Origin of the sequence: Pseudoalteromonas sp. Z1A8 (genome assembly GCF_011378855.1) — a bacterium.
Taxonomy (GTDB): Bacteria; Pseudomonadota; Gammaproteobacteria; order Enterobacterales; family Alteromonadaceae; genus Pseudoalteromonas.
Window position 1 is genome coordinate 1 of sequence record NZ_WTLB01000023.1, and the last position, 44,104, is coordinate 44,104.

Below are 44,104 nucleotides of genomic sequence, written 5' to 3' on the forward strand. Positions count from 1 at the left end.
TAGATATTACTTAGAAAGACTTAAAAAATATTATCAGATATTTTCCAAATTCAGTTAGTTTGTAGTGATACGAATTAACGCCCAAATTTGCTTGGTGACAATAGCGTTTTTGACCCACCTGATTCCATGCCGAACTCAGTAGTGAAACGAAACAGCGCCGATGATAGTGTAGCATTTGCTATGTGAAAGTAGGACATTACCAGGCTTCAAATTGTAGAAAGCCCGAATTTAACGATTCGGGCTTTTTTACGTCTGCAGAAAAGTAAAAATAGCACAATTAATGTACACTCATCCAACACCCATCACGTAGGTCGGGCGAGCGAAGCGACTCCCGACGCTAGAATCACAACAAAATCCCTCAATATCTCAGTCGGCCGATATCGTAGCATTTGCTAAGTGACTCTCTACCGCTGTGGGCACTAAGCCATTCTACTGCGTAGCGCACCGACTTCACATTCTAGAAAGCCCGAATCTAATGATTCGGGTTTTTTTACGTCTGCAGGAGAGTAATGTGTGAGTTATTATGATCTATTTAGTTATCAATTAAGCATTCTATGCAATTACATCCTTAATTGAGTAGAGATACCTCTAATAAAGTACTTAATACCAATTCCAATAAATAGCTGATCTATTTTACTTGCCAAAACAACCCATTTCTTTGTTGTCAATTTCGTAAAGGGAACAACCATTTACATCAATTTACGCCTAGAACTGAATTGTTTTTTCGGCGTAAAATTCAGATCACATACTTAATGGAATTGGTATAAGAAAGCTGTATTATTACAGGTGTTTTAAAATAACTATAACGAGAAACATATGAAATTATTAACTGCAGCAACTCTAATACTTGCTTCATCGACAGCTTTTGCACGCCCTGCCCCGTTAGTGTCTATTCCTACTCATGATGCCTTTTTTAATAGTGTTGCAGCGCATTGCGGAAAAGCGTTTGAAGGTAAAGTAATGGTAGATAATGCGAAGGGGCCAAGTTCATTTGCAGATAAAAAACTGGTTATGCATGTACGTAAATGTACAGACAATGAATTACAAGTACCGTTTCATGTAGGGGATGATGCATCACGTACCTGGATCATAACTAAAACAGGGAGTGGCTTGAGTTTAAAGCATGATCATCGCCATGAGGATGGTACTGATGACGCATCCACTATGTATGGTGGCCACACGCTTGGTGCAGGTTTTGCGCAAATGCAGTCGTTTCCTGCAGATCAATACTCTAAAGAGTTATTTGTTACACAAGGGATCGCTCAATCTGTAGGTAATACATGGCAAATGTATATTTACCCGGAAGTATTTACTTATCGATTAATTCGACAAGGGCGTGAATTTAAAGTGGATTTTGATTTAACTAAACCAATTACTCCACCGGTAGCGCCATGGGGTTATGAAAAATAAGTTTACTTTTCTTTTTTCTCGGGTACTTCACATTGCAGTAAAACATTTAATGGGGGTTGGTAAGCTCGTGGTTTAGTTGGAAAACGTTCGTATTCTTGTACGCCTTCTAGGACCTTTAACATAAAGGTTCTGCCACGACATAACCTATCTGCATGGCGTAGTAAAAACATACTTTGATTAGCGAAGTGTTTGTAATCGTCTGACTGTATTTCTATTTTATAGTTGTCTTCGCCAATTTTAGTTTGGTAGTAATGTACTTTATTATCAAAGTCGTATGATTTTTCTTTTTCGACAGTTTCGGCAAATACAGTGCCGACGCTCGAAAGGGCCACCAATACGCTGCCAATAACTAAGCGTGGTGTATTTAATCCTTTCATAAAAATGTATCCTTTAATTTGCGAACTTAATACCCATTAACTACTCATACAAGTTCGATTTCTTTATCTTTAGTCTAACACCCAAAAAGGGATAATGTGATGTTCAAACAAATAAAGCAGCTTTTTGCTGTATTCGATGATCAGGAACCTAGTATAGAGCAGCATGATTTAAAAACAGCAGTTGCAGCATTGCTTATAGAGGTTATGCGTGCTGATACTAAGCTTGACCATCATGAACAACAAACCCTGACTGTAACCTTAAAAAAATACTTTAATTTAACAGATTCAGAAGTTGAAGAGCTAACCACTAACGCAGCAAGTAGTTTAGATGGCGCTATTGACTACTTTCAGTTTTCAAAACAAATTAATGAGCATTGTAGTGCAGTTCAGCGCATTGAAATAATAGAGCTACTATGGCGTTTGGCCTATGCTGATGGCGAAATAGATCCGCAAGAAGACTACGTAATACGTAAAGTGGCTGGGCTTTTATATGTAACGCATACAGACTTTATCGCCGCAAAAATAGCGGCGACAAAGTAATTAGTTATTTGGTAAGGCGTACTAAATTATTTTAATTTACTTGCAACGCTTACTAACTGATGAGCAAGCGCCGATACTCGCTCTGCAGTAACAGGTTCATTAATTTGGCCACTTTCATCAAACAACGTGTGTACAGCGGGTACTGCAAGTTGATCGGCAAGTACTAACGATCCAATGCCGCTTAATATATCACGCACATGATTTAAACCGCGTAATCCACCAAGCCCACCAGGCGATGCTGCATACAAAGCGACCACTTTATTTCGAAAAGCTGGAACCGCACCTTGCTCTGTACGTGAGGCCCAATCAATCGCATTTTTAAGTGCAGCGGTAATGGAACCGTTGTACTCAGGGCTTGCTAGTAAAATACCATCAGCTGCACGTAGTTTATCTTTTAAAAGCTGTACATCGCTTGGTGTACCTTGCGCTTCTATATCTTCGTTAAATAATGGAATATTCAATTCGTTTAGTTTTATTACTTCTACTTCAGCACCTGTTTGTAGAGCAAAACGCGCTGCTTCATTAATAATTTTTTGATTAAAGCTTTCTTGACGAAGACTTCCTGCTAGGGCGATAATTTTTGGTGCTGACATGTTAGAGACCTTTAAGTGTTTAAGTTTACAGCTCTAATGTAGCAAAATTTTGCTTGTAGAAAACCCCAATAAACGCAACACTTATGTGCGTAAATGCACATAAGTAAAAGGTAATTAGCATGGCGATTAAATTTGAAGATTGGCAAGACGTTAAAGTAGCGTTTGAAGTGGCGCGTTTAGGTACGTTAACGGCGGCCGCAGAAGAGCTTAATGTGCACCACAGCACAGTGCTTAGACGAATTAATAATCTTGAAAAAAACTTAAATGCACGGCTTTTTCATCGTCACGCCCGTGGTTATAAAGTAACTGAAATAGGCACTAAATTATTTACAACAGCACAAACCATTCATAGTTCATTAGAGCAGTTACATAACGATATAGCAGCGGCCGACAGCACCCTTAGAGGGAGTTTATTACTCACAACGGTAAGTGGCTTTATGGATGTACTTGGTGATGTATGTGAGCAATTTCAGGCGCTACATCCACAGGTGCAGCTTGAGGTTATTTTAGAACAAAAAAGGTTAAGACTTGATCACGGACAAGCGCATATTGCAGTGCGTGCAGGTCCAAGACCTGATGAGGGAGATTATATTGCTCAACATTTGGCGCAGCTTTCGTCTGGCTTGTATGCTAATAAGCGTTACATTAATAAATATGGAATGCCTAAATTATTAAGTGATTTACAACAACATAATTTTGTATCGGGTGTGGCGGGTTTTAATGCCCGCGTGCCTTATTTTGCATGGGCTGATGAACATATTCCTGCATCGCAAATTAAGCTGCGAGTATCTGAAACCGCAGAAGCGACTCGTGCAATAATTAAAGGGCTAGGCATTGGCGGATTACAGCATGACGTAGCGGCGCAATATTCTGATTTAGTACCTATATTACACAGTGAGTTAAGCTGGCCTACCGATGTATGGTTAGTCACGCATCACTTAGTGCATCGCACTGCTAAAGTACAAGCTTTTGCAGGGTTGTTAAAAACACATTTTAGTAAGTTAGCTGCTAATCAATAGTTTTAGCAGCATTCTAGCTGTGTTTTAAATGATTATAGTGTTTTTTTAATTTCAATCCCTAAGCGTTTAGCCAAGCGTACTAGGTTAGCTCTATCTAATTCAAGTACTCTTGCTGCTGCTGCCCAGTTGTAGTTATGCTTCTTTAATTGCTCAGTAATTACGTTGTATTGCAGCGATTCTACAGCTTGCTTTAAAGGTTGGTTGATTAAGGTGTTGGTTGTACTTTGGCTTGCTACTAAAGAGTTTTGCGGCGCACTAGGTGTTAAATCACAGTGCTCGCTTGTAATGGTTATTATTGGATTTTGCCATTGGCTTTGTTTTGCTTTTAGGGCGCTGCGGCTAATGACATGTTCAAGCTCGCGAACGTTACCTGGCCAGTTGTACTGATTAAGCAATACTTGCGCTTCAGGGCTTAATTTTAATTGTTTTATCCCTAATTTACGGGCTGTTTGCTCAATAAAATAACCAGCTAAGAGTGTTATGTCGTGCTCGCGTTTACTAAGTGGTGGCACAGTAATAGGGTAGACACTGAGGCGATGGTATAAATCGGCTCTAAAGCGGCCTTTGGCTACTTCTTCTTTTAAATCTCTATTGGTTGCGGCAACGACGCGCACATCTACGTATTTTGACGTATCTTCACCTACCGTTTGTATTTCGCCACTTTGCAGCACTCGTAATAGTTTGCTTTGCATGGCAAGAGGCAGTTCGCCTATTTCATCTAAAAATAACGTGCCACCATCAGCTAACTGAAATTTACCTTGGCGTGCATTTTGTGCGCCAGTAAAAGCGCCTTTTGCATGACCAAAAAACTCACTTTCGGCAAGGTTCTCAGGAAGTGAAGCACAATTTAAGTGAATAAGCGGTTGATCTTTTCGAGCTGAATTTAAGTGAATATTACGCGCTACCAGCTCTTTCCCTACTCCTGTTTCTCCTAAAATAAGTACGCTAAAGTTAGATGCTGCAACAAGTTTAATTTCGTTTTTGAGCGTTTGCATTAGCGGACTTTGACCAATAATTTCGCCACCGTCCCGTGTTAATGCTTCGCGATTTAGCTCTTGCATTAATGCACTTGATTGCTGTGCATGCTGTTTGTAATGGGCAAGCTCTAAGGCCGTTTTAAAGTGCGCACTACACAGGGTTTGTAATGTGTTGAGTGTATCAGCGCTAATATTATTAAATGCATTAGCATTTAGGCTATCAAATGTGAGTACGCCCAGTAGCGCGTTTTTATCATAAAGAGGTAACCCTAAACACGCATGCACCGGAATATCGCCGGTTTTGGCCAATAGCAGTCCATCATAGGGATCGGGGAGCGGGCAGTCGTGTGCAAATTGTAGCGCGAGTGTGCTTTTGCAAATAGCTTCTAGGCGGGGGTGCTCTACTATTTTAAATCGCCTGCCAAGACTGTCGGGCATTAACCCTTTAATTGCCAGTGGTTTTAATTGTTCACCCTGAAGTACTAATAACGCACTTGCATCACTTGGAATAACCCGTTCAACCGTTGCCAATAATTGCTCAAAGCTATGCTCGTGTAATGTACTTTGTGCGAGCTCTAAAGCGACTTGCGTGAGGTTGAATTGCTGATTCATGTCAAAATGACCCATACGTGTTTTTATGAATTGATTTATAGTAGGTCATAAAGACTCATGTTGTAAAGTGATTTCTCTTAAGTCATTGAACTAAATCGATTAAATTTGTTGGCACAGTATGTGTAATAGCTAAGTAACGTAGTTAGTTACAGAGATCGCCATGAACACACTAATGCTGAATAATTTAAATAGTCAAATACAGTTTAGTTCACTATACGAAACAGTATTAATTGCTGCCAATACTGCATTGGCTCTGAGTTTAGTGTGTATTACGGCAAGTATTTTAATTAGTTACACGTTTGCTGAATACTTTTCTATGGCGGTGCAAGTATCAGCTCATATTGGCACTATTGTTATTGCTGCTATTTTAAAAGTAAGTTACGTACTGCGCTGTATTGCACAACATGGCTTAGGGCAGGAGGTACGATAATGCGCCCTATAAACTTAACTGAACCAATGGCAGCACGCGTTGCTATTCATCAAGTATCTCAATGGCCGTTATGGATGCTAGCTTTTAGACCTTTCTTTTTAGGCGGTGGCTTATTGGCATTTTTGTCAGTGGGGTATTGGCTACTTATTTTAACAGGCTATGCCAGTTGGCATTTATCAATGCCGGCTACGTTATGGCATGCACACGAAATGCTGTTTGGCTTTGCAGGAGTTGTAGCTGTTGGCTTTTTGCTTACCGCAGCACAAACTTGGACTGGCGTACCGAGCATAAGTGGCAAAGCCCTTATGTGGCTTACGTTTATATGGCTTGCAGCGCGCTTAGCCTTTTTTGTGATATTGCCCGATATTGCTCATTTTAATTTATATGGCGTACTTACGTTACAAGTTATTTGGTGGCTAGGCGCTATAGCAGTGCTGGCGAATATGTTATTAAAAGCGAGTAGTAAAAGTAACTATCCATTTTTAGCTATTTTAGCTGTGCTATGTACGCTCAATGCACTGTATTTAATACTCGTTATAAAGCAAAACATGCAGCTTGCACTTGCTGTAGTTGATACTGCAGTGCTGGTAATTACTTTACTAGTTGGCATTGTTGCGGGCCGTGTTTTACCATTTTTTACCGCTAAAGGTCTTGGTTTAAACAAGCAAGTACGTACTCCTAAAATAGATAAAGCGGTGATGTATTTATCTATTGTGGCTATCACTGTATTTTTTATTAATAAGTTATTTTTGAACATTATTAATCCTGCGTTAGTTATTGCAATTGTTGCTGCACTTCACTTAATTAGGGCTGGTTTTTGGTGGGACAGCAAGGTATTGAGAGTACCTTTGTTATGGTCTTTGCATTTTTCGTACCTTACGTTAGGTGTGGGTTTAATGATGGTTGCATTTAGCTTTTATAGTAGTGCAATACAGTTTAAAGATGCGCTGCACCTTATCACTATTGGCACAATAGGTATGATGATTTTAGCAATGATGACGCGTGTATCGCATGGTCATACAGGGCGTACACTTACCATTCCTCATTACATGGCCGTTGCTTTTGCGTTTTTGCTTGTGGCCGCTATTACCCGTTCATTACTCCCATTTATTATTGGGCCTCACCTTGCTTGGCAAATAAGTGCTTTGCTGTGGTTAGTGGCTTTTTTATTATTTTTAATTCACTGCACACCTATATTAACGCGGCGTCGTGTTGATGGGCGTCGTGGTTAGTTCATCCATAGGAAAAAACATATGTTATCTGACAAAACCATTGAGATTGTTAAAAGTACCGTTCCGTTATTAGCAGAGGCGGGTACGGTTGTTACCGATCATTTTTATAAGCGTTTATTTAGCCATAATCCTGAGCTTAAAAATATTTTTAATATGGCGAATCAAGATACAGGTCGTCAGCAATTTGCACTTTTTAATGCATTAGCTGCGTATGCACAAAATATTGATAATTTAGCCGTATTAAAAGAAGCGCTAACACGTATTAATCATAAGCATACCAGCTTGAATATTTTACCTGAGCATTACCCTATTGTAGGTGCGCATTTAATTGGTACTTTAAAAGAGCTTATTCCTGAGCAATTTACTCCCGATGTTGAGTACGCATGGCGCGAAGCTTACGGCGTACTTGCCGATATTTGTATTACCGAAGAAGCTGCTTTGTATGAGCACAGTAAAAATAAACACGGTGGCTGGGTGGGCACTCGCCAGTTTGAAATAACCAACAAGCAAGTTGAATCAGAATTAGTAACAAGCTTTACACTTACGCCGGTTGATGGAGAAGCTGTTATTACACATAAGCCAGGGCAGTATTTAGGTATTAAAGTTAAGCCAGAGGGCGCTGAATATGAAGAAATTCGCCAGTATTCTATTTCGCAAAAAAGTAACGGTAAAAACTACCGTATTAGTGTTAAAAAAGAGCTACAACCAAAGCATGGCATGGTGTCTAATCATTTACACTCATTAGAGCAAGGCACTATTGTTGAGTTATACCCACCGGCAGGGGATTTCTTTTTACGTAATAATACAAACCCAGCGGTACTCATTTCAGCTGGTGTTGGGCAAACACCCATGCTGGCTATGCTTGAAACGCTATTAAGTGATAATTCTAATCAAGAGGTTATGTATTTACATGCCTGCGAAAATACTCAGCAGCATTCGTTTTCAAAATATTTAAATGAGTTAAGTACAGTTTATAACCGTTTACAAACAATGACGTGGTTTAACCAAGCGACAGAAGGCGCTGACTTTACTGGATTAATGAACCTAAATGCAGTACAAGCACAGCTACCATTGAGTAATGGCGACTTTTACTTATGTGGTCCTGCTGGTTTTATGGCATTTATAAAAAACCAGTTACTTGAGCTAGGTGTTAAAAACGAGCAGATTCATTATGAAGTGTTTGGTCCGCATCAAGACTTGTAATAACGCTTTAAAATAGAAGAAAGCGTGCAGCGATATGCTGCGCGCCTTTTTTATAAACTTTAAAGTGCCTTATAATTCTTTACAGGTAACACCTTCAAGTACTGTAGTAAGCTCTTTTTTAGGATAGTAAAGTTCGCATTGGTTATTACGTAGTTGCAAAATAAACTTCTCAGATTTTATATTATGCGCGCCCATAATTACTCTGCCATCAGACCCTTTACTCATTGCATGATCAATTAGCAGTTCGCTACGTTTAGTAAATACCGAATCGGCAAGCGTTACTAGTGCGCCTCCCTTAGCTTGTTGAATTGCCTGTTGTAGTGTTGCAACAACGCTAGGGTTAACACTCGTTAATATAGCGGGTTTAGCTGGCTCACTATTTATACTGGTATCTTTTACACCTTGGCATCCGCCTAAAGCGAATAAGGTAGCTAATGGGAGTAATAATTTAGCCATTACCTTTCCTTACTCAATGTTGGCCACGTTAAGTCCATATTGCGCTGTGTAAATTGCGAAGGTACGTTTAAAGGAGCGAGTGATTCACGAGAGCTTGAAAAGTTTGCTGGCTCTGTTTTTGCTACAGTAGCCGTTCTAATTGGACAACTGCCATTTTCGACATGAAATAATGCAGTGGCTAAAACAGCTTCGTTACTATCGCCTAGTTGATGATCAAAGTCGTCCTCAATCTCACAGCCTTGCACATCGGCATCAAACTGTGGCGTAGAGGTTGGTGTAAAACCTGCAGCGTATTCACCAAATCCTTTACTATTTACACCACTAAATTGAATAGTGTAATAGGTTGTTGCGCAGTTATGAGTTGGGGTAAAGCCATACGGCTTACCGCAGGTTGTGTCGCCAATTAAAATAACTTCTGCGTCTATACCTTTTAAACCATTGATAAAAGCTTCTGATGCCGAACAGGTACCTGATGTGCTTAATACATAAACCTTCGATAGGTTCAAATCGGGTAGGCTTTCTCCAGTACTAAAAAAAGTAGAGTAATCTATTTCTTCATCAATAAATGGGAAAGGCGAATCAACGGGCTGTTTATCGTTTTGTTGGGTTTGATAATAAAAGCGGTTGTTCACGTTAGCATTACCGGCAACCATATAAGCCAATTGCGCCGATAGCGCTAATAAACCGCCGCCGTTATATCTAAAGTCTATTACAAGCTCATCAATACCATCGGTTTTAAACTTATTTACCGCATCAATAAGCCCTTCTTGGGCAATACTTATATGGCTATTAAATTGCATGTAACCCACGCTTGAGCCATTTGCGGTTGTAATTGTTTTAACGTTTTGAACAGGTGTTTGCTCAATATTGCCAGCGGTTACATTAAATGTTTTCTCAGTTCCGTCGTTACTGCGTACAACAATCGTATGTGAGTCGCCGTTAGTTGGGCTAAATAAACCTTCGTTAAGTGTGTCTACACCCGACTCTGTATTGGTGTTGATGCTAACGCCGTCAACTGAAAGTACGGTATCACCGCGCTGAAAGCCTTTATTGCTAGCTGGAGAATCATCTTCAAGATAAGCAACGCGTAAAATACGATCGGCTGTATCGCCAATAAACGCCCAATTTATTCCGTAACCAGAAGTAACGCCCGATTGTGCTTCTTGAAAGTAATCCTCAGAAGGCTCTGAAAAATGAAAGTTATCTTTTTTTGCACCTGAGTCGGTAAGCTGCTCTGTTTTTAATTGAGCGAAGTAGTCGGCGACTGTAGCAAAGCTTTCAGGGTCGTTATCGGCAATTTCATCATACCAAAGATAGGTTTCATCGCTCCAAGAGCGAAGCCAAAGTTTTTCGTAAAGGGCGGAACCTACTTTATCTGGGTAAGGGTCGTTGTTGTTAAAGGGATCGTTACCTGTGCGGGGTGTTTCGCAAAAGTTTTTTAAATCGTTAGACTGCTCAAATACACCTGCAGTCCATGTTGGACTGCTACTAACAGGTGTTGTAACTATAGGTGTGGTAACTACAGGAGCAGCGTCGATACCGCCACCGCCACCGCCGCCACAACCTGTTAGAGCAAAGCCCGAAAGTGCTGCAAAAATGGCAAGCGAGGTTTTATTATTTTTAAACATAGTTAAGGGCTTTTTTTGTAAATAAGTTGTTTAAAATATTACAACACTCGCTCGTTTATTCAACATTTATAACTTTGATTTATGTAAATGAGTGTTAAAGCTTAGAGCTTGTTCGCACTACTTGTATCGGCGAATGCTTGCTTTTGCCATGCATTAAATAATTTTTGCTGTTTATCTGAGATCTTTAAACCGTATGTTTTTTGCATGTAAGCGTAAGTGTCGGCGATACGTTTTCGTGCATAAACAGGCGGTTCTACTACACGTTGCTTAAAATTTACTTTTACTTCGCAGCGGCCATATTGTGTTGCGTTTTCGCTAAGCATGCCAAAGCGATAATTAGAGCGATCGGCATTAATTTCGCCGATAGCTGGCGCCAAGTTATTTATATCAGCTTCCATTTTTCTAAATTTAGCACTTACTTTACGGCAGTTTTTACGCCCACCATCTTGCCAGCATTGTAGCTGGTGACCAAATTCCCAGGCCGGAACAATGTGTTCCCATTCAATACGTAGAGCTCGCACATTTACTTTGCCTGAGCGGGTAAGGGTGTTTCGAGGAATGTAACCACAGTTAGTCGGATCGGGGGTTAGTTTTTTACCTTCTTTTTTAATATCACAGCCGCAGTAAATGCTTTTAGCGTTATCAGGTAGGGTTTTAATTAGATGTCTTTTAGCGGTTGAAAAGCGGGTGAATTGTTCGGCTGATACCGAAACACACACACAACAAGCCAATAAGGCCAGAATAAATCGAGTCATATCCATCACAAATGTGAACTACAGGAATGTCTAGTTTAAAGCCCTGAAGATAAAAGATAAAGTTAACTTAAGGCCTGCACTTATATTACTAGGAATATTACTAAAAAGTGTCTAATTAATTTTTTCTTCAAAGTTATTTTACTATTCATTTATTTCTTACTATTTATTGTACTTTAGCTACACAAGATTATAAGTTAAGGAGTATGCTTAAAGCTTACTCAATATGGGGATTTGGATTGCAAATGAAATTTGTTGATTATTATTCAGTACTTGGGATATCGCCTGATGCAGACGATAAAGCGGTTAAAGTAGCTTATAAAAAGTTAGCCAGAAAATATCACCCAGATGTAAGCAAAGAGCCTCAAGCAGAAGATAAATTTAAAGAAATAGCAGAAGCTTACGAAGTCATCCATAATAAAGATGAACGTAAAAAATACGACGAGCTACGTCGCCATCAACAAAATCGTGCTCATCAGCAGCAAACAAATTATCGCGGTAGCGCTGGTTCTACACAAGGTAATTACCAGCAAAGTGATCCTCAAACCGATCAAGAATTTTCTGACTTTATTAATTCAATGTTTGGCGGAGGCGGTGGGTTTGATCGTTCAGGGCAGAGCAGAAGTAACGCTGCTCGCGCGCAAAAAGGACAAGATGTGGAAATAGAGTTCCCAATTTTTCTTGAAGAAACTTTAGTTGATACCGTTAAGCCTGTTGAGTTTATGTTACCGCAGCGAGATAGTAGTGGTCGTGTCTCTGAAATTAAAAAATCACTTAAAGTGAAAATTCCAGCAGGTTCAGTAAATGGCGAACGAATTCGACTAAAAGGGCAAGGTGGATTAGGGTCTGCGAATGGACAAAATGGCGATTTGTACTTACAAATTAGTTTAGTGCCTCACCCACTATTTGATGTTGAAGGTCATAATTTAAATATAGTCGTCCCTCTTGCAGCATGGGAAGCGGCTCTTGGCACAAAAATTAATTTGCCGACATTAACAGGAAAAATTCAACTAACGATTCCGCCTAATAGCCAGTCTGGTCAACGTTTGCGTATTAAAGGTAAGGGATTAATTAGTAAAAAAGCCAAAGGTGACTTATTTGCTGTACTTAAAATTGTTAATCCAACATCTATTGATGAAACCAGTAAAAAGCTTTGGGAAGAATTAGCCGAAAAAGCTCACTTTGATCCCCGCAGCGACTGGAGTAAACCATAATGCAAATTATTGTGACACAAAAAGATGATTTACTTACTAGCAAAGAGCTATGTTTGAGTAGTGATATTAACGAAGCAATTTTATATGAGTTAGTTGAACATAGTATTGCTGTTCCTATTGAAGGAGAGCATGTTGCAGAATGGAAATTTACGGTATCTGCAGTGACCTTAGTCAAAAAAGCGGCCCGTATTCAGCATGACTTTTCGTTAGATTGGTCGGCAATAGCGTTAATTTTACAATTGCTGAATGAGCGTGATGAGTTGATTTTAGAAAACGAAATGTTAAAACGACATTTGAGTCGATTTAACCACTTGGAATAAAATCATTCTAATATCAGTGTTTAGCGATTGCACACTCTTTAATGAGAGTGCGCTAGCTCCTAAAAATTAATATGACTATTTTGATTTGTTCTTACTTTTAATTGAGATTAATCGCTTTAGTCGTATATTTTTTATAAGTAGTAATATCCCGCTTAGGCAAAAAAGTACACTGGTTGCTGCAAAACTAATAAGCAGTGGATTATTAAAATCCTCTCGCTCATCGTAATCCATAATATGTAACATCCAAAAAAAGTCGAAAATTCGCCATAGTGTGCTGCGAACGGTGATAACTTTGCCGTTATTTTCTGACAAATACAGTGTTGTGTTAAATGTGTCGTCAAATTGTACCTGCCAAACATTGGTTTTATATCCAACTTCTCGCATACCTTGCTTTAGCAGTACAGCGCTTGTCACTTGAGCATCAATAAGTAAGTGTGCTTTAGCATTTGCGGTAATTTGTATTTTAGTTGGCGGCTCAAAGGGCCGGCCTGTTATACCGTTAAAGCTTTGCTGTTCATCTTTATTTATTACTGTAATTATAGGTGTGGTTAAAAAGTTCTCAAAAATTATTTGTGTTGGATTAACCACCTGAGGTGCAATATCGTTAAGGGAGGCAATATAATCAGCCTGCGTAAATGGGTTATTAAGAGTACGTGTTGCAAGATGCTCCCCATGAACTTTATCAAGAGGAATAGCGCTCATGACTAAACCGCCTAATAGCCAAGCTAAAATTTGTAATGTGAGCAAATAACCGAGCCATTTATGTAACTTGCGAGCATACTTAAATATTTTTTTATTCATGTTTTAGTCTTATTATTTTTAGAGGCTAGTTTATTACATTAATGGGATTAGTTACTGCGACATTTTGTCGCAGTTTAAACTATAGCTTACTGTAATCATTTAAAAATAAAAAAGATTACACTTAAATTGCTAACATGACTTATTTGTTTAATTGAGCTGAGTGTTTGATATCCAGCTAGCTTTAAACGCTAAAAAATACTTAAAAGCTGCGAAATATCTATATAAAGTGGTTAATAGAGCATAGTTGATTTGGTATAACGGTAAAACTGCGTTAAAGTTTGCAATGAAATTATTAGAGGATAAATACGAAACGATGTCGGAAATTCAATTTTTAAATGTAGATCTTGAGCTTGAATCAAAGCAAGATATTAGTTTGCTAGTGGCAGACTTGAAAAAAGTCGCGACGATTTTACATTATGACAAAGACGAATACCGTCAATTAGCGCGTATTGAAGCAACAGGTGTAGTAAACACGCCTGACAAAGCAATAAACCATATATGTGAGCTTATTGAATCGTGTTCGCGTAACGCGCTAAAGCAATGGTTAAGCTGTTCACGTAGAACGTTTGATATTGGTTTTGAATCAGGCACTTCCCCTAAGTGCTTTAATCAAGCCTTAGATGCAGATACATTATTACGTATATCTGCGATTGGTGCGGGTATGGAAATTACAATTTACCCAATCGAAAAGTAACTATCTTCGCTCTACGACTGCTGCGGTCATTTTTGATACGCAGCACAGCTCATTGCGGCTATTTGTAATTTTTATTTCCCATACTGAACTACGTTTGCCAATATGAAATGCTCTTGCCGTGGCAGTTAAAGTACCATTGCGAGATGCTTTTAAATGGCTTGCGTTAATTTCCTGCCCTACACAGTAAAATTTTGTGAAATCGACAACAAAGTTAGCGGCATAACTCGCTACTGTTTCGGCAAGTACAACATTAGCACCGCCGTGAACCATCCCCATTGGGTTATGATGCTCAGGTATGGCGGGCATAGTTGCAACTAAGTAATCATCACCAATTTCTGTGATTTCTATCCCCATAGTTTTCATCAGCGTACCTTGGCCATTTATACCTTCATCTAGCTGTTTGCAAAACTCTAAAGTAATAGGTTGATACCAAATACTCATAACGACTCCTTTGCCTTTTTAATCATTTATAAACTTAGCTTTAGTTATATCCCTAAAATGTACACAAGTGAAATTACTTTGGCTATTTTAAGACATAATTTAAATTTGCGATTTTTATTTAACTGTATATACTCACAGTTAAATGTACTGTATGGAAAACCAGTTGTATGCGACCATTAACGAACCGCCAAGCTCAAATACTCGAACTAATTAAAGTTTTTATTAAAGACACTGGTATGCCTCCTACACGTGCTGAAATAGCGCAAACACTAGGTTTTAAAAGTGCCAATGCTGCTGAAGAACATTTAAAAGCACTTGCTAAAAAAGGCGCAATTAAAATGAAACCAGGTGCAAGCCGTGGTATTCAGTTAATTGAAGAAGAAGAGCCAGAACAATTAGGTTTACCGCTTATAGGGCGTGTTGCTGCTGGTTCACCTATTTTGGCGCAAGAGCACGTTGAAAGTCACTGCAAAATCGATCCATTAATGTTTAAACCGGCTGCAGATTTTTTACTACGCGTTAACGGTATGAGCATGAAAGATATTGGTATTATGGATGGTGATTTACTTGCTGTGCATCGTACTCAAACCGCTGAAAACGGGCAAGTTGTTGTTGCCCGCGTAGATGAAGACGTAACTGTAAAACGTCTTGAAAAAGCGGGTCGCAAAGTGTTACTTCATGCTGAAAACGACGATTTTGAATCTATTGAAGTAGACCTTGAGAATGAGTCTTTTAACATTGAAGGCCTAGCTGTTGGCGTAATAAGAAACGCCGATTGGATGTAGTTTTTAGATAGCTTTAAGCAATCAATTTACTAATGCGCACTTTTTAGTGCGCATTTTTGTTTTAAAATTCGTACTAAAATATAGCTTAAACAGCTAACTAATTATTTAAGCTGTAAACTTTTTTTCACTCATGCTTTTCTCCTTCCTCATGTGTTACACCCCTTTGTTTTGCTCGCTTTTTGAATGTTAAATAGTCGATATGCTTGCAGATACTTGACTAATTTTTAAATATTACTCGGTTGTTTTTTATACTAAAGCTTGCTTGTTGCTCATTTTTTAGCTAATTATTAGTGTGCTGAACTAACAATAACTCACAGCTTTTCAGTTTTGAGAACACACAATATACAAACTCTTTGTTGGGACAGCGATACCAGTCAAAAAAACAGGATTGGTTAAATAATAAAAATAACGAATTGGCGTTTAAGCCGTATGCCTCTTCGCTTTGCACTCGCAATAGCATCAAAGGAGCCGTCACATGGGTAAACTGACTTCTACCTTGTGGCTTGTATTGATTGTTTTTCCGCAGCATGTTTTGGCTAACAGCCAGTACAATATGCGCAAAGGCGTAACCGATATAAGCAATAATGTATATCAGCTGCACATGACCATATTTATAATATGTTGTGTGATTGGGGTGATAGTGTTCGCAATTATGTTTTGGGCACTGATTCATCACCGTAAATCTAAAGGGGCTGTACCTGCCCAATTTCACGAAAGCACTAAAGTAGAAATACTTTGGACAGCTATTCCATTCGTTATTTTAATTGCTATGGCAGTACCAGCCACTAAAACCCTAATTGCAATGGAAGATGCCAGCAAAGCTGATCTCACTATTAAAATTACAGGTTCGCAATGGAAATGGCACTATGAATATATGGGCGAAGACGTCGCATTTTATTCTATTTTATCCACCCCTCAAGACGAAATAGCGAATCTTGCAGATAAAAATCCTAATTATTTACTTGAAGTAGATAAACCGCTTGTACTGCCAATAAACCAAAAAGTACGTTTTTTAATGACCTCTGATGATGTTATTCACTCTTGGTGGGTACCTGATTTTGCTGTGAAAAAAGACGCTAACCCGGGATTTATAAACGAAACATGGACCAATATTAACGAGGAAGGTATTTACCGAGGTCAATGTGCCGAGCTTTGCGGTAAAGATCATGGTTTTATGCCCGTAGTGGTTGAAGCTAAATCTGAAGCTGACTTTAAAGTATGGCTAGCCGATGCAAAGCAAGCAAAACAAAAAGCAGCACTGGCCGACGCTGCTCTGCTTGATCAAACACTTCCTAAAGAAGAGTTAATGACTTTAGGCGAGCAAGTGTATATGGCCAGCTGCGCGGCGTGTCATCAGCCTACTGGCATGGGATTGCCGGGTGTTTTTCCTGCGCTTAAAGGAAGCCCAATAGTGCTTGGCGATATAAAAGATCACATTGATGTAGTTATTCATGGACGACCAGGTACGGCAATGCAAGCGTTTGCCAAGCAGTTATCTATAAAGCAATTAGCAGCTGTTATTACTTATAAACGTAATGCGTGGGGTAACGATACGGGTGATGTTATTCAGCCGAGTCAAATACAGGCAGCAATTGATGCCAAAGTGGAGGCGAACTAATGAGTAGCATAGTAGAACAACCTAACGCCAATGAAGCTGACCATGCTCATCATCCCGCAAAAGGCTTTAAACGCTGGCTTTATACAACTAACCATAAAGATATTGGTAGTTTATATTTAATTTTTTCGCTGACCATGTTTTTAATTGGCGGCGGAATGGCCATGGTGATCAGGGCTGAATTATTTCAACCTGGTTTACAGTTGGTCGATCCTCACTTTTTTAATCAAATGACCACAGTGCATGGCTTGATTATGGTGTTTGGTGCGGTTATGCCGGCCTTTACAGGCCTTGCTAATTGGATGATCCCTTTAATGATTGGCGCGCCAGATATGGCATTACCAAGAATGAATAACTGGAGCTTTTGGATTTTACCGTTTGCATTTTTAATCCTATTGGCATCGTTATTTATGCCAGGTGGGGGACCTGCATTTGGTTGGACTTTTTACGCACCGCTCTCTACAACCTATAGTAACGATAACACTGCAATGTTTGTATTTGCCGTACATATTATGGGGATTAGCTCAATAATGGGTGCAATCAATGTGATTGTAACCATAGTGAACTTACGTGCCCCCGGCATGACATGGATGAAGTTGCCCTTATTTGTATGGACGTGGTTAATTACTGCCTTTTTATTAATAGCGGTAATGCCAGTGCTTGCAGGGGCTGTCACTATGGTGCTTACCGATAAGTACTTTGCTACCAGCTTTTTTGATGCTGCAGGTGGCGGCGACCCGGTGATGTTTCAGCATATTTTTTGGTTTTTTGGTCACCCTGAAGTATACATAATGATTCTTCCTGCCTTTGGCATTATATCGACCATAGTGCCCACTTTTTCTCGTAAAAGACTTTTTGGTTATGCCTCAATGGTGTACGCCACATCCTCCATAGCACTATTGAGCTTTATTGTTTGGGCGCATCATATGTTTACTACAGGCATGCCGGTAGCAGGTGAGTTATTTTTTATGTACGCAACCATGCTTATATCGGTGCCCACAGGGGTAAAAGTATTTAACTGGGTTGCCACTATGTGGAAAGGCTCAATTACCTTTGAAGTACCTATGCTTTTTAGTATTGCGTTTATAGTGCTGTTTACCTTGGGTGGCTTTTCGGGATTGATGCTGGCAATTACACCGGCTGATTTTCAGTATCACGATACTTATTTTGTAGTGGCGCATTTTCATTATGTATTAGTAACTGGAGCCGTATTTTCGATAATGGCGGGTGCTTATTATTGGCTGCCCAAGTGGACAGGCAACATGTTTAATATCACGCTAGCTAAATGGCATTTTTGGCTATCGCTGGTGAGCGTTAACTTACTGTTTTTCCCTATGCACTTTGTAGGGCTTGCTGGTATGCCGCGTCGAATTCCCGATTACGCCCTGCAATTTGCCGACTTTAACGCAATTATAAGTATAGGCGGTTTTGCCTTTGGTTTATCGCAACTACTGTTTGTTGCTGTAGTAATTAAATGTGCACGTGGTGGCGATAAAGTGCCTGCAAAAGTATGGGATGGGGCTGAAGGGCTTGAGTGGGAAGTTGACTCTCCAGCGCCATATCATACTTTTTCTACGCCGCCGGTTATTAAGTAATGACACACGCACCGTTACTTAAACGTTTGGTACTTATTTGCATAGGTATGTTTGCCTTTGCCTTTGCTTTAGTACCTTTGTATGACGTGTTTTGCGACGTAACAGGGCTTAATGGGAAGCCTTCGCTTGAGCAGGCAGAGCAAAGTACACAAATAGTGCAAGATCGCGAAATAGGCGTGAGTTTTACAACTCATGCGCAAGCTGGTGCGCCGTTTGTTGTTAAATCAAAAGAGTACAGCGTTACTGTTAAACCCGGTGCCATGCGTGAGGTGATGTTTAGTGCTAAAAATAGTAGTGACCTCGACAAAGTAATGCAGGCTGTACCATCAGTTTCGCCAGGTAAAGCGGCTAAGTATTTGCATAAAATTGCCTGTTTTTGTTTTGATCAGCAACCTCTAAAAGCAGGAGAAGAGCTTGAATTTAAATTACTGTTTTATGTTGATACCGCATTACCAAGCGATATTGAAGAGTTGACGCTGTCGTACACCGTATTTGATATTAGTGAGCAGCTAGTTGCGAGTAATAACTAGCCTGCATGTCTAGTGTAAAACTAGGAGTAAGTAACATGAATCAAAAATATGAAAATTATTACGTACCAGAGCAAAGTCCTTGGCCAATAGTAGGGGCCATTGCGTTATTTTTTATTGCTGTAGGCGCTGCCTTAACCGTTATGAACGTAGGAAAAGAAGGCGGCAGTGGCGTTTATTTACTGTACGTTGGCATAGCTGTACTTTTGTATATGCTTTATAGCTGGTTTAAAAATGTTATCAGCGAGTCTGATCAAGGGTTGTACTCAGCACAAATGGATCGATCATTTAGGCAAGGGATGAGCTGGTTTATTTTTTCTGAAGTGATGTTTTTTATGGCCTTTTTTGGTGCATTATTTTATGCGCGAGTCCTATCGGTCCCATGGTTAGGTGGCGCGGGTAATAATGCAATGACCAACGAAGTACTTTGGCCTACGTTTGAAGCTGTTTGGCCTCTCGTATCTACTCCTAGCGGTGATACAACCCAAGCAATGGGTTGGCAAGGTCTGCCGCTTATAAATACCTTAATACTGCTTACCTCCTCAGTTACCTTACATTTTGCTCATGTAGCAATGGAAAATAATAAGCGCACGCCACTTAAAGTGTTTTTGGGCGCCACTATTTTATTAGGTGTTTGCTTTTTAGGGCTGCAAGTTGAGGAATACATACATGCATATAATGACCTCAATTTAACGCTTGATGCAGGTGTTTACGGTAATACGTTCTTTTTATTGACTGGTTTTCATGGCATGCATGTAACGCTAGGGACCGTACTTTTATTTGTAATATTTTTACGGATATTAAAAGGGCACTTTACTAAAGATAAGCATTTTGCTTTTCAAGCAGCTGCTTGGTATTGGCATTTTGTTGATGTTGTTTGGTTGTGTTTATTTATATTTGTATATGTGCTGTAGCGTTTATTGGCGAGCTATTCGCTGTAATAAAACCAAGTTTAAGCGCTGCAATAACAAAAATTAAAACAACGACCGAAAACAATACGCGACGACCTAAAAAGTGAGACATAGGTCGTCCCCCAGTTTTCCCTGACACCATAATAAACAATGCTCTAAATAAGTTAAAAAGTATAAATAGTAATAACAGTACGATAATAATTTTAATAATCACTGGGTTGAACCTTATGCAGTTAGTTTTATGGCACAAACAAAAGCTTAGCTCAATAATCACACTTTGTATGGTTGTGGTTGTTGTACTTGTGTGTGTGCGATTAGGATTTTGGCAGCTGGAGCGGGGTGAGCAAAAGCAGCAGCAACTAAACGCTATTGCTAAGCAACAGACTCGTGGTGTGATGAGCTGGTCTCAATTACTTAACCTTCCTGATAGCTGGAACAAAACAGGTGTATTGGTTGAGTTAAAAGGGCGGTTTGTACAAAACCAATATTGGCTTTTAGATAATCAAGTTTATAACGGACAAGTAGGTTACGACTTACTTGCTTTACTAAAGCCTGACAGCGAAGAAAAAGTGATTTTAGTTAATTTAGGATGGGTAAAAGCGCCTATATCTAGAGATACACTGCCAAAGGTTACTCTGCCTAAAGATATTTTTATTCTTAAAGCGCAAATAAAAGAAAATAACTTAAGTAGCTTTACGCTTGAAGATAAAACGACAAATAACGACTTACCTACAAGAATCCAATCTATCGATTTGAATATGCTGAGCATTCAAAGCCAGCAATCGTTAATTAATTTTATGGCTTACAGACAAGGTACTGGTGATGAGATTGCAACACCTCATTATGAGGCTGTTGTTATGAGCCCTCAAAAGCATAGTGCCTACGCTGTGCAATGGTTTTTAATTGCTGTTGCATGTGCTGTTGTGGCTATTTTTGCGAGTAAAAAAAGGACACCTAATGAAAAATAATCCTCTTTTTTTGTTTGTGGCTTGCTGCGCTATCCCATTAGTTTTGGCATATGGCGCATTAAAGTTCGATTGGTTACCTACTGCAATTACTAATAATGGCGAGTTTTTAAGCCAAGAAATAAAATTTGAAAATTGGCCGCAAAATAATCCAAAACAATGGACTATCGCACTTAATTATTCAAACGAATGTAACACCCCATGCAGCGAACAGCTCAATGCACTTAATAACTTATATGTGGCACTCGGTAAAAACCAAGGAAAAGTGGATATGGCTGTAATGGGAAGCCCCAACAATAAAAATCTACCATGGAAAATTATTACCGAGCAACAGAGTTTAAATCCTGCAAGTTTGTATTTAATTGATCATATGGGGTTAGTGGTACTTGAATATCCCTTTAAAGTCGAGCCACAAGAAAATCGTTTAGTGCAAAAAGGGTTATTAAAAGATCTAAAAAAACTACTCAATTATTCTCGTTCTAGCTAATTGATCAGCTTATTTAAGTTGGAGTGTTTAATGTATAAAAATTATAAAAACTTAGTATTAATAACAGGATTACTCGCTTTAATTGTTGTGGCTTTAGGTGCTTACACCCGCTTAAGTGACGCAGGTTTAGGATGCCCCGATTGGCCAGGCTGTTATGGCTTTTTAACGGTTCCTAAGCATGAGGCCGACATAGCCTTAGCAACTCAAAGCTACCCCGATATGATGTTCGAAACCGCAAAAGCGTGGAAAGAAATGATTCATCGCTATTTTGCAGGTGCTTTAGGGTTACTTATTTTAGGTTTATTTGTGTTGGCTTTTTTAAAACGCCAATATCCAACTACACCAGTTAAATTGCCTTTAGCTTTGCTCTTACTTGTGGTGTTTCAGGCAGCGCTTGGTATGTGGACTGTAACCATGAACCTGCAGCCGCTTATTGTAATGGGCCACTTATTGGGTGGCTTTAGTATTTTGTCACTTATAACGCTTTTATATTTGCGACTAACTGCCAAGCCAATAATGGGTGGAGATAGCGGCGCAAAGCGTTATTTTGTTTTGAGTTTAATTGCGCTTAGTGTATTAATTATCCAAATTTCGCTTGGCGGTTGGCTTGCTGCAAATTACGCAGCTCCGCATTGTAGTGGTTTACCATTGTGTGATCACGCACAACCGTTTTCATTAAGTAGCGTATTTCAATTACCGCTTGAGCACAGTAATTATGAGTATGGTGTGTTATCGCAGCAAGCACGCATGTCTATTCATTTATTACATCGTATTTGGGCACTGGTTACTTGCATTGTTCTGGCATTAATTATGTGGAAAATATACAGCAAAGCTTACTCTCAAAAAATTAAAAACTGCGTTGTGAGCGTATTACTAGTCTTACTTTGCCAAATTAGCTTGGGAGTTATTTTAGTACATTGGCACATTCCGTTGGGAGTTGCACTGGCACATAACTTGATGGCTGCCATACTGTTATTAAGCATGGTTAGGTTGTGTTATTACCTAAAATCACGCACATAAAGGGGAAATATTATGGCACTTATAATCGATAAAAAAACAATGCTACCCGTTAATACTCAACCGCTAACTTCGCGCGCGTATAATTTACTACAAGACTACTTAGCAATTAGTAAATTTAAAGTAGTCGCTATGCTGGTACTAACTGCTTGGGTTGGGTTAGCACTTGCTCCCGATGTAGGGCGTGGCATGACTGTACAGTTTATTAGCTTGTTAGGTATAGGGCTACTTTCTGCAGCAGCAGCGGTTATTAATCATGTGGTTGATAGCGAGATAGACTCAAAAATGGCACGAACTCGTCATCGCCCTGTAGCTAAAGGGCGTTTAAGTAAAACACATGCGCTTAGTTTTGCAGCTGTTATTGGGGTTGCTGGTTTTATTATGCTGATGGTGTGGGCTAATACCTTAACCGCTATATTAACGTTATTTGCATTGGTAGGTTATGCATTTGTTTATACATCATTTTTAAAGCGTGCAACGCCGCAAAATATTGTTATTGGTGGATTGGCTGGCGCAATGCCTCCATTATTAGGCTGGGTGTCAGAAACAAACCAAATGGCTGCGGCTCCCTGGTTACTCGTAATGATAATATTTACTTGGACTCCACCACACTTTTGGGCGCTTGCAATCGCTCGAAAAAGTGATTACGAACGCGCTAAAATACCTATGTTGCCAGTAACGCACGGCATCGATTTTTGTAAAACGTGCGTTGTTGCTTATTCTGTTTTACTCGCTGTTGTTTGTGTATTGCCTTATTTAATTGGTATGTCTGGATTAATATATTTAATAGGTGCGTGTGTATTAAATGCAGTATTTATATATAAGGCGGTTAAATTAAAAATTGCTGGAGATGATGAGACTGCAATGGACTTATTTCGTTTTTCGATTATTCATTTAATGGTACTCTTTGTAATCTTATTTATAGATAAATGGCTCCCTTTATGAAGCAGTTATGGCTTGGATTAATTGTTGTTTTAGCTTTGTTTTTATCAGCATGTTCAAATGAAAATAGCCCACCAGATGTAGATGCATTAGTTTACGAAAATGCAAAACCACTGTCTGATTTTACGCTAAACGATCAGCGCGGCGAATTGGTGACTAAGCAACAATTTTTAGGGCAGTGGAATTTAGTATTTTTAGGCTATACAAGCTGCCCTGATATTTGCCCGTTAACGTTGGCTAAGCTTAATGCCGTTTATAAAAACTTACAGGCAGATTATCCGTTGCAAGTTTGGTTTTTATCGGTTGATCCAAAACGCGATACGCCAGCTAAGCGAAAGCAATATATAGATTATTTTAACCCTGACTTTTTAGCTGTATCGGGAGAGCATAAACACCTTTTTCCTGTTGTTAGGGAGCTTGGTTTAATTTATGCGATTAGTGACTCTGAAGAATCAGAGTATGCGGTCGATCATAGTGCATCCGTTGCATTAGTTGATCAAAATGGAGCCGTAAGAGCTATTTTTAAACCTGAATTTAAACAAGGTAGTGTGCCATTAATTAATGCGACTACTTTAACTGAAGAGTTTAAAAAAATAGCCGATTACTACAAAAACTAGTTTTTTGCTTTTTACCAATTTTAAAGGAGCTTTAGGCTCCTTTTTTATGGTCTTTAGAGTAGTTATACCAACCTGTATAAATCTTTGATCAATTTAACGGATTAAATTGCACTATAACGTCGTTAAAAATTTTTTATTTAGAACAACTAGATACAAAAATTTTTGCCTAGTTCTAGCGTAATTTTCTTAACGTTAAATAGACCCCGTATATAAGCAGGTTGGTATTAATAAAATAACCTAGTGGCTTTTACGTTAGGTCGTTAAGCTTTAGGCGATTGGATCACCCAAGGCTGCGAAAACCAAAAATAATCACCAGGGCTTGAAATAGAAGGGGCTGTACAATTAAAACGAGAACGCCCTTTATTAAGCACCTTTGGTGAGGTTATTTCGACTGTATTTTTATTTACCCATTTTAAATCTGCTTGGCCTACGCTTGATACGTAACAGGCAAATTGGCTTTTATGAAAATCACCCATTTTAAATTCAATTGTGAGCGTGGGTGGGTTTTGTTGTGTAACGCTATCTTGATAAGTTAAATTGGTGATATTAAATGCGCGTGAGTTAAGCTTAGTAATAAGAGTGTCTAGTTTGCTGTAAAAGCCTGATGCAGGAAAGCGCGGTAAGCGACTAAAATTAGAATCTTTATTTACAGCCCCTGAGTGCTGACCAATCCCCACAAAACCAAGCTCTGTTACAAGTGCTTGCAACTCATTGTTAAACTCACCATACGGATATGCTAAGTATTTATAATCATGGCCTATTTCTTCTTTTATACGCTTTTGAGAGCTAAGGATATCCTGCTTAATACGTGATTGCCATTGTGCATCGGTTTCGTTTTCAAGCTTAAGGTGTAAGTAATCATGTTGTCCGCTATGATTGGCTATTATTGCCCCTTTTTTAGATAATTCTTTGAGCTTATCCCACCCCATTACGTAACTCATGCCTTCGTCTATTAATTTAGGATTTACAAAGATAGTGTACGGGTAGCCAAACTTTTCTAAAATAGGTGCAGCTTGTTCATAGTTATTGTTATAACCATCATCAAAGGTAATGGCGACTGTTTTATCAGGTAAGGTTTCACCTTTCTGAAGGGCGCTTATTAGCTCATTTAGAGGAATGACGTTAAAGTTATGCTCTTTTAAATAGCTTAAATGTTTAGTAAATGTATTTGCGCTAACGCTCGTTACAGCGGGTAGGGTTTCACTAACATGATGATACTGTAAAATAACGGCTGCTTGAGCGCGTATAGATATACTAAAGAGGATAAATAATACTAAATGAAACAATTTTTTATACATAATAAGGCACACCATAAAAGCTTGCTGTTGTTAGCGGGTCCGATGATACTATCAAATATCACAGTGCCGTTGTTAGGAATTGTTGATACCGCTGTAATTGGGCACTTAGGAAGCGCTCATTACTTGGCGGGTATTGCCCTTGGCTCTGCAGTTATTTCTATTTTGTTTTGGCTTGCTGGTTTTTTAAGAATGAGCACCACGGGACTCGTGGCACAAGCATACGGAAAAAACGATTTAACCCAACTTGCCGCTTTACTTAAACGAAGCCTATTGCTGGCAAGCGCAGTGGCTGTGCTATTAATTGTATTATCCCCATTAATAAAACACGCTATTGCTTACCTCTCCGCTGCTAACAGCGACGTACTTACCCAAGCGTATCAGTATTTTAGCATTCGTATTTTTAGTGCTCCAGCAGCATTGTGTAATTTAGTGTTATTGGGTTGGATGCTTGGTGTGCATTATGGTCGAGGTCCATTTTATTTATTACTCGTCACTAATATCGTTAATATAGTACTCGATATTTATTTTGTTGTTTATTTAGATTGGGCCGTTGCAGGCGCTGCGTGGGCTTCACTGATTGCTGATTATACAGCGTTAGTATTTGCACTTTTTTTAGTGGTTAAACTAGCTAAAAAACAAGGTATTGAGCTAAATGCACCGAATTGGTTGAGTATTAGCAAAATGACTGAATTATTGAGTTTGAATAGAGATATATTTATTCGCTCTTTAATACTGCAATTATGCTTTAGTTTTATGACATTTTACGCAGCGCGTATAGGCGAAACTACACTCGCCGCTAATGCTGTTTTACTTAACTTTTTAATGTTGGTGAGCTTTGCTCTTGATGGCGTTGCTTACGCGTCTGAGGCAAAAGTAGGGCAAGCTAAAGGCCAAGGAAGCGTTAAAAATATAGAGCTTTGGGTTAAAATAAGCGTATTTTGGGGTATGCTTTTTGGCGTGCTATATAGCGCTTTTTTTGCATTGTTTGGCAGCGGTATAATCAAGCTTTTAACTAATGTGCCAGAGATTATTCAAGAGGCAACACACTATTTATCGTGGCTAATAGCATTGCCAATTTTAGCCATGAGCTGCTTTTTGTTTGATGGTGTTTTTGTAGGGCTTACGCGAGCAAAGGACATGCGTAATAGCATGATACTTTCAGCTGGAGTGGGGTTTTTTGGTGTGTTTTGGGTGTTTATAGACTTGCAAAATAACGGGTTATGGCTGGCTATGAGCTGTTTTATGTTAATGCGCGGGGTTACATTAATAATTAAATATCACCACTTAAAAATAAATAATCAGCTACTGGATTAAACTAATACTAATCTGCTTATATATGGGGTCTATTTAACGATAAGAAAATTGTGCTAGAACTAGGCAAAAATTTTTGTATCTAGTTGTTCTAAATAAAAAATTTTTAACAACGTTATAGAGTGATTTAATTCGATAAATTGCCCAAATATATATGGAGGTTGGTATAAATAAATGGTTTATTTCCAGAGGTCGGGATCGTGATGTTTAGGGCCCATATCTTTCAAAACTTGTGAAAAACGATTAGCAAAAATACCGCAGTAGCCCCATCCGGCAAAAAATAATGCGGGGACTAAAATTATAACGCCAATTATTTGTAAGCTGTAGTGGGTGTAATACCCAATAGATATGAATATCACGGCTAGCACAAACAGTGCTAAGCCGCGAAAAAAGCGCTTTAAGCTCAGCTTAGGGTTGCTCCCTAAGCGATAAATAAGCTGCTTTAACATTTATAAGGCCTAATAGTAAGAGTGATCGCCCGCTTCGTGCTCTGTAATATCAGCAACACCGGTGATTTCTTCAAACTTAGCTATCATTTCTTTTTCAATGCCTTCTTTTAGCGTTACATCGATCATAGAACAACCGTTACAACCACCACCAAACTGAAGTATCGCTATACCTGCAGCTGTAATTTCAACAAGGCTTACTTGACCACCGTGGTTAGCAAGTTGTGGATTTACTTCGGTTTCTAGCATGTGCTGTACACGCTCGTTTAACGATGCATCATCGCCTATTTTACGTGCTTTAGCATTAGGTGCTTTTAGCGTTAACTGAGTACCCATTTTGTCGGTAACAAAATCGATTTCAGCTTCTTCTAAAAATGGAGCACTTTCTGCATCTACAACGGCATCAAAACCGTTAAAGTTTAGGCGAATGTCGCTCGCTTCTACAGCATCTTCTGGACAATAAGACACACCACATTCCGCTTGTGATGAACCAGGGTTTACAACAAACACACGAATATTGGTTTGTTGTGATTGATCTGCTAATAGTTTAGCAAAATGCGCTTGCGCTGTTTCGGAAATAGAAATCATAAAACCATCTATACTTGACTAAATTACTCGGATACTGCGTATCATACTCCGCTCATCGTGTTGCGGCTAGTGTTGAGCGTAAAAAGTTGGCATCTATTTTAAGCAATGGTAGCGTGCAAACAACGAACATTTTTTGAGTGATTTATATGCGTTTGGTATTAACATTAATGGTGGTGTTGCTTAGCTTTTCAAGTGTAGCAAAGCCACTTTCGTATTATTTTGAACAAGATGTAACATTTGACCCCACTATTCCAACACCTGAGCAAGTGCTTGGCTACGAAGTAGGAGAGTGGCATGTAAGGCATGATCAGCTCGTACGGTATATGGAAATATTGGCTGATAAAAGCGATCGTATAAATTTTGAAGTAATTGGTCGCACGCATGAACAGCGCCCGCTTGTAATGCTAACGATTACTGCACCGCAAAAGCTTAAAAATATAGAGCAAATTCGAGAGTCTCATTTAGCTCGATTAAGTAACAATAATGGCACTAAAACTGACTCTGTAAAACAGCCTGCAGTTGTATGGATGGGATACAGTGTGCATGGTAATGAATCATCAGGTAGTAACTCATCGTTGCTGGTGGCGTATTACTTAGCCGCGGCACAAGGTGCTGAAATAGACGAGTTATTAAATAACACGGTTATTTTACTCGACCCTTCACTTAATCCAGATGGGCTTGCTCGTTTTGCTAATTGGGCGAACAGTAATCGGGGCATGAACTTATCAAGCGATCCTAAAACGCGTGAACATGTTGAAAATTGGCCAAGTAGCCGTACTAACCATTACTGGTTTGATTTAAATCGCGACTGGTTATTGCTGCAGCACCCAGAATCGCGTGCGCGTATTGCCAAATTTCATCAGTGGAAACCTAATGTTTTAACCGATTTTCATGAAATGGGACCTAACAGCAGTTACTTTTTTCAACCTGGTATTGCGAGTCGTAAGCACCCAATAACACCAGATGAAAATGTAACATTAACTAAAGCGATTGCTAACTATCATGCAAAAACATTAGATGAAAACAACGCCCTTTATTTTACCGAAGAAAGCTTTGACGACTTTTATTACGGTAAAGGTTCAACTTACCCAGATGTAAATGGTGGAGTCGGAATTTTATTTGAACAAGCAAGCTCTCGCGGGCATGTGCAAGAAACCATAAACGGTACACTGACTTTTCCTTTTACTATTAAAAACCAGTTATTAACGAGCTTATCAACCTTTAAAGCAGCTGTTGATAATCGAACTGCGTTACTAGACTACCAAGCTAAGTTTTATAATCAGGCGGCTGATTTAGCCAGTGATGAAAACTTTGAAGGTTATGTTGTTGAGGGCGAAAAAGATAACTCGCGTATTAAATACTTTTTAGAGTTATTAAAGCAACATCAAATAGATGCATTCCCACTGACTAAATCACTTAAAGCGAATGGTAAAAGCTTTACAACTAATAGCTATTTTGTGCCCTTAGCACAACCGCAATATCGTTTGGTAAAAGCTATTTTTAGCGAACAAAAAAACTTTGCTGACAATACTTTTTATGACGTATCTGGCTGGACTTTAGCACATGCATTTAATCTACCTTTTGCCAAAGTAAAAAGCAGCTGGGGTTTAGAGGTAGCTAGTACACCATGGCAAAAAGCAGTTAAACCTTCTTTTGCTAAACTTGAGCAAGGTTATGCTTTTGGTTTTTCGTGGGATGACTACCTAGCACCTAAAATGTTAAACAGCCTTTTAAAGCAAGGTGTTAAAGCGCGGGTAGCGTTAAGCCCATTAACAGCTAAAACAAACTCCGGCGAAGTGAACTTTAATGCCGGCAGTATTATTGTCCCAGCAGGCTTACAAACAACTAACGATTGGGTAGATATACTAAATAAAGCACAAAATGAATTTGGAATTGCGATTAAGCCAATAACTACCGGCCTTACAAGTAAAGGTGCTGATTTAGGGTCTCGCACAATGGCCGTTGTTAGCGAGCCAAAAGTGTTATTAATAGGGGGTAAAGGCGTAAGCCAGTATGAAGCAGGAGAAGTATGGTATTACCTCGACCGCTTTGTAGGCGTTGCACCAACAATTGTTGAAATGGAGCGTTTAGGCTCTATTGAGCTCAGTAATTACAGTCATATAGTACTTGCTCATGGTAACTACAATAGCCTATCGGACGCTGATAAAGTGGCTATTAAAAGCTGGGTAAGAACAGGCGGCGTTATTTGGGGTCACAAAGGTGGCGCTAAATTTTTAGCTGATCAGCAATTACTTAAAGCAAGTTATCTATCACGCCAAGATGTAGCAAGTGCATTTAAAACCAAAGGGCTAAATTACGCCGATAAGGATCATTTAGCGGGGCGTCAGCGCATTGCCGGGGCTATTTTTAATACTAATGTAGATTTGACTCATCCGCTTACATTTTCACTTAAGCGCAATACATTACCGGTATTTAAAAACAGTACTTGGTTGCTAGAAACTTCAGATGCGCCGTTTGTAAATATACTTACCTACACTAAAAATCCATTATTGGCAGGCTTTACCGATGCCGTGAATGTTGAGCAAGTAGCGGGTGGAGCAGGGTTAATAGCTCATTCGTACGGGCGAGGCACTGTAATTGGTATGACTGACGATCCGGTGTTTAGAGGTTACTGGTATGGGACAAGTAGATTACTCAGTAATGCGCTCTTTTTTGGCCATACGTTTCGAGTAAATGGCGATTAATAGCAATTCGCTTAATTAAGTGATCTAATTTGAGGATGGAAAAACGTGTTGATAGCTAGGCAAAAAATTCGCTATTTAGTTGTTCTCGGCAATTGCTCCTGCATTGCTCTACCTTCTGCATCCATGCAGTCGTAAATGAGAATTTTTTAATACAGGTAGCGACACGTTTAGCCCCGCAAAATGATTAAGTATTATTGCGGATTGGTATAATACTTTTTAATAATTATATAGGCGTTAAGCAAGTTGTAAAAGCCCACACTTGTTTAGCGCCTGCTTGTTTTAGTGCACTAGTAGCTGCGTTTAATGTTGCCCCTGTCGTCATCACATCATCAACAATAGCGACTGTTTTACCGCCCATATCCTGTGTACAAATAAAGGCATTTTTTAAGTTTTTAATACGCTTTGCTTTAGATAGCTCCGACTGGGCTTGTGTTTTTTTATTGCGAATAAGTACGTTACTCAGTGGCGCGTAATTATCTAAGCATGGTTGCCATACTTGGCTGACCTGATTAAAACCGCGTGTTACGAACCGGCTTTTATGAAGAGGTAAAATAATAAAAATATTTGGTAAAACGGGACTTTGCTCAAAAAACTGCGCTAACTGCTTTTTAATAGTTTGCTGTAATGCTTTTTTATAATGGATTTGGTTATTAAATTTTAGCCGTTTAAGCCAATGCTCGAAGGGCGGTTGATAAAAAGCGCAGGCAAATAACTTATCAAACTCGCAATTAGGAAACATCTCAACAATATCGGGCCGATGCAGCAAGTTATTATGCTTACTAAAATCAAATAACGGTAAATCTTCAAGGCAATAATCACATAACCCTAAATTAGCCGTAATCGGGCTTTGACATTGCACGCAATAAGAGGGAAATAACCAATTTAAAACGGCTTGTTTCATTGATTCACTCCGTGCATTACAACCACCTATTTAAACGTTATGATAAGCCTAAGTTTGGTAAAGGTTAGGCAAATATGCAAAATGAGTTAGTGTTATTACATGGTTGGGGAATGAATCAGGGCGTATGGCAATTAGTACAGCCAGAACTTGAGTCTTTATATTCAGGAAATGTAAGTAGCCTTGACCTACCGGGATTTGGTAATAGCTTTGTTTGCCCAAGCCCTTATACTTTGCATGATGCCGCAGTAATTTTAAGTGAGCAGTTAAAGCCTCAGTCTATTTTAATGGGGTGGTCGTTAGGTGGTTTATTTGCACTTTATATTGCAAAGCATTGGCCCGAAAAAGTATCAAAAGTTATTTTAATTGCATCGACTCCTTTTTTTGCGGAGGCAGATAATTGGCCTGGAATAAAAGCAAATATATTGACGCAGTTTAAAGAGCAATTAGTTAATCACAGAGAAAAAACCATAGATCGCTTTTTAGCTATTCAAGCGATGGGTAGCGAGTCGGCACGTGATGATATAAAGCAACTTAAACAATTATTAAACCAATATAGTGCGCCAAAAAGCGAAGCATTAAGTGCTGGCTTAGATATTTTACAAAATGACGACCTTCGTGACTTATTTGCACATTGCCCAGTACCTATTAAAGGTGTATTTGGCCGACTTGATGCGTTAGTGCCTTATAAAGCAATTAGTGAAATGTCAGCACTAAATACTGAGTTTGAATACGAAGTGCTAGATAAAGCGTCGCATGCGCCATTTATTTCTCATAAAAGTGAGTTTTTATCTGTCGTTAAATCAATGCTTTAAAATAGAGCTAATAATAGCGCGGTTTAAAGCTTTATTTTGAGTATAACCTGAGCGATAATTAAACAATGTTTATTTGGTGGAGATTTTAATATGCCAATCGGATCCGTATTTAATAGTGGTGTAGAAGGGTTTAATCGGGCTAGCCAAGGTATTGAAAAAGCCAGTGCTGAAATTAACCGTGCCAGCATAGAACAGCAAGACGACGCGCAATTAGCGCAGCAACGTCAGCTTACAGCAGCACGCCCAGAAGAAGCCATTACTGCACCTGTAGCACAACCAGCTCGTGTTGATGAAGCGCTTGTTAACTTAAAAGTTGAAGAGTTTAACGCTAAGGCAAACACGCAATCAATTCAAACGGCTGATGGTGTACTTGGCACGTTAATCGATATTAAAGTTTAGTAATAATGAATATTGTCACGCCATTTCCGTCTATCAATATAAACACAGCAAATGTTTATACGGAAACCGCACGGCGTGACAACCAGCTACGAGAAGTTATTCCTGCTCCTGCTTCAAGCAGTGCGAGCAATACTGAAACCAAAGCGCAAAGCGATGCTGAAAAAGCTAAACTTCCAGGCAATAATAGTGATGTATCGACTTATGATGCCAGCGGTAAACTAGCTGACGATAAAGCAATTGAGCAGCGTGAAGGCAATTCAGAAAATTCAGAGAGTGCCGATCAAGAGGCCAAGCAAGAAGCGTCTCAACAAGAAACTGAGCAAGAAGAGCAACTACTCGAACAAGAACAACAGCAAATTAAAGAACTTAAAGCCCGCGATACGGAAGTACGTGTGCACGAGCAAGCTCATGCTGCTGTTGGCGGGCAACATGCAGGATCGCCGAGCTATGGTTATGAACGTGGTCCAGATGGCACCAACTATGCTGTAAGTGGTGAGGTACAAATTGATGTATCTGAAGTCCCCAATGATCCGCAAGCCACTATCGATAAAATGCAAACCGTACGTGCTGCCGCATTAGCGCCTGCAGAGCCATCGGGAGCTGATCGCTCTATTGCTGCAGATGCTACGCAAAAGCTAGCAGCGGCTCAAGCTGAGCTTGCTATGCCAGAAGAAGAGCAAAGCGAAGAAGATGAGCAAAGTAATAAGCTTTCAGCCAGCGAAACCAGCACTGCAGAATCACAAAGCGATACGAATACAGAGCAATCTCGCGATGCCGATGTGGAAGCTCGAGCTGGGCGTATTGCTAATTTTTATCAAATGACGAGTGCACCACAAAGCGAAAGTGGCTTTTCGGCGTATGGCTAATAACTCCGTAAAATGAATACAAAAAAACCGCTTACGCGGTTTTTTTAGTTTTGATTAAAGTTTATTTTTTCGTTTTAGCGTTAGCGAACGCATCGGCAAATGCATTACCCATTAACGCGTTACCGTTGTCTCGTTTAGGCTTTGCAGCGCGAGATTGTGAGTTATTAGTACGTGTTTGTGCTTTTTGCGTTGCAGGGGCTGCTGACTTATTACTTGTATCAATATCGTCATCTAAACGCATAGTAAAGCTTATGCGTTTACGTGCAGCGTCTACTTCAACTACTTTCACTTTTACAATATCGCCCGCTTTTACTACTTCGCGTGGGTCTGATATAAACTTATTAGTGATTGCTGAAATATGCACTAAGCCGTCTTGGTGAACACCTACATCAACAAATGCACCAAAGTTAGCAACGTTAGATACCACGCCTTCTAAAATCATACCTGGTTTTAAGTCGCTAATTTTTTCAACACCCGCTTTAAACTCAGCAGTTTTAAATTCAGGACGCGGATCGCGACCTGGTTTATCAAGCTCAGTAATAATGTCGGTAACGGTTGGCAAACCAAATTTATCGTCAATATAATCGTTAGCAGCAAGTTTAGTTAAAAAGTCACTGTTACCAATTAAGCTACTTACATCTACGCTGTTACGTTCACAAATACGTTTAACAATAGGGTAAGCTTCCGGATGAACTGATGAGTTATCTAGCGGATCGCTACCATTGTTGATGCGTAAAAACCCAGCGGCTTGTTCAAATGCTTTTGGTCCTAAACGCTCAACCTTTTTAAGCTCACTACGTTTAGTAAATGTGCCGTTAGCATCGCGATAATTAACGATATTTTGCGCTAATGTTTTGTTTAAACCCGATACGCGTGTAAGTAGCGGTACCGAGGCCATGTTTAAATCTACGCCAACTGAGTTTACACAGTCTTCAACGACTGAAATAAGGCTTTGGCCTAACTGGCTTTGCGATACATCGTGTTGATATTGGCCTACACCAATTGATTTTGGCTCAATTTTAACCAGTTCAGCAAGTGGATCTTGAAGGCGGCGTGCAATAGATACAGCACCACGAATAGAAACATCTAAATCAGGAAATTCATTTGCGGCAAATTCAGACGCTGAGTAAACTGATGCGCCCGCTTCGCTCACCATTATTTTATTAAGTTTTAGCTCGGTATTGGCTTTCATAAGTTCAGCAACTAACTTATCAGATTCGCGAGATGCTGTACCGTTACCAATCGCAATAAGCTCTACTTTATGCTGACGACAAAGTTGCTCTAATGTACGCAACGATTTATCCCAGTGGTTTTGTGGTGCATGAGGGAAAATAGTTTGTGTCGCTAGCAATTTACCTGTGCTATCAACAACGGCAATTTTACAGCCTGTACGTAAACCAGGATCGAGGCCAAGTGTAGTACGAGGGCCAGCAGGTGCTGCCATTAATAAATCTTTCAAGTTTTTAGCAAATACATCAATGGCGCCAGTTTCTGCTTTTTCGCGCATTGCTGCAAAAAATTCATTCTCTAGGTGCAGGCCTAATTTAATTTTCCACGCCCATTGCACAACATTTAATAACCAAGGGCTTGCCGCTTTATATTTAATATCTAAACGATAATGATCGGCAATCATTTGAGCACACAGTTGCGCTGAGTTTTCAGAGCTTGGCTCAGGGTTAACATTTAACTGAAGTATGCCTTCATTTCGGGCTCTAAGCATTGCAAGTGCACGGTGAGAAGGGACTCTTTTAAGAAGCTCTTGATGCTCAAAGTAATCGCGATATTTTGCACCTGTTTGTTCTTGGCCTTTAATCACTGTACTTTCAATAGCACCATTTTGGCTAATATGACTTCTAAATTTAGCGAGTAATTTAGCGTCTTCTGCAAAGCGCTCCATTAAAATAAATTTAGCGCCTTCAAGTACCGCTTTAGTATCTGCAAAGCCTTTTTCGGCATCTACAAATTGCGCTGCTTGTTGCTCTGGGTCAAGATTCGCATCTTTAAATAGTGCATCGGCCAGTGGCTCTAAACCTGCTTCAATTGCTATTTGACCTTTAGTACGGCGTTTAGCTTTATAAGGTAGGTATAAATCTTCGAGTTCAGTTTTACTTTGTGCATTGGCAATATCGGCACTTAGTTCAGCAGTTAACTTTTTCTGAGATTCGATAGTCGATAAAATAAAACTACGGCGTTCTTCAAGCTCTCGTAAGTAAGATAAGCGCTGTTCTAAAAGGCGTAATTGAGTGTCGTCTAGGCCACCTGTAATTTCTTTTCGATAGCGGGCAATAAAAGGAACTGTTGCGCCTTCATCAAGTAACTTTGTTGCAGCAACAACCTGTTGCTGCTGTGCGTTTAGTTCTATGGCTAAACGTGCAGAGATATCGCTCATGCAAAAACCTTTTTATACAATAAAATAAGACCAGAAGTGTGTTTCTGGCGTAGTTAATTGCTTGAATAATATCACAGGAGGTAGTAATGAAAAGCTCTTAAAGCAAGCTATTTTACTTGCTTTAAGATGGTTGGGCAGGGAGTAAATTAATTCAGCTAAAAGAGCGCCCTAGTGAGGGTGCTCTATGTTTTCTAATACTTCACTGAAAGAGTGAGCAATAGGCGAAATATTTATAGGGATATGCAATGTTTTAGCTATTTGACGTGCTGAAATTAAACCACAAATTTCGTTGCTTGCCGTTGTTACTAATAAGAACATTGTACCCTGATGCTCCATTGTTTGTAGCGCATCGCCAATGCATGCGTAGCTCAAGCTTTGCATGCTCACACCCATGATTTTACTAATAGGTGTCATGATATCGCGTAAGCTTACTTCGCCTCTTGGCGTATTTAAGCGCTCGGCAATAATAGTTATTTTAGAGCTTTGTAAATCAGCGCTAGAAACAAGACCAATCAATTTTTGGTGCTCGTCAGTTACTAAAACAAAGTCTGATTGTTTTGCGCTTACTTGTTTAAGTGCTTCAGTTATTGTTGTTTCGTGCTGAGCGCGAATAGGTGTTGTTTGCGTAAAGTTGTTTACCATTTTTAATGCAGGAGATGCTAAATCAATTAATGGTTGATCATCTGCAAATGTGCTTGCAATAACGCCGTGAGATACATTTTGAGTACGTAATTCTTTAAAGTTAGACATAATAGTCACCTTATTAGTTATAAAATTTAATTAAATTGTAAAATAATGAATTAAATTAAATAGCTAGGTGGTCCACGTTGGTACGCAGTGCTAAAAGGTCTGTTTAAATTAGTGCTCTTGTAAAAAGAGTGTACGGCATTAGGGAGTGGTTGAAGCGCCCCAAGGGTAATCGTATTAGCGTGAGAGTCGACGTCAAAGTCGAGATTCGCTTGGTCAGGAGTATCGCAAGCAATAAAGTGGTTAGATATTTTAGCGTTATCAAGGTTTACCTGCGTGGTATGGGCGTGCAGCGTCAAGCTCACACTCATTAAAAGTGCAAACAATACGGCATTACTTAATATGCGCTGTACTACGTTTGACATAACCACGACCTTAAAAATTTCAAGTTAAAAATAACCTGCTTAACTATCTTATATCCTACTCAAATAGATTACACAATGAAAAGTTAATGTGATCTGAATCAATGTTTTTATTTGTAGGTACTGATATAGGAATTATTTTTGATATTCAATAGTATTTATATACCACTGCTTTTTACCTTGAGGGGTAAGTACTTCAAAATCGTCATCTACTTGTTTTTTAATCAGCGCGCGCGCCATCGGCGAATCTATTGATATATAGTCTTTGCGCTCATAAATTTCATCTGGGCCTACAATTTTAAATCTTTTTATATCACCTTCATCGTTTTCTATTTCTACCCATGCGCCAAAAAATACTTTCCCATCTTGCACGGGAGAGTAGTCGATGATTTTTAAATCAGGAATACGCTTTCGCAAGTAACGTACCCGGCGGTCGATTTGGCGTAATAAGCGCTTATTATACTGATAGTCAGCGTTTTCAGAGCGGTCTCCGAGACTGGCTGCCCAGCTCACTATTTTGGTGACTTCAGGGCGCTTAACATTCCACAAATGGTCGTGTTCTTGTTGTAATTGCAAGTAACCTTCGCGGGTAATTAAATTTGTTTTCATGGTGAATTCTTTATTAACTCTAATGGTGTGCACGTTATTAAATTTGCCAAAACTTGTCGAGCGTAAATGTAATAAAGTATGCGTAAGTAAGCTTTGAAATGTTCAGTAACAATCTAAGCAGGTAATTAATTTTTGATTATTAGGTTTTTCATTTATATTAACTAGTAATTGGATATAAAAATAAGAAAGAGATAATGGGACACGAAACCACAAAAGTATTAGTTGTAGATGACGATATGCGCTTACGCAGTTTGCTTGAACGTTACTTAGTAGAGCAAGGTTTTATTGTTAGAACCGCAGGTAATTCGGAGCAAATGGATAGACTCCTAGAGCGTGAAAACTTTCACTTAATGGTTCTTGATTTAATGCTCCCAGGCGAAGATGGCTTATCTATTTGCCGCCGTTTACGCCAAAAAGAAAACGAAATCCCTATTGTAATGCTTACCGCTAAAGGCGACGAAGTAGACCGTATTATTGGCCTTGAGCTTGGCGCTGATGACTACATTCCTAAACCTTTTAATCCTCGAGAATTGCTTGCGCGTATTAAAGCAATTTTACGTCGCCGCGCAAAAGAAGTACCAGGTGCTCCCGCTGCTGAAGAAAACTTAATCGCTTTTGGTAAATTTACGCTTAATTTGGCAACGCGAGAAATGAGTGAAGGAGATAAAACAATTTCACTTACTAGTGGTGAGTTTGCAGTACTTAAAGCGCTGGTTTCGCATCCGCGTGAGCCACTTAGCCGCGATAAGCTAATGAACTTAGCGCGTGGTCGTGATTACAGTGCGCTTGAACGAAGTATTGACGTGCAAGTGTCGCGACTTCGCCGCATGATTGAAGTAGATGCAGCCAATCCGCGTTATATTCAAACCGTTTGGGGTTTGGGTTATGTGTTTGTTCCCGACGGTGAAAAGTAATTTATATGGGTTTTTTTCCGCGTAGTGCGTTTGGGCAAACTGTATTTTTAGTGGCAGCTTTGCTGCTGATCAATCAAATAGTGTCGTATGTTACGGTTAGTTTTTACGTTGTAAAGCCAACTATTGAGCAAGTTAATTTAATGCTCGCTAAACAAATTAAAACGGTATTTATTGATTGGGAAGACGGCGTTGAAATAAACGACGAAGTATCTGCAAAGTTTTTTGAAATCACTGGCATCGAGGTAATGACGCAGCGCGAAGCAATGCGTCAAGGGCTTGGGCAAAGCCGCGAGTATTCTATGCTATCGCGTAGCATGACTGAGCAACTTGGCGGTTTTTCTCGTGTACGTATTAGCCAAACAGATCCGTTAATCTATTGGGTTGAAGCACCGCAAGCGCCTGGTTATTGGGTAAAGGTACCGCTTAAAGGTTTTAAAGAGAATAACTTAGAGTTTTTGACTTTTTACTTATCAAGTATTGGATTTTTGAGTGTGCTGGGTGGGTGGCTGTTTGCAAGGCACCTTAATAGGCCTTTAAAAGCATTGCAACAAGCCGCAGTAAAAGTAGGCAAAGGCGACTTTTCTACCAAATTAGAAGAAGAAGGCTCTACAGAAGTAATAGAAGTAACGCGCGCGTTTAACCAAATGTCGCGCGGAATTGCCGCACTTGAAAACGACCGCCGTTTACTAATGGCCGGTGTGTCTCATGATTTACGTACGCCGCTTACTCGCATCCGTTTAGCTACCGAAATGATGGTTGATGAAGACGACTATCTTCGTGAAGGTATTATTTACGATATAGAAGACATGAACGGGATTATCGATCAGTTTATTGAGTATTTACGCCACCATAAAACAGATGAGCTAAGCTGCGAAGATATAAATGCTTTAGTTGCCGAAGTTGTTAATTCTGAGCTTCAGCATCAACGTACTATTACGTTTAAAAGTAATCCAAATATAGGCAATATACCGTTAAGCTCTGTGGCTATTAAGCGTGTAATTACCAATATGATTGGTAATGCACTGCGTTATTCTGAGGGCGATATTGAAGTACTTAGCTATTTTAATTCAAACAAAAAATACGTGGTTATTGCTGTAAACGACAGTGGCCCCGGCATTCCTGAAAACGAATTAGAGTCTGTGTTTGAGCCATTTAAACAAGGCGATGCAGCTCGCGGCAGTGAAGGTAGCGGCTTAGGCCTTGCTATTATTAAACGCATTGTTGATATGCACGACGGTAAAGTAAAACTAGAAAACCGCCCAGAAGGCGGTTTAAGTGCACAAGTATATTTGCCAATAAAGGTATCAACCCCTGCATAGTAAATACAGGGGTTTTATTATATTAAAGTGCTTTAAAACGAATAGCGGTGCCGCCACTGGTGGCCAGCTTAAGCGTTAGTTTATCGTTTGTAGTTACAATACGTTTTTCGATAACTAGATCGTACGGATTGTTTTTCCACTCTGCGTTTTTACCATCCTTATAAATTTGTGCTTCAAACTTTTTGCCTTGCTCTAAAAAGTCGAGTTTTACCTCAATAGTACGAGCCTTTTCGTCAGTAACAGCACCTAGGTACCAATCGTTTCCTGAGTATTTAGCACTTTTACGCTCTTTGCGAGCAAATACAATAAAGTCGCCTACTTCACCATCAAGAGCCACACTTTGCTGCCAATTTGTTGGTACGTCTTGAATAAATTGAAATGCGTCGGGCTTCTCTAAGTAATTTTTAGGCAAATCAGCAGCCATTTGAATTGGGCTATACAACACAACATAAAGTGCGAGTTGTTTGGCAAGTGTGGTTTGTGGGCGGTTTGTATCGCCTCCTAAACCATTAAAGCTCATATCAAAAATACCTGGCGTAAAGTCCATTGGTCCTGCAAGCATGCGGGTAAAAGCAAGCATTGGTACATGCTCTGGTGGGTTAGGTGGTGAACCCCATGCATTGTATTCTTGTCCGCGTGCACCTTCGCGCGCAATCCAGTTTGGATAAGTGCGGCGCAGGCCTGTATCTTTAATTGGCTCGTGGGTATTAATGCTAATTTTATGTTTAGCTGCAAGTTTTACATTATAAAGGTATTCGTTAACCATAAACTGGCCGTCGTGCCACTCGTGGCGAGCAATACCGTTTTTGTCTATACGTTTTATATTTCCGCCATCGGCTACGTAACCTGTTTTTACTTGGCTTACGTTTGATTTTTCGTAAAGGGCAAAAGCATCTTCCATTTGGTTACGGTAGTTACTTACATTGCCCGATGTTTCGTGATGGCCAATGAGCTGTACACCTTTTTCTTTGCCGTATTGAGTCAGTGCGGCAATGTCAAAGTCGTCGTACGGTTTAGTAAAGTTAAATACATCGCCATTAAAGTACCAATCGCCATCCCAGCCAATATTCCAGCCTTCAACGAGTACGCCATCAAACCCATATTGTGCTGCAAAATCCATGTAGTATTTTGTGGTTTGTGTAGTGGCGCCGTGTTTTTTACCGCTGCCCCATGTTTGCGTGTTTATATGCATACCCCACCAAATACCGACGTATTTACCAGGTTTAACCCACGACACATCACCCAACTTATTAGGCTCGTTTAGATTTAGTATTATATCTGAATTAACTAGGCCAACAGCGCTGTCGGCTATTTGAATGGTGCGCCATGGTGTTTCAAAAGCACCTTGTTTTTTAACAGCAATACCGTCTGACCACGGTGTTAAATCGGCGGTAAACGTACCAGGACGGCGTTGATTAAGCACCATACCTGCGTAATCAACAAGGGCTGCTTCATGGATGCTAATGTGAGTACCGTCACTTGTTTTAAACGTAAATGGTGTGTGAGCTAGTGGAGCTTCGTTAAGTGGGGTAGTGTTATACACATATTCGTAGCGGTTCCAGCCTCGAGCAGGTATCCACCATGCGGTAGCATCTTGACTATTGTTTATTGCAAATTCAGTTAACTCTTTAGTTATTTCTGTATGTTCGAAGCCGGTTTGTTGTGGCACTTCGTATCTAAAACCTACGCCACTATCAAATGCTTTAAATCGAATGGTGTAGGTGCCTTTATTTGGCTCATTTTTTGTAAAGGTAACGGCTAATTCGTTATATTCGTCAACAACGTTTTGGCGTTCACCCCAGGGTTGTTGCCACTGTGTATTAACGCTTTGTTGTTCAATGCTTTTAATTTTAAAACCATCGCTAAAGGCTGCTTGTGTTTTAAATTCAAAGCCAAGTAAGGACTTATTAATAACTGCTTTATTTTTAAATTTAATTGAATAACTTGGCGTGGTGCTTTCGTCAGAAATAATGACTGTTATTTTTGTGTCTGGCGATTTTAGCTCTACGGTTTGTCCGTAGCTATTACTAGCAAAGGCTAAAAGCACAAGTGCTGGTATTCTCATGGTGTGTCCTTAGATGAGTCGGTGGTGACGTTTAAGGATAATGACTGTTGGTGATTAATACGACTGCTTACATACGTATTCAATGTTTTAAAAAATAGAAAGAATTTAATGGCTTAATCGGTCTATAATGTAAACAAATTGATAATAGCGGTCAGAAAAATGATAAAAAGCTTACTTTGTGTATTTTTACTAAGTGTTAGTACTGGAGTTTTTGCAGTAAATATTACAATTAAAAATGCTAATAATGACCCATTACCTAATGCTGTTGTATGGCTAACTGCAGGAGACTCTTCTAGTGTTATTCCTCCTGAAGCGCCTTATGCTATGAGCCAGCAAAATCGAGAATTTAAGCCACGTATTTTAGTTGTCCCACAAAATGCAAAAGTAGAGTTTCCGAATGCGGACTCTATCATGCACCATGTTTATTCATTTTCTAAAGCCAAAACGTTCGAATTAAAGCTATATAAAGAGCATCCTAAAGCGCCCATTACTTTTGACCAAACGGGTGTGGTTGAGCTTGGCTGTAACATTCACGACTGGATGCTAGGTTATATTGTGGTGGTAGATAGTACTATTTTTGCTATTACTGATGAAAACGGGAATGTTGATTTAAGCGCTAATGCAGGCGAATACACGTTAAGTGTTTGGCATTCTGGGTTTAGTGATATTAGTAAGGTTGAATCTCAAATTGTTACGGTGGCTTCTAATCCTATAACTTATAAAGTAAAGCAGGAAGTTGCGGAGCAAATTGATTTTGCTACGGATGAATTTGATGACTATTAATAGCTTAATGAAGCTGGTGCTTGTCTCCGGTGCTTTATGTTTTAGTAATGTATTGTACGCACAAGTAAAAGGCTTAATACAGGTCAGAACAGTGCAAGGCGACGATACGCTTAGCTTCCAAGAGGGCGGTATTGGGCTTTATCGGCATGATACTAAAAGCGATGAACTTATTTTATCCCAAGGTATTTTAGACTTTAATATTGATTTGGCATCTAGTTGGTCGGCTCATGGTGTGCTAAATGCGAATCAGGATCCTGACGTTGGCTTAGGTTTTACGCAAGCCTATGTAAAGTATCAGCCGCTATCTAACAGCAACTATAAATGGCATGTGCGCGTAGGGGGATTTTATCCACTTATGTCGCTTGAAAACCCTGACATAGGCTGGACTTCTCCTTATAACTATACAAACTCAGCTATTAATAGCTGGATAGGCGAGGAAGTACGTACTGTTGGTGCTGAAGTAACTATTAAGCGCCCAGCAAAACGTTTTAACAGCAGGCATAGCTTTAGCTTTGTAGGTGCGACATTTAAAGGCAACGACCCCGCAGGGACTTTACTTGCGTGGCGTGGTTTTGCATTACACGATAGACAAACTACATTTAACGAAAGCGTGCAATTTGCGCCTGTAGCCGCGTTAAACGAATACGAATTACGCTGGCAAGCTAATCAGGTTTTACCCTTTGAAGAAGTAGACGGGCGCTTTGGCTATTTCGCGGGTATACATTGGGATTACTTAAAAAAGTCTCAATTTAGAATCTACTATTATGATAATAATGGCGATCCAAATACTGTTAATTATAGTTCTGGGCAATATGCTTGGAATACTCGCTTTACGAGTGCCGCTTGGCTTTATAAATTTAACAGCAAAACACGTTTTATTGCTCAGGCACTTAATGGCAAAACTGAAATGGGTAGTAACGCATTAATAGACAATTCGTTTTATAGCCATTACTTAATGTTGAGCCATAAAGAAGGTAAGCATCGAGTTTCAGTACGCTACGATTATTTTAAAGTGACAGACAACGACTCAACCGCGTTTGACCCTAATGCAAGTAATGGGGAAGGCTTAACCGCAACATGGCGCTACCAGCTCACTAATAAACTACAAATAGGGGTTGAAGGTTCTGCACTTAAAAGTGTTGCAAAAAATAGAGAGCCAATTGGATTTAATGAACGAATCTCGCAGCAGCAAATAATGCTAAATGCGCAATGGCGTTTTTAAAAGTATAAAAAAGGGAGCATTTAAATGCTCCCTTTTTAGTTTAATAAAATTGGTATAGATTATACCAACCTGCATAAATCTTTGATCAATTTAACGAATTAAATTGCACTATAACGTCGTTAAATATTTTTTATTTAGAACAACTAGATACAAAAATTTTTGCCTAGTTCTAGCGTAATTTTCTTAACGTTAAATAGACCCCATATAT

46 protein-coding genes and 1 rRNA gene are annotated in these 44,104 nt (G+C 39.5%); 29 read left to right on the forward strand and 18 right to left on the reverse strand.

Annotation, left to right across the window (positions count from 1 at the left end):
• The first annotated feature begins 90 nt into the window (after window positions 1–90).
• Together rrf and GQR55_RS10620 are read left to right on the forward strand one after the other, a co-directional pair.
• A 5S ribosomal RNA gene (rrf, locus tag GQR55_RS10615) occupies window positions 91–205 on the forward strand.
• Between the two features lie 611 nt (window positions 206–816).
• Entirely contained in the window at window positions 817–1,410 is a 594-nt protein-coding gene (locus GQR55_RS10620) for a hypothetical protein (protein WP_166420566.1), read from the forward strand.
• 2 nt (window positions 1,411–1,412) lie between these two features.
• Here GQR55_RS10620 and GQR55_RS10625 read toward each other — a convergent pair whose 3' ends face one another.
• Window positions 1,413–1,787 (reverse strand): hypothetical protein, encoded by a 375-nt coding sequence (locus tag GQR55_RS10625; protein WP_166420567.1) that lies wholly within the window; start codon window positions 1,785–1,787, stop codon window positions 1,413–1,415.
• Between the two features lie 99 nt (window positions 1,788–1,886).
• Here GQR55_RS10625 and GQR55_RS10630 point away from each other — a divergent pair, with 99 nt between their 5' ends.
• Window positions 1,887–2,327, forward strand: coding sequence for a TerB family tellurite resistance protein (locus GQR55_RS10630; protein ID WP_166420568.1), 441 nt, complete (start codon window positions 1,887–1,889; stop codon window positions 2,325–2,327).
• A gap of 26 nt (window positions 2,328–2,353) precedes the next feature.
• Here GQR55_RS10630 and GQR55_RS10635 read toward each other — a convergent pair whose 3' ends face one another.
• On the reverse strand, window positions 2,354–2,920 hold the full coding sequence (locus GQR55_RS10635) for an NAD(P)H-dependent oxidoreductase (RefSeq protein ID WP_166420569.1): 567 nt from the start codon (window positions 2,918–2,920) through the stop codon (window positions 2,354–2,356).
• A gap of 119 nt (window positions 2,921–3,039) precedes the next feature.
• Between GQR55_RS10635 and GQR55_RS10640 the strand changes: the two genes are divergently transcribed.
• Window positions 3,040–3,939 (forward strand): LysR family transcriptional regulator, encoded by a 900-nt coding sequence (locus GQR55_RS10640; RefSeq protein WP_166420570.1) that lies wholly within the window; start codon window positions 3,040–3,042, stop codon window positions 3,937–3,939.
• A 32-nt stretch (window positions 3,940–3,971) separates the two neighbouring features.
• Here the strand turns inward: GQR55_RS10640 and norR are convergent, their stop codons facing one another.
• Window positions 3,972–5,528, reverse strand: coding sequence for a nitric oxide reductase transcriptional regulator NorR (gene norR, locus GQR55_RS10645; RefSeq protein ID WP_166420571.1), 1,557 nt, complete (start codon window positions 5,526–5,528; stop codon window positions 3,972–3,974).
• 160 nt (window positions 5,529–5,688) lie between these two features.
• Here norR and GQR55_RS10650 point away from each other — a divergent pair, with 160 nt between their 5' ends.
• Genes GQR55_RS10650 through hmpA form a run of 3 tightly spaced genes read left to right on the forward strand, consistent with a single transcriptional unit; the run spans window position 5,689 to window position 8,393 of the window.
• Complete coding sequence (locus GQR55_RS10650) at window positions 5,689–5,958, forward strand: hypothetical protein (RefSeq protein WP_166420572.1); 270 nt, start codon at window positions 5,689–5,691, stop codon at window positions 5,956–5,958.
• The gene (locus GQR55_RS10655; RefSeq protein ID WP_166420573.1) at window positions 5,958–7,190 is read left to right on the forward strand and encodes an NnrS family protein; all 1,233 of its coding nucleotides are present in this window, start codon (window positions 5,958–5,960) and stop codon (window positions 7,188–7,190) included. Before GQR55_RS10650 ends, GQR55_RS10655 begins: the two co-directional genes overlap by 1 nt.
• A gap of 21 nt (window positions 7,191–7,211) precedes the next feature.
• On the forward strand, window positions 7,212–8,393 hold the full coding sequence (gene hmpA, locus GQR55_RS10660) for an NO-inducible flavohemoprotein (protein WP_166420574.1): 1,182 nt from the start codon (window positions 7,212–7,214) through the stop codon (window positions 8,391–8,393).
• Window positions 8,394–8,462: 69 nt separating this feature from the next.
• Here the strand turns inward: hmpA and GQR55_RS10665 are convergent, their stop codons facing one another.
• From GQR55_RS10665 to GQR55_RS10675, 3 genes are all read right to left on the reverse strand, one after another.
• The gene (locus tag GQR55_RS10665; RefSeq protein ID WP_166420575.1) at window positions 8,463–8,849 is read right to left on the reverse strand and encodes a hypothetical protein; all 387 of its coding nucleotides are present in this window, start codon (window positions 8,847–8,849) and stop codon (window positions 8,463–8,465) included.
• On the reverse strand, window positions 8,849–10,477 hold the full coding sequence (locus tag GQR55_RS10670; protein WP_166420576.1) for a S41 family peptidase: 1,629 nt from the start codon (window positions 10,475–10,477) through the stop codon (window positions 8,849–8,851). The genes GQR55_RS10665 and GQR55_RS10670 overlap by 1 nt, the downstream gene beginning before the upstream one ends.
• A gap of 101 nt (window positions 10,478–10,578) precedes the next feature.
• Window positions 10,579–11,232: an endonuclease gene (locus tag GQR55_RS10675; RefSeq protein WP_166420577.1), complete on the reverse strand. Its 654-nt coding sequence runs from the start codon at window positions 11,230–11,232 to the stop codon at window positions 10,579–10,581.
• A gap of 242 nt (window positions 11,233–11,474) precedes the next feature.
• Here GQR55_RS10675 and GQR55_RS10680 point away from each other — a divergent pair, with 242 nt between their 5' ends.
• Together GQR55_RS10680 and GQR55_RS10685 are read left to right on the forward strand one after the other, a co-directional pair.
• Window positions 11,475–12,443 carry a DnaJ C-terminal domain-containing protein gene (locus tag GQR55_RS10680; protein WP_166420578.1) on the forward strand — a complete coding sequence of 323 codons (969 nt, stop codon included), beginning with the start codon at window positions 11,475–11,477 and terminating at the stop codon, window positions 12,441–12,443.
• Window positions 12,443–12,763, forward strand: a complete 321-nt coding sequence (locus GQR55_RS10685) for a chaperone modulator CbpM (RefSeq protein ID WP_166420579.1) — start codon at window positions 12,443–12,445, stop codon at window positions 12,761–12,763. The genes GQR55_RS10680 and GQR55_RS10685 overlap by 1 nt, the downstream gene beginning before the upstream one ends.
• 75 nt (window positions 12,764–12,838) lie before the next feature.
• Here the strand turns inward: GQR55_RS10685 and GQR55_RS10690 are convergent, their stop codons facing one another.
• Entirely contained in the window at window positions 12,839–13,564 is a 726-nt protein-coding gene (locus GQR55_RS10690) for a hypothetical protein (protein ID WP_166420580.1), read from the reverse strand.
• 313 nt (window positions 13,565–13,877) lie between these two features.
• On the opposite strand from GQR55_RS10690, the gene GQR55_RS10695 reads away from it, so the two are divergent.
• Window positions 13,878–14,258: a hypothetical protein gene (locus GQR55_RS10695; protein WP_008138697.1), complete on the forward strand. Its 381-nt coding sequence runs from the start codon at window positions 13,878–13,880 to the stop codon at window positions 14,256–14,258.
• Here GQR55_RS10695 and GQR55_RS10700 read toward each other — a convergent pair whose 3' ends face one another.
• Window positions 14,259–14,699 carry a PaaI family thioesterase gene (locus tag GQR55_RS10700; RefSeq protein ID WP_166420581.1) on the reverse strand — a complete coding sequence of 147 codons (441 nt, stop codon included), beginning with the start codon at window positions 14,697–14,699 and terminating at the stop codon, window positions 14,259–14,261.
• Between the two features lie 167 nt (window positions 14,700–14,866).
• Between GQR55_RS10700 and lexA the strand changes: the two genes are divergently transcribed.
• The 5 genes from lexA to GQR55_RS10725 all read left to right on the forward strand — a co-directional run bounded on the left by lexA (window position 14,867) and on the right by GQR55_RS10725 (window position 20,135).
• On the forward strand, window positions 14,867–15,484 hold the full coding sequence (gene lexA / locus GQR55_RS10705) for a transcriptional repressor LexA (protein ID WP_166420582.1): 618 nt from the start codon (window positions 14,867–14,869) through the stop codon (window positions 15,482–15,484).
• A gap of 475 nt (window positions 15,485–15,959) precedes the next feature.
• Window positions 15,960–17,102, forward strand: a complete 1,143-nt coding sequence (gene coxB, locus GQR55_RS10710) for a cytochrome c oxidase subunit II (RefSeq protein ID WP_166420583.1) — start codon at window positions 15,960–15,962, stop codon at window positions 17,100–17,102.
• On the forward strand, window positions 17,102–18,694 hold the full coding sequence (ctaD, locus tag GQR55_RS10715; protein ID WP_166420584.1) for a cytochrome c oxidase subunit I: 1,593 nt from the start codon (window positions 17,102–17,104) through the stop codon (window positions 18,692–18,694). The genes coxB and ctaD overlap by 1 nt, the downstream gene beginning before the upstream one ends.
• Window positions 18,694–19,224, forward strand: a complete 531-nt coding sequence (locus GQR55_RS10720) for a cytochrome c oxidase assembly protein (protein ID WP_166420585.1) — start codon at window positions 18,694–18,696, stop codon at window positions 19,222–19,224. Before ctaD ends, GQR55_RS10720 begins: the two co-directional genes overlap by 1 nt.
• Before the next feature lie 35 nt (window positions 19,225–19,259).
• Window positions 19,260–20,135, forward strand: a complete 876-nt coding sequence (locus GQR55_RS10725) for a cytochrome c oxidase subunit 3 (RefSeq protein ID WP_166420586.1) — start codon at window positions 19,260–19,262, stop codon at window positions 20,133–20,135.
• Here the strand turns inward: GQR55_RS10725 and GQR55_RS10730 are convergent.
• The gene (locus GQR55_RS10730; RefSeq protein ID WP_346774258.1) at window positions 20,113–20,406 is read right to left on the reverse strand and encodes a DUF2909 domain-containing protein; all 294 of its coding nucleotides are present in this window, start codon (window positions 20,404–20,406) and stop codon (window positions 20,113–20,115) included. The genes GQR55_RS10725 and GQR55_RS10730 overlap by 23 nt on opposite strands.
• Here GQR55_RS10730 and GQR55_RS10735 point away from each other — a divergent pair.
• Genes GQR55_RS10735 through GQR55_RS10755 form a run of 5 tightly spaced genes read left to right on the forward strand, consistent with a single transcriptional unit; the run spans window position 20,360 to window position 24,160 of the window.
• On the forward strand, window positions 20,360–21,100 hold the full coding sequence (locus GQR55_RS10735) for an SURF1 family protein (protein ID WP_166420587.1): 741 nt from the start codon (window positions 20,360–20,362) through the stop codon (window positions 21,098–21,100). The genes GQR55_RS10730 and GQR55_RS10735 overlap by 47 nt on opposite strands.
• On the forward strand, window positions 21,090–21,584 hold the full coding sequence (locus GQR55_RS10740; protein WP_166420588.1) for a transmembrane cytochrome oxidase associated protein: 495 nt from the start codon (window positions 21,090–21,092) through the stop codon (window positions 21,582–21,584). The genes GQR55_RS10735 and GQR55_RS10740 overlap by 11 nt, the downstream gene beginning before the upstream one ends.
• Window positions 21,585–21,614: 30 nt before the next feature.
• Complete coding sequence (locus tag GQR55_RS10745) at window positions 21,615–22,604, forward strand: COX15/CtaA family protein (protein ID WP_166420589.1); 990 nt, start codon at window positions 21,615–21,617, stop codon at window positions 22,602–22,604.
• Window positions 22,605–22,616: 12 nt separating this feature from the next.
• The gene (gene cyoE, locus GQR55_RS10750) at window positions 22,617–23,546 is read left to right on the forward strand and encodes a heme o synthase (protein WP_166420590.1); all 930 of its coding nucleotides are present in this window, start codon (window positions 22,617–22,619) and stop codon (window positions 23,544–23,546) included.
• Window positions 23,543–24,160 (forward strand): SCO family protein, encoded by a 618-nt coding sequence (locus GQR55_RS10755; RefSeq protein WP_166420591.1) that lies wholly within the window; start codon window positions 23,543–23,545, stop codon window positions 24,158–24,160. The genes cyoE and GQR55_RS10755 overlap by 4 nt, the downstream gene beginning before the upstream one ends.
• 260 nt (window positions 24,161–24,420) lie before the next feature.
• Here GQR55_RS10755 and GQR55_RS10760 read toward each other — a convergent pair whose 3' ends face one another.
• The gene (locus GQR55_RS10760; RefSeq protein ID WP_166420592.1) at window positions 24,421–25,458 is read right to left on the reverse strand and encodes a polysaccharide deacetylase family protein; all 1,038 of its coding nucleotides are present in this window, start codon (window positions 25,456–25,458) and stop codon (window positions 24,421–24,423) included.
• Window positions 25,459–25,500: 42 nt separating this feature from the next.
• On the opposite strand from GQR55_RS10760, the gene GQR55_RS10765 reads away from it, so the two are divergent.
• On the forward strand, window positions 25,501–26,772 hold the full coding sequence (locus GQR55_RS10765; protein ID WP_166420593.1) for an MATE family efflux transporter: 1,272 nt from the start codon (window positions 25,501–25,503) through the stop codon (window positions 26,770–26,772).
• Window positions 26,773–26,948: 176 nt separating this feature from the next.
• Here GQR55_RS10765 and GQR55_RS10770 read toward each other — a convergent pair whose 3' ends face one another.
• On the reverse strand, window positions 26,949–27,218 hold the full coding sequence (locus GQR55_RS10770) for a hypothetical protein (protein ID WP_166420594.1): 270 nt from the start codon (window positions 27,216–27,218) through the stop codon (window positions 26,949–26,951).
• 9 nt (window positions 27,219–27,227) lie between these two features.
• Window positions 27,228–27,803, reverse strand: a complete 576-nt coding sequence (gene nfuA / locus GQR55_RS10775; protein ID WP_002959571.1) for a Fe-S biogenesis protein NfuA — start codon at window positions 27,801–27,803, stop codon at window positions 27,228–27,230.
• A 146-nt stretch (window positions 27,804–27,949) separates the two neighbouring features.
• Between nfuA and GQR55_RS10780 the strand changes: the two genes are divergently transcribed.
• Window positions 27,950–30,508, forward strand: coding sequence for a M14 family zinc carboxypeptidase (locus GQR55_RS10780; protein WP_166420595.1), 2,559 nt, complete (start codon window positions 27,950–27,952; stop codon window positions 30,506–30,508).
• A 223-nt stretch (window positions 30,509–30,731) separates the two neighbouring features.
• On the opposite strand, the gene GQR55_RS10785 is transcribed toward GQR55_RS10780, so the two are convergent.
• Complete coding sequence (locus GQR55_RS10785) at window positions 30,732–31,409, reverse strand: phosphoribosyltransferase family protein (RefSeq protein WP_166420596.1); 678 nt, start codon at window positions 31,407–31,409, stop codon at window positions 30,732–30,734.
• A gap of 74 nt (window positions 31,410–31,483) precedes the next feature.
• On the opposite strand from GQR55_RS10785, the gene bioH reads away from it, so the two are divergent.
• From bioH to GQR55_RS10800, 3 genes are all read left to right on the forward strand, one after another.
• A complete protein-coding gene (gene bioH, locus GQR55_RS10790) occupies window positions 31,484–32,221 on the forward strand; it encodes a pimeloyl-ACP methyl ester esterase BioH (protein WP_166420597.1) in 738 nt (245 codons plus the stop codon).
• 90 nt (window positions 32,222–32,311) lie between these two features.
• Entirely contained in the window at window positions 32,312–32,620 is a 309-nt protein-coding gene (locus GQR55_RS10795; protein WP_166420598.1) for a hypothetical protein, read from the forward strand.
• 5 nt (window positions 32,621–32,625) lie between these two features.
• Window positions 32,626–33,486, forward strand: coding sequence for a putative metalloprotease CJM1_0395 family protein (locus tag GQR55_RS10800; protein WP_166420599.1), 861 nt, complete (start codon window positions 32,626–32,628; stop codon window positions 33,484–33,486).
• 61 nt (window positions 33,487–33,547) lie between these two features.
• Here the strand turns inward: GQR55_RS10800 and GQR55_RS10805 are convergent, their stop codons facing one another.
• The 4 genes from GQR55_RS10805 to greB all read right to left on the reverse strand — a co-directional run bounded on the left by GQR55_RS10805 (window position 33,548) and on the right by greB (window position 37,593).
• Window positions 33,548–35,875, reverse strand: a complete 2,328-nt coding sequence (locus GQR55_RS10805) for a Tex family protein (RefSeq protein WP_166420600.1) — start codon at window positions 35,873–35,875, stop codon at window positions 33,548–33,550.
• A gap of 168 nt (window positions 35,876–36,043) precedes the next feature.
• Entirely contained in the window at window positions 36,044–36,625 is a 582-nt protein-coding gene (locus GQR55_RS10810) for a CBS domain-containing protein (protein ID WP_166420601.1), read from the reverse strand.
• Window positions 36,626–36,675: 50 nt separating this feature from the next.
• Window positions 36,676–36,987 (reverse strand): hypothetical protein, encoded by a 312-nt coding sequence (locus GQR55_RS10815; protein WP_166420602.1) that lies wholly within the window; start codon window positions 36,985–36,987, stop codon window positions 36,676–36,678.
• 132 nt (window positions 36,988–37,119) lie between these two features.
• Complete coding sequence (greB, locus tag GQR55_RS10820) at window positions 37,120–37,593, reverse strand: transcription elongation factor GreB (RefSeq protein ID WP_166420603.1); 474 nt, start codon at window positions 37,591–37,593, stop codon at window positions 37,120–37,122.
• 194 nt (window positions 37,594–37,787) lie between these two features.
• Here greB and ompR point away from each other — a divergent pair, with 194 nt between their 5' ends.
• Together ompR and envZ are read left to right on the forward strand one after the other, a co-directional pair.
• The gene (ompR, locus tag GQR55_RS10825) at window positions 37,788–38,507 is read left to right on the forward strand and encodes a two-component system response regulator OmpR (RefSeq protein ID WP_002959552.1); all 720 of its coding nucleotides are present in this window, start codon (window positions 37,788–37,790) and stop codon (window positions 38,505–38,507) included.
• Window positions 38,508–38,512: 5 nt separating this feature from the next.
• Window positions 38,513–39,826: a two-component system sensor histidine kinase EnvZ gene (gene envZ, locus GQR55_RS10830; protein ID WP_166420604.1), complete on the forward strand. Its 1,314-nt coding sequence runs from the start codon at window positions 38,513–38,515 to the stop codon at window positions 39,824–39,826.
• Window positions 39,827–39,848: 22 nt separating this feature from the next.
• On the opposite strand, the gene GQR55_RS10835 is transcribed toward envZ, so the two are convergent.
• Window positions 39,849–41,891 carry a glycoside hydrolase family 97 protein gene (locus GQR55_RS10835; RefSeq protein WP_166420605.1) on the reverse strand — a complete coding sequence of 681 codons (2,043 nt, stop codon included), beginning with the start codon at window positions 41,889–41,891 and terminating at the stop codon, window positions 39,849–39,851.
• Window positions 41,892–42,050: 159 nt separating this feature from the next.
• Here GQR55_RS10835 and GQR55_RS10840 point away from each other — a divergent pair, with 159 nt between their 5' ends.
• The gene (locus tag GQR55_RS10840; RefSeq protein WP_166420606.1) at window positions 42,051–42,674 is read left to right on the forward strand and encodes a methylamine utilization protein; all 624 of its coding nucleotides are present in this window, start codon (window positions 42,051–42,053) and stop codon (window positions 42,672–42,674) included.
• On the forward strand, window positions 42,664–43,896 hold the full coding sequence (locus GQR55_RS10845) for a hypothetical protein (RefSeq protein ID WP_166420607.1): 1,233 nt from the start codon (window positions 42,664–42,666) through the stop codon (window positions 43,894–43,896). The genes GQR55_RS10840 and GQR55_RS10845 overlap by 11 nt, the downstream gene beginning before the upstream one ends.
• Window positions 43,897–44,104 lie beyond the last annotated feature (208 nt).

What these genes read in the sequence shown, in the direction of transcription:
- GQR55_RS10620 (WP_166420566.1), top strand. Translation starts at nt 817, where the DNA reads ATGAAATTATTAACTGCAGCAACTCTAATACTTGCTTCATCGACAGCT.
- GQR55_RS10625 (WP_166420567.1), bottom strand. Translation starts at nt 1,787, where the DNA reads ATGAAAGGATTAAATACACCACGCTTAGTTATTGGCAGCGTATTGGTG.
- GQR55_RS10630 (WP_166420568.1), top strand. Translation starts at nt 1,887, where the DNA reads ATGTTCAAACAAATAAAGCAGCTTTTTGCTGTATTCGATGATCAGGAA.
- GQR55_RS10635 (WP_166420569.1), bottom strand. Translation starts at nt 2,920, where the DNA reads ATGTCAGCACCAAAAATTATCGCCCTAGCAGGAAGTCTTCGTCAAGAA.
- GQR55_RS10640 (WP_166420570.1), top strand. Translation starts at nt 3,040, where the DNA reads ATGGCGATTAAATTTGAAGATTGGCAAGACGTTAAAGTAGCGTTTGAA.
- norR (WP_166420571.1), bottom strand. Translation starts at nt 5,528, where the DNA reads ATGAATCAGCAATTCAACCTCACGCAAGTCGCTTTAGAGCTCGCACAA.
- GQR55_RS10650 (WP_166420572.1), top strand. Translation starts at nt 5,689, where the DNA reads ATGAACACACTAATGCTGAATAATTTAAATAGTCAAATACAGTTTAGT.
- GQR55_RS10655 (WP_166420573.1), top strand. Translation starts at nt 5,958, where the DNA reads ATGCGCCCTATAAACTTAACTGAACCAATGGCAGCACGCGTTGCTATT.
- hmpA (WP_166420574.1), top strand. Translation starts at nt 7,212, where the DNA reads ATGTTATCTGACAAAACCATTGAGATTGTTAAAAGTACCGTTCCGTTA.
- GQR55_RS10665 (WP_166420575.1), bottom strand. Translation starts at nt 8,849, where the DNA reads ATGGCTAAATTATTACTCCCATTAGCTACCTTATTCGCTTTAGGCGGA.
- GQR55_RS10670 (WP_166420576.1), bottom strand. Translation starts at nt 10,477, where the DNA reads ATGTTTAAAAATAATAAAACCTCGCTTGCCATTTTTGCAGCACTTTCG.
- GQR55_RS10675 (WP_166420577.1), bottom strand. Translation starts at nt 11,232, where the DNA reads ATGACTCGATTTATTCTGGCCTTATTGGCTTGTTGTGTGTGTGTTTCG.
- GQR55_RS10680 (WP_166420578.1), top strand. Translation starts at nt 11,475, where the DNA reads ATGAAATTTGTTGATTATTATTCAGTACTTGGGATATCGCCTGATGCA.
- GQR55_RS10685 (WP_166420579.1), top strand. Translation starts at nt 12,443, where the DNA reads ATGCAAATTATTGTGACACAAAAAGATGATTTACTTACTAGCAAAGAG.
- GQR55_RS10690 (WP_166420580.1), bottom strand. Translation starts at nt 13,564, where the DNA reads ATGAATAAAAAAATATTTAAGTATGCTCGCAAGTTACATAAATGGCTC.
- GQR55_RS10695 (WP_008138697.1), top strand. Translation starts at nt 13,878, where the DNA reads ATGTCGGAAATTCAATTTTTAAATGTAGATCTTGAGCTTGAATCAAAG.
- GQR55_RS10700 (WP_166420581.1), bottom strand. Translation starts at nt 14,699, where the DNA reads ATGAGTATTTGGTATCAACCTATTACTTTAGAGTTTTGCAAACAGCTA.
- lexA (WP_166420582.1), top strand. Translation starts at nt 14,867, where the DNA reads ATGCGACCATTAACGAACCGCCAAGCTCAAATACTCGAACTAATTAAA.
- coxB (WP_166420583.1), top strand. Translation starts at nt 15,960, where the DNA reads ATGGGTAAACTGACTTCTACCTTGTGGCTTGTATTGATTGTTTTTCCG.
- ctaD (WP_166420584.1), top strand. Translation starts at nt 17,102, where the DNA reads ATGAGTAGCATAGTAGAACAACCTAACGCCAATGAAGCTGACCATGCT.
- GQR55_RS10720 (WP_166420585.1), top strand. Translation starts at nt 18,694, where the DNA reads ATGACACACGCACCGTTACTTAAACGTTTGGTACTTATTTGCATAGGT.
- GQR55_RS10725 (WP_166420586.1), top strand. Translation starts at nt 19,260, where the DNA reads ATGAATCAAAAATATGAAAATTATTACGTACCAGAGCAAAGTCCTTGG.
- GQR55_RS10735 (WP_166420587.1), top strand. Translation starts at nt 20,360, where the DNA reads ATGCAGTTAGTTTTATGGCACAAACAAAAGCTTAGCTCAATAATCACA.
- GQR55_RS10740 (WP_166420588.1), top strand. Translation starts at nt 21,090, where the DNA reads ATGAAAAATAATCCTCTTTTTTTGTTTGTGGCTTGCTGCGCTATCCCA.
- GQR55_RS10745 (WP_166420589.1), top strand. Translation starts at nt 21,615, where the DNA reads ATGTATAAAAATTATAAAAACTTAGTATTAATAACAGGATTACTCGCT.
- cyoE (WP_166420590.1), top strand. Translation starts at nt 22,617, where the DNA reads ATGGCACTTATAATCGATAAAAAAACAATGCTACCCGTTAATACTCAA.
- GQR55_RS10755 (WP_166420591.1), top strand. Translation starts at nt 23,543, where the DNA reads ATGAAGCAGTTATGGCTTGGATTAATTGTTGTTTTAGCTTTGTTTTTA.
- GQR55_RS10760 (WP_166420592.1), bottom strand. Translation starts at nt 25,458, where the DNA reads ATGTATAAAAAATTGTTTCATTTAGTATTATTTATCCTCTTTAGTATA.
- GQR55_RS10765 (WP_166420593.1), top strand. Translation starts at nt 25,501, where the DNA reads ATGATACTATCAAATATCACAGTGCCGTTGTTAGGAATTGTTGATACC.
- GQR55_RS10770 (WP_166420594.1), bottom strand. Translation starts at nt 27,218, where the DNA reads ATGTTAAAGCAGCTTATTTATCGCTTAGGGAGCAACCCTAAGCTGAGC.
- nfuA (WP_002959571.1), bottom strand. Translation starts at nt 27,803, where the DNA reads ATGATTTCTATTTCCGAAACAGCGCAAGCGCATTTTGCTAAACTATTA.
- GQR55_RS10780 (WP_166420595.1), top strand. Translation starts at nt 27,950, where the DNA reads ATGCGTTTGGTATTAACATTAATGGTGGTGTTGCTTAGCTTTTCAAGT.
- GQR55_RS10785 (WP_166420596.1), bottom strand. Translation starts at nt 31,409, where the DNA reads ATGAAACAAGCCGTTTTAAATTGGTTATTTCCCTCTTATTGCGTGCAA.
- bioH (WP_166420597.1), top strand. Translation starts at nt 31,484, where the DNA reads ATGCAAAATGAGTTAGTGTTATTACATGGTTGGGGAATGAATCAGGGC.
- GQR55_RS10795 (WP_166420598.1), top strand. Translation starts at nt 32,312, where the DNA reads ATGCCAATCGGATCCGTATTTAATAGTGGTGTAGAAGGGTTTAATCGG.
- GQR55_RS10800 (WP_166420599.1), top strand. Translation starts at nt 32,626, where the DNA reads ATGAATATTGTCACGCCATTTCCGTCTATCAATATAAACACAGCAAAT.
- GQR55_RS10805 (WP_166420600.1), bottom strand. Translation starts at nt 35,875, where the DNA reads ATGAGCGATATCTCTGCACGTTTAGCCATAGAACTAAACGCACAGCAG.
- GQR55_RS10810 (WP_166420601.1), bottom strand. Translation starts at nt 36,625, where the DNA reads ATGTCTAACTTTAAAGAATTACGTACTCAAAATGTATCTCACGGCGTT.
- GQR55_RS10815 (WP_166420602.1), bottom strand. Translation starts at nt 36,987, where the DNA reads ATGTCAAACGTAGTACAGCGCATATTAAGTAATGCCGTATTGTTTGCA.
- greB (WP_166420603.1), bottom strand. Translation starts at nt 37,593, where the DNA reads ATGAAAACAAATTTAATTACCCGCGAAGGTTACTTGCAATTACAACAA.
- ompR (WP_002959552.1), top strand. Translation starts at nt 37,788, where the DNA reads ATGGGACACGAAACCACAAAAGTATTAGTTGTAGATGACGATATGCGC.
- envZ (WP_166420604.1), top strand. Translation starts at nt 38,513, where the DNA reads ATGGGTTTTTTTCCGCGTAGTGCGTTTGGGCAAACTGTATTTTTAGTG.
- GQR55_RS10835 (WP_166420605.1), bottom strand. Translation starts at nt 41,891, where the DNA reads ATGAGAATACCAGCACTTGTGCTTTTAGCCTTTGCTAGTAATAGCTAC.
- GQR55_RS10840 (WP_166420606.1), top strand. Translation starts at nt 42,051, where the DNA reads ATGATAAAAAGCTTACTTTGTGTATTTTTACTAAGTGTTAGTACTGGA.
- GQR55_RS10845 (WP_166420607.1), top strand. Translation starts at nt 42,664, where the DNA reads ATGACTATTAATAGCTTAATGAAGCTGGTGCTTGTCTCCGGTGCTTTA.